This window comes from Aliihoeflea sp. PC F10.4, from assembly GCF_054612275.1.
Genome location: NZ_JBTSWH010000001.1, coordinates 2710072 through 2765658, shown reverse-complemented (window position 1 = coordinate 2765658; position 55587 = coordinate 2710072). Strand labels below are relative to the sequence as shown.

General features: G+C 63.6%; 54 protein-coding genes and 8 pseudogenes (2 of these 62 cut by a window edge). 11 read left to right on the top strand and 51 right to left on the bottom strand.

Annotated elements, in window-relative coordinates; translation table 11 throughout:
• From trbB to ACX82Z_RS13880, 17 genes and pseudogenes are all read right to left on the bottom strand, one after another.
• A protein-coding gene (gene trbB, locus ACX82Z_RS13960) for a P-type conjugative transfer ATPase TrbB (protein WP_024586556.1) crosses the window boundary here: on the bottom strand, positions 1-991 show its 5' portion. The gene continues 8 nt to the left of window position 1, outside the view; the window shows 991 of its 999 coding nt (coding positions 1-991); it begins with the start codon at positions 989-991; its stop codon lies off the left edge, out of view.
• A 190-nt stretch (positions 992-1181) separates the two neighbouring features.
• Positions 1182-2072: a LysR family transcriptional regulator gene (locus ACX82Z_RS13955; protein ID WP_024586555.1), complete on the bottom strand. Its 891-nt coding sequence runs from the start codon at positions 2070-2072 to the stop codon at positions 1182-1184.
• Between the two features lie 80 nt (positions 2073-2152).
• Positions 2153-3127 carry an NAD(P)H-dependent flavin oxidoreductase gene (locus ACX82Z_RS13950; protein ID WP_024586554.1) on the bottom strand — a complete coding sequence of 325 codons (975 nt, stop codon included), beginning with the start codon at positions 3125-3127 and terminating at the stop codon, positions 2153-2155.
• Positions 3128-3266: 139 nt separating this feature from the next.
• Positions 3267-4820 (bottom strand): class I adenylate-forming enzyme family protein, encoded by a 1554-nt coding sequence (locus tag ACX82Z_RS13945; RefSeq protein ID WP_024586553.1) that lies wholly within the window; start codon positions 4818-4820, stop codon positions 3267-3269.
• Positions 4821-4867: 47 nt separating this feature from the next.
• Positions 4868-5335 carry a MaoC family dehydratase gene (locus ACX82Z_RS13940; protein ID WP_024586552.1) on the bottom strand — a complete coding sequence of 156 codons (468 nt, stop codon included), beginning with the start codon at positions 5333-5335 and terminating at the stop codon, positions 4868-4870.
• Positions 5336-5337: 2 nt separating this feature from the next.
• On the bottom strand, positions 5338-6033 hold the full coding sequence (locus tag ACX82Z_RS13935) for an ABC transporter ATP-binding protein (protein ID WP_024586551.1): 696 nt from the start codon (positions 6031-6033) through the stop codon (positions 5338-5340).
• Positions 6026-6805 (bottom strand): ABC transporter ATP-binding protein, encoded by a 780-nt coding sequence (locus ACX82Z_RS13930; RefSeq protein ID WP_024586550.1) that lies wholly within the window; start codon positions 6803-6805, stop codon positions 6026-6028. The genes ACX82Z_RS13935 and ACX82Z_RS13930 overlap by 8 nt, the downstream gene beginning before the upstream one ends.
• Positions 6802-7746, bottom strand: a complete 945-nt coding sequence (locus tag ACX82Z_RS13925; protein WP_024586549.1) for a branched-chain amino acid ABC transporter permease — start codon at positions 7744-7746, stop codon at positions 6802-6804. Before ACX82Z_RS13925 ends, ACX82Z_RS13930 begins: the two co-directional genes overlap by 4 nt.
• Positions 7746-8618 carry a branched-chain amino acid ABC transporter permease gene (locus ACX82Z_RS13920; protein ID WP_024586548.1) on the bottom strand — a complete coding sequence of 291 codons (873 nt, stop codon included), beginning with the start codon at positions 8616-8618 and terminating at the stop codon, positions 7746-7748. Before ACX82Z_RS13920 ends, ACX82Z_RS13925 begins: the two co-directional genes overlap by 1 nt.
• Positions 8619-8699: 81 nt before the next feature.
• Complete coding sequence (locus ACX82Z_RS13915; protein WP_029660278.1) at positions 8700-9863, bottom strand: ABC transporter substrate-binding protein; 1164 nt, start codon at positions 9861-9863, stop codon at positions 8700-8702.
• Positions 9864-10043: 180 nt separating this feature from the next.
• On the bottom strand, positions 10044-11189 hold the full coding sequence (locus ACX82Z_RS13910) for a thiolase family protein (protein WP_024586546.1): 1146 nt from the start codon (positions 11187-11189) through the stop codon (positions 10044-10046).
• Positions 11182-11460 (bottom strand): Zn-ribbon domain-containing OB-fold protein, encoded by a 279-nt coding sequence (locus ACX82Z_RS13905; RefSeq protein WP_244437353.1) that lies wholly within the window; start codon positions 11458-11460, stop codon positions 11182-11184. The genes ACX82Z_RS13910 and ACX82Z_RS13905 overlap by 8 nt, the downstream gene beginning before the upstream one ends.
• A gap of 18 nt (positions 11461-11478) precedes the next feature.
• Positions 11479-11589: pseudogene (locus tag ACX82Z_RS13900) on the bottom strand (zinc ribbon domain-containing protein); the annotation flags it as partial.
• A 13-nt stretch (positions 11590-11602) separates the two neighbouring features.
• On the bottom strand, positions 11603-12682 hold the full coding sequence (locus ACX82Z_RS13895) for a CaiB/BaiF CoA transferase family protein (RefSeq protein ID WP_161632245.1): 1080 nt from the start codon (positions 12680-12682) through the stop codon (positions 11603-11605).
• 57 nt (positions 12683-12739) lie between these two features.
• Complete coding sequence (locus ACX82Z_RS13890; protein WP_024586543.1) at positions 12740-13888, bottom strand: acyl-CoA dehydrogenase family protein; 1149 nt, start codon at positions 13886-13888, stop codon at positions 12740-12742.
• 74 nt (positions 13889-13962) lie between these two features.
• Positions 13963-14730, bottom strand: coding sequence for an SDR family NAD(P)-dependent oxidoreductase (locus ACX82Z_RS13885; RefSeq protein WP_024586542.1), 768 nt, complete (start codon positions 14728-14730; stop codon positions 13963-13965).
• Positions 14731-14746: 16 nt separating this feature from the next.
• On the bottom strand, positions 14747-15526 hold the full coding sequence (locus ACX82Z_RS13880) for an enoyl-CoA hydratase/isomerase family protein (RefSeq protein WP_024586541.1): 780 nt from the start codon (positions 15524-15526) through the stop codon (positions 14747-14749).
• Between the two features lie 233 nt (positions 15527-15759).
• Here ACX82Z_RS13880 and ACX82Z_RS13875 point away from each other — a divergent pair.
• Positions 15760-16179: pseudogene (locus ACX82Z_RS13875) on the top strand (transposase); the annotation flags it as partial.
• A gap of 78 nt (positions 16180-16257) precedes the next feature.
• On the opposite strand, the gene istB reads toward ACX82Z_RS13875, so the two are convergent.
• Positions 16258-17115 (bottom strand): IS21-like element helper ATPase IstB, encoded by an 858-nt coding sequence (gene istB / locus ACX82Z_RS13870; protein ID WP_024586539.1) that lies wholly within the window; start codon positions 17113-17115, stop codon positions 16258-16260.
• Positions 17112-18371, bottom strand: a complete 1260-nt coding sequence (gene istA / locus ACX82Z_RS13865) for an IS21 family transposase (protein WP_024586538.1) — start codon at positions 18369-18371, stop codon at positions 17112-17114. The genes istB and istA overlap by 4 nt, the downstream gene beginning before the upstream one ends.
• Before the next feature lie 147 nt (positions 18372-18518).
• On the opposite strand from istA, the pseudogene ACX82Z_RS13860 reads away from it, so the two are divergent.
• Positions 18519-19154: pseudogene (locus ACX82Z_RS13860) on the top strand (IS701 family transposase); the annotation flags it as partial.
• 126 nt (positions 19155-19280) lie between these two features.
• Positions 19281-20321: an IS110 family RNA-guided transposase gene (locus ACX82Z_RS13855; protein WP_024586537.1), complete on the top strand. Its 1041-nt coding sequence runs from the start codon at positions 19281-19283 to the stop codon at positions 20319-20321.
• Between the two features lie 278 nt (positions 20322-20599).
• Here ACX82Z_RS13855 and ACX82Z_RS13850 read toward each other — a convergent pair.
• Positions 20600-21262, bottom strand: a pseudogene (locus tag ACX82Z_RS13850) (IS5/IS1182 family transposase); the annotation flags it as partial.
• A 77-nt stretch (positions 21263-21339) separates the two neighbouring features.
• On the opposite strand from ACX82Z_RS13850, the pseudogene ACX82Z_RS13845 reads away from it, so the two are divergent.
• Positions 21340-21489: pseudogene (locus ACX82Z_RS13845) on the top strand (IS5/IS1182 family transposase); the annotation flags it as partial.
• A 59-nt stretch (positions 21490-21548) separates the two neighbouring features.
• Here ACX82Z_RS13845 and ACX82Z_RS13840 read toward each other — a convergent pair.
• A complete protein-coding gene (locus ACX82Z_RS13840) occupies positions 21549-22226 on the bottom strand; it encodes a TetR/AcrR family transcriptional regulator (RefSeq protein ID WP_024586534.1) in 678 nt (225 codons plus the stop codon).
• Between the two features lie 678 nt (positions 22227-22904).
• On the opposite strand from ACX82Z_RS13840, the pseudogene ACX82Z_RS13835 reads away from it, so the two are divergent.
• Positions 22905-23246 (top strand): annotated as a pseudogene (locus ACX82Z_RS13835) (helix-turn-helix domain-containing protein); the annotation flags it as partial.
• Positions 23247-23515: 269 nt separating this feature from the next.
• Here the strand turns inward: ACX82Z_RS13835 and ACX82Z_RS13830 are convergent.
• Positions 23516-24550, bottom strand: coding sequence for an IS110 family RNA-guided transposase (locus ACX82Z_RS13830; protein WP_024586532.1), 1035 nt, complete (start codon positions 24548-24550; stop codon positions 23516-23518).
• A gap of 73 nt (positions 24551-24623) precedes the next feature.
• On the opposite strand from ACX82Z_RS13830, the pseudogene ACX82Z_RS13825 reads away from it, so the two are divergent.
• Positions 24624-25070, top strand: a pseudogene (locus tag ACX82Z_RS13825) (IS630 family transposase); the annotation flags it as partial.
• Positions 25071-25325: 255 nt separating this feature from the next.
• Here the strand turns inward: ACX82Z_RS13825 and ACX82Z_RS13820 are convergent.
• From ACX82Z_RS13820 to ACX82Z_RS13740, 17 genes and pseudogenes are all read right to left on the bottom strand, one after another.
• Positions 25326-26258, bottom strand: a pseudogene (locus ACX82Z_RS13820) (IS110 family RNA-guided transposase); the annotation flags it as partial.
• 644 nt (positions 26259-26902) lie between these two features.
• Positions 26903-27301: a TetR/AcrR family transcriptional regulator gene (locus tag ACX82Z_RS13815; protein ID WP_081718911.1), complete on the bottom strand. Its 399-nt coding sequence runs from the start codon at positions 27299-27301 to the stop codon at positions 26903-26905.
• Between the two features lie 102 nt (positions 27302-27403).
• Positions 27404-28656 (bottom strand): IS3 family transposase gene (locus ACX82Z_RS13810; protein WP_152529556.1). Its coding sequence is split into 2 segments (ribosomal slippage): positions 27404-28302 and positions 28302-28656, totalling 1254 coding nucleotides; the frame shifts between segments, so codons are not numbered across the junction.
• Positions 28657-29083: 427 nt separating this feature from the next.
• A complete protein-coding gene (locus tag ACX82Z_RS13805; RefSeq protein ID WP_051375790.1) occupies positions 29084-29524 on the bottom strand; it encodes a ribbon-helix-helix protein, CopG family in 441 nt (146 codons plus the stop codon).
• A gap of 3 nt (positions 29525-29527) precedes the next feature.
• The gene (locus tag ACX82Z_RS13800) at positions 29528-31570 is read right to left on the bottom strand and encodes a conjugal transfer protein TraG (RefSeq protein WP_024586527.1); all 2043 of its coding nucleotides are present in this window, start codon (positions 31568-31570) and stop codon (positions 29528-29530) included.
• A 148-nt stretch (positions 31571-31718) separates the two neighbouring features.
• Positions 31719-33455 carry a relaxase/mobilization nuclease domain-containing protein gene (locus ACX82Z_RS13795; protein ID WP_024586526.1) on the bottom strand — a complete coding sequence of 579 codons (1737 nt, stop codon included), beginning with the start codon at positions 33453-33455 and terminating at the stop codon, positions 31719-31721.
• A complete protein-coding gene (locus ACX82Z_RS13790; protein ID WP_152529555.1) occupies positions 33452-33700 on the bottom strand; it encodes a hypothetical protein in 249 nt (82 codons plus the stop codon). Before ACX82Z_RS13790 ends, ACX82Z_RS13795 begins: the two co-directional genes overlap by 4 nt.
• Positions 33697-34647, bottom strand: coding sequence for a lytic transglycosylase domain-containing protein (locus ACX82Z_RS13785; protein ID WP_459589583.1), 951 nt, complete (start codon positions 34645-34647; stop codon positions 33697-33699). The genes ACX82Z_RS13790 and ACX82Z_RS13785 overlap by 4 nt, the downstream gene beginning before the upstream one ends.
• 48 nt (positions 34648-34695) lie before the next feature.
• Complete coding sequence (locus ACX82Z_RS13780; protein ID WP_024586524.1) at positions 34696-35022, bottom strand: DUF736 domain-containing protein; 327 nt, start codon at positions 35020-35022, stop codon at positions 34696-34698.
• Positions 35023-35056: 34 nt separating this feature from the next.
• Positions 35057-35617 (bottom strand): S26 family signal peptidase, encoded by a 561-nt coding sequence (locus ACX82Z_RS13775; protein ID WP_024586523.1) that lies wholly within the window; start codon positions 35615-35617, stop codon positions 35057-35059.
• The gene (locus ACX82Z_RS13770; protein ID WP_024586522.1) at positions 35614-36108 is read right to left on the bottom strand and encodes a DUF2840 domain-containing protein; all 495 of its coding nucleotides are present in this window, start codon (positions 36106-36108) and stop codon (positions 35614-35616) included. The genes ACX82Z_RS13775 and ACX82Z_RS13770 overlap by 4 nt, the downstream gene beginning before the upstream one ends.
• Complete coding sequence (locus tag ACX82Z_RS13765) at positions 36105-36863, bottom strand: DNA-methyltransferase (RefSeq protein WP_024586521.1); 759 nt, start codon at positions 36861-36863, stop codon at positions 36105-36107. The genes ACX82Z_RS13770 and ACX82Z_RS13765 overlap by 4 nt, the downstream gene beginning before the upstream one ends.
• A 292-nt stretch (positions 36864-37155) precedes the next feature.
• Positions 37156-38019, bottom strand: a complete 864-nt coding sequence (locus ACX82Z_RS13760) for a replication initiator protein A (protein WP_024586520.1) — start codon at positions 38017-38019, stop codon at positions 37156-37158.
• Between the two features lie 20 nt (positions 38020-38039).
• Complete coding sequence (locus ACX82Z_RS13755) at positions 38040-38300, bottom strand: helix-turn-helix transcriptional regulator (protein ID WP_024586519.1); 261 nt, start codon at positions 38298-38300, stop codon at positions 38040-38042.
• Between the two features lie 137 nt (positions 38301-38437).
• A complete protein-coding gene (locus ACX82Z_RS13750) occupies positions 38438-38965 on the bottom strand; it encodes a DUF2285 domain-containing protein (RefSeq protein ID WP_081718910.1) in 528 nt (175 codons plus the stop codon).
• Positions 38925-39248, bottom strand: coding sequence for a transcriptional regulator domain-containing protein (locus tag ACX82Z_RS13745; protein WP_024586517.1), 324 nt, complete (start codon positions 39246-39248; stop codon positions 38925-38927). Before ACX82Z_RS13745 ends, ACX82Z_RS13750 begins: the two co-directional genes overlap by 41 nt.
• A gap of 155 nt (positions 39249-39403) precedes the next feature.
• Entirely contained in the window at positions 39404-39667 is a 264-nt protein-coding gene (locus tag ACX82Z_RS13740) for a DNA -binding domain-containing protein (RefSeq protein ID WP_024586516.1), read from the bottom strand.
• 227 nt (positions 39668-39894) lie between these two features.
• On the opposite strand from ACX82Z_RS13740, the gene ACX82Z_RS13735 reads away from it, so the two are divergent.
• On the top strand, positions 39895-40110 hold the full coding sequence (locus ACX82Z_RS13735) for a helix-turn-helix domain-containing protein (protein ID WP_024586515.1): 216 nt from the start codon (positions 39895-39897) through the stop codon (positions 40108-40110).
• A gap of 9 nt (positions 40111-40119) precedes the next feature.
• On the opposite strand, the gene ACX82Z_RS13730 is transcribed toward ACX82Z_RS13735, so the two are convergent.
• The gene (locus tag ACX82Z_RS13730) at positions 40120-40287 is read right to left on the bottom strand and encodes a hypothetical protein (protein ID WP_173401398.1); all 168 of its coding nucleotides are present in this window, start codon (positions 40285-40287) and stop codon (positions 40120-40122) included.
• A 213-nt stretch (positions 40288-40500) separates the two neighbouring features.
• Between ACX82Z_RS13730 and ACX82Z_RS13725 the strand changes: the two genes are divergently transcribed.
• Together ACX82Z_RS13725 and ACX82Z_RS13720 are read left to right on the top strand one after the other, a co-directional pair.
• Complete coding sequence (locus ACX82Z_RS13725; protein WP_024586514.1) at positions 40501-41544, top strand: IS110 family RNA-guided transposase; 1044 nt, start codon at positions 40501-40503, stop codon at positions 41542-41544.
• Positions 41545-42036: 492 nt separating this feature from the next.
• Complete coding sequence (locus ACX82Z_RS13720) at positions 42037-42783, top strand: sulfite exporter TauE/SafE family protein (protein ID WP_024586513.1); 747 nt, start codon at positions 42037-42039, stop codon at positions 42781-42783.
• A 118-nt stretch (positions 42784-42901) separates the two neighbouring features.
• Here ACX82Z_RS13720 and ACX82Z_RS13715 read toward each other — a convergent pair whose 3' ends face one another.
• Positions 42902-43303 (bottom strand): single-stranded DNA-binding protein, encoded by a 402-nt coding sequence (locus ACX82Z_RS13715; RefSeq protein WP_024586512.1) that lies wholly within the window; start codon positions 43301-43303, stop codon positions 42902-42904.
• Positions 43304-43511: 208 nt separating this feature from the next.
• Complete coding sequence (locus ACX82Z_RS13710) at positions 43512-43808, bottom strand: hypothetical protein (RefSeq protein WP_459589577.1); 297 nt, start codon at positions 43806-43808, stop codon at positions 43512-43514.
• Between the two features lie 212 nt (positions 43809-44020).
• On the opposite strand from ACX82Z_RS13710, the gene ACX82Z_RS13705 reads away from it, so the two are divergent.
• On the top strand, positions 44021-44947 hold the full coding sequence (locus ACX82Z_RS13705) for a hypothetical protein (RefSeq protein ID WP_459589576.1): 927 nt from the start codon (positions 44021-44023) through the stop codon (positions 44945-44947).
• Positions 44929-45339 carry a hypothetical protein gene (locus ACX82Z_RS13700; RefSeq protein WP_459589575.1) on the top strand — a complete coding sequence of 137 codons (411 nt, stop codon included), beginning with the start codon at positions 44929-44931 and terminating at the stop codon, positions 45337-45339. The genes ACX82Z_RS13705 and ACX82Z_RS13700 overlap by 19 nt, the downstream gene beginning before the upstream one ends.
• A gap of 115 nt (positions 45340-45454) precedes the next feature.
• On the opposite strand, the gene ACX82Z_RS13695 is transcribed toward ACX82Z_RS13700, so the two are convergent.
• The 9 genes from ACX82Z_RS13695 to ACX82Z_RS13655 all read right to left on the bottom strand — a co-directional run.
• A complete protein-coding gene (locus ACX82Z_RS13695) occupies positions 45455-45871 on the bottom strand; it encodes a hypothetical protein (protein WP_024586510.1) in 417 nt (138 codons plus the stop codon).
• A gap of 28 nt (positions 45872-45899) precedes the next feature.
• Positions 45900-46976 (bottom strand): DUF2493 domain-containing protein, encoded by a 1077-nt coding sequence (locus ACX82Z_RS13690; protein ID WP_459589573.1) that lies wholly within the window; start codon positions 46974-46976, stop codon positions 45900-45902.
• Positions 46977-47296: 320 nt separating this feature from the next.
• The gene (locus ACX82Z_RS13685; RefSeq protein ID WP_024586508.1) at positions 47297-48337 is read right to left on the bottom strand and encodes a DUF7146 domain-containing protein; all 1041 of its coding nucleotides are present in this window, start codon (positions 48335-48337) and stop codon (positions 47297-47299) included.
• Positions 48337-52683 carry a strawberry notch-like NTP hydrolase domain-containing protein gene (locus ACX82Z_RS13680; RefSeq protein ID WP_459911796.1) on the bottom strand — a complete coding sequence of 1449 codons (4347 nt, stop codon included), beginning with the start codon at positions 52681-52683 and terminating at the stop codon, positions 48337-48339. The genes ACX82Z_RS13685 and ACX82Z_RS13680 overlap by 1 nt, the downstream gene beginning before the upstream one ends.
• Before the next feature lie 167 nt (positions 52684-52850).
• On the bottom strand, positions 52851-53264 hold the full coding sequence (locus tag ACX82Z_RS13675) for an antirestriction protein (RefSeq protein WP_244437348.1): 414 nt from the start codon (positions 53262-53264) through the stop codon (positions 52851-52853).
• Entirely contained in the window at positions 53257-53643 is a 387-nt protein-coding gene (locus ACX82Z_RS13670; protein ID WP_459589571.1) for a hypothetical protein, read from the bottom strand. Before ACX82Z_RS13670 ends, ACX82Z_RS13675 begins: the two co-directional genes overlap by 8 nt.
• Before the next feature lie 94 nt (positions 53644-53737).
• The gene (locus ACX82Z_RS13665; RefSeq protein ID WP_035449427.1) at positions 53738-53935 is read right to left on the bottom strand and encodes a hypothetical protein; all 198 of its coding nucleotides are present in this window, start codon (positions 53933-53935) and stop codon (positions 53738-53740) included.
• Positions 53935-54195: a DUF6117 family protein gene (locus tag ACX82Z_RS13660; protein ID WP_024586504.1), complete on the bottom strand. Its 261-nt coding sequence runs from the start codon at positions 54193-54195 to the stop codon at positions 53935-53937. The genes ACX82Z_RS13665 and ACX82Z_RS13660 overlap by 1 nt, the downstream gene beginning before the upstream one ends.
• A 92-nt stretch (positions 54196-54287) precedes the next feature.
• Positions 54288-55587 carry the 3' portion of a ParB/RepB/Spo0J family partition protein gene (locus ACX82Z_RS13655; RefSeq protein ID WP_024586503.1) on the bottom strand. It continues 863 nt past the right edge of the window, so only the last 1300 of its 2163 coding nucleotides appear in the window; its start codon lies beyond the right edge, outside the window — the gene reads right to left on this strand; it ends in the stop codon at positions 54288-54290.

The following is a 55587-nucleotide window of genomic DNA, read 5'->3' as shown; positions in this document are numbered from 1 at the left end:
GGTCTCCTTTCGAGAGGCTGGGGGATTCCAGCGTTGCGCTGAGCGTGCGGTAGTCGCCGGTGGCCGGATCGAGCCCTTCGACCAGGGCGATTTCGGTAAGGCGGCGCTCAGTGCCGCGGCCGGAGAGCACGGCGATGATGTCGATCGTCTCGGCGATCAGGGCGCGCGGGACTGTGACGACGGCCTCCTGCACGAGTTGCTCAAGACGGCGCAGCGCGCCGATCGCGGTGTTGGCGTGGATGGTACCGATCCCGCCGGGGTGCCCTGTCCCCCATGCCTTGAGCAAATCGAGCGCCTCGCTGCCTCGGACCTCGCCGACCGGGATGCGGTCGGGCCGCAGCCGCAGCGACGACTTCACGAGGTCGGAAAGCGAGGCGACGCCATCCTTGGTGCGCAGGGCGACGAGGTTCGGCGCCGCGCATTGCAGCTCGCGCGTATCCTCGATCAGCACCACGCGATCGGAGGTCTTCGCGACTTCCGCGAGCAGCGCATTGGTGAGCGTGGTCTTGCCGGTGCTGGTGCCACCGGCGACCAACACGTTCCTGCGCTTCTCGACGGCGAGCCGCAGGACATCGGCCTGGGTGTCGGTCATGATGCCGGCGGCGACATAATCGCCGAGCGTGAAGACGGCGACCGCCGGCTTGCGGATGGCGAAGGCCGGCGCGGTGACGACGGGTGGAAGCAGGCCCTCGAAGCGCTCGCCCGTCTCCGGCAGCTCGGCCGAGACGCGAGGGGCGTCGGGGTGAACCTCGGCACCGACATGGTGCGCGACCAGGCGCACGATGCGCTCGCCATCCGCCGGGATCAGGACTTCCTCGGTGGCAACCAGTCCTTCGCGCAGGCGATCGACCCAGAGACGTCCGTCCGGGTTCAGCATGACCTCGACGATTGCGGGGTCTTCCAGATAGCGCGCGATCGCGGGACCGAGCGCCGTGCGCAGCATGCGCGCCCCACGCGACAGTCCTTCGTTCTGATGATGATGTGCCGGCATCCCGTCCCCGCTTCCGGCCATCCGCAACACGGTCGGATGGCGACGGGGACAATCAAGAAAGGCATAATTTGTGTGCCGGCAACCGGATTATTCGGGGTTTCGTAGCCGGGCGTAGGGCGTCGAAAAAATACTTGAAATCCTCGGCGCGCAGAGCAGCGTCACCGTCACGCTGGAGGCATGGGAAAGCGAATCATCCGTGCCGCTTCAGGGCGTCGATGAAGGTCTTGAGCGCGGGATTGATGTTGTCCGGCTTCCAGCAGGCGATATAGCCGAGACGGGTCGCACCGTTGCCGTCGTGCAGCGGCCGGAAGGCCACGCCGAGGCTGGAAAGCCCGACAGCGGATTCGCATTGCAGCGCGATGCCCTGGCCGTCCGCGACCTCGCTCAGCAGACTTTCGTGGCTGAGACGCCTGGTTACGATCTCAGGGTGGTCCGAAGGTGCGGCGAGATGGCGAATCAGCACCATGCGAATGTCCGGGCCTGGATCGTGGTGGGTGACGAGGAAGCGCTCGCCCTTCAGTTCCGGCCAGTAGATCACCTGCCTTGCGGCAAGAGGGTGGCATTCCGGTAAAACCACGACGAGTTGATCCGACCAGAGCGCGATGGATTCGAAAGCCTCGCACTTGCCGGTGTCGCCGAGAATCACGGCGGTGTCGATCACGCCGGATAGCACGCCTGCCGATAGTTCGACCAATGGCGTCTCGACAAGCTCGATCTCGATCTTGGGATATTGCCGGCGGAAGTCGCGCAGCGCGGCGCGGAACCTGCCGGTGGAGAGCGATTTGTAGAAGCCCACAACGACATGGCCTAGCTTCCCCGCACCGCGCGCCTTCGCCCGCTCGGCTAGACGGTCGATATCCTCGATGATGCGGCGAGCTAAGACGAGGAACTCGTCGCCGGCCGGTGTCAGCCGTGCGCCGGCCGTGGAGCGATCGAAAAGCGCGACGCCGCCAAGTTCTTCTTCCAGTTCTTTGATCCGCTTGCTGACGATGGGCTGGCGCACGTTGAGTTCGTTTGCCGCGGCGCTGAAGCTACCGTTTCTTGCACTGGCGATGACGTATTGGAGGTGGCGTATATCCAACCTTGACCCTCCTCGACAGTCAACTGCGGTACGAATCTAGGAGAAATCGTCACCACGGCGTTGAGATTATCCAGAACTCGTCAACCAGCGAGGCGGGCGAGCTGATCGCTGATAATGACCTCCGCGTCAGACATGATGCGGTCAATCAGTTGCTTCACGCTTGGTACATCGTGGATCAATCCTGCTACCATTCCGCATGACCACGCGCCGGCGTCCATCAAGCCATTCTGCATGATCTTCGGATAGACGCCCGCGATGTCTTCTCTGATGTCGTCGAATGTAATGGATGGACCTAACCGGCGTTCCTTCTCCAAAATACGCTCGACTGCAGCGTTATTCAGAACGCGCTCTGTATTCTTGAGCGGCCTCATGATCAGCCGGGTATCCAACTCGGAAGCGTCCAGGATTGCCTGCTTGACGTGTTCGTGCACCGGAGCTTCCTTGGTGGCGATGAAGCGCGTGCCCATATTGATGCCGTCCGCTCCGAGAGCCAAAGCTGCAACCAATGACCGGCCGTCGACCATGCCACCAGATGCCACAAACGGTACCGTCAGTTCGTCTGCAGCGCGTGGCAAGAGGATGAAGTTGGGCACGTCGTCTCTACCCGGGTGCCCTCCACATTCGAAGCCGTCGACGCTTATCGCATCGCATCCCAATGCCTGGGCCTTCAGGGCGTGCCGGATCGAGGTGCATTTGTGGATCACCTTGATCCCGGCTGCCTGAAGGCTGGGCAGCCACTTCCGGGGATTGTCTCCAGCGGTCTCAACGATTTTGACGCCACCTTCGATTATCACGCGAATAAAACTCGCATAGTCTGGCGCATTGACCGCAGGCAACAATGACAGATTGACCCCGAATGGTTTGCCGGTTATCTCCCGGCAGCGATAAATCTCCTGAGCTAACCGCGTCGGCGTTTTGAGCGACAGCGCCGTGATCATCCCCAATCCGCCAGCGTTCGACACGGCCGCCGCCATCTCTGCAAAGCCCACATAATGCATTCCACCTTGAATGATCGGGTGCTCAATGTTCAAGAGTGTGGTGATGCGGGTTTTCATGTGATGTATCGCTGAATAATTTCGGGTGTCATAGCGGGGCATTTTTTTGTGTGCAGCTTCGAAGCGGGATCGCGAAGAGCACATCGCAGTCGCGGCTGATGCGAGTTCGGAAAGGAAAAGAGCCTTGCGCTTCGCTAGTTTAGTTCACCATACGCGTTTTGTCGGCCCAGTACTTCGCCCGCACTTCGCGCTTAAGGATTTTTCCCACAGCGCTTCGGGGAAGTTCATTGGCGATAACAATCTGCTTGGGCGCCTTGAGTGAGCCGATCTTCTCCTTGCAATATGCAATCAGTTCCGCCTCAGTTATGCTTGCGCCCTGAGCGAGTTCAACCTCTGCAAGGATCCGCTCGCCCCATTTGGGATCGGGGGCGCCGACTACCGCGCAGTTCTGAACCGCTGGATGAGATAGCAAGACCGTCTCGACTTCGATCGAAAAGACATTGAATCCACCGGTGATGATCATGTCCTTCTTTCGGTCGACAATGTAGAAGAACCCGTCGGCGTCGCGGTAGCCGACATCTCCTGTGAGGTGCCAACCGTTCTGGGCAACCTCCGCCGTCGCCTGAGCATCCTTGTAGTAGCCCAGCATGATGCCTGTGGTGCGGATGACAAGTTCTCCAATCTCACCGTCGGGCTGAAGTTGCCCATCCTTCATGATGGCGACCATGCAGAAAGGAGTGGCCCGGCCACAACTGGCGAGCCGCGCCGGCGCATGCCGGACGGCTTCGACATGGTCTTTTGTCGACAGGAACGTGTTCGGGTAGGATGCCTCCGCCTGTCCGTATGCTTGGCACATGGATGCCCCAAATACTTCGATTGCCCGCTTGACCTTCTCCGGAGCCATCGGTGATGCCCCGTACAGAAAGCATCGCATGGAGGAATAGTCGAATTTGCCAATATCCGGATGATCGAGAAGTTCGTAGATCAAGGTCGGAGGGAGGAACGTGTGAGTTACGCGAAACTCCTCGACCAGGGAGAGGATCAACTGCTTGTCCGGCTTGGAGAGCAGAATGCCGGTTCCGTTCTGGGAAAGCACCGTCTGCATCAGGTAACCGGCGGCGTGCGTGAGCGGAGCGGCAGCGAGGTAGATCGGTCGATAATCGCATGGCTCCATGGCCATCATGTTCGCCACATGAGTCTCCATTCCGCGATGCGCCACCATCACGCCTTTCGGTCGACCGGTAGTGCCACCGGTGGGCTGGATAAGCAGCAGCCGATTCGGATCGTGGGGGATCTCGAATTCATCGGCCCCATAACCGTCTATCCACTGGTCGAGGGAGGGGGCGCTGCCAGCAGCGCTATCGATGCAGACATACTCCTTGATACGCGGAGCGAACCTCCGGACGGTATCCATCGCCTGCTCGAATGCCGATGTGTAGAACAGTATCTCGCAGTCCATCGCGTCGAGAAGCGAGGCGTTCTCCTCCACGGAGTTGCGCGAATTGATCGTGATCGGCGCCATGCCCAGACGAAACAGCGACAGATAAGTGACGAATGCGCCAATTTCGTTCAGCGCAAGGATCGCTCCGTGACCGCCGGTATTGTAGCCGCGACCTTTAAGGGCATTTCCGATCCTGAATGTTAACGCTCGTACTTCGTCGTATGTCATCTGCTCACGGGTCACACCGTCGATCAAGCAGACCGTGTCTCTCCCGGCACTCCAGCCACGTTCAAAGTAGTCGATTCCGTTCATGTTTCTCTCCCATTTTAAACTCCACCCGGCGCGACAACTCTGGCGGACTAGTAAAACGGTTCCCTGCTTACGAGGCAGGTCACCGAGCCCGTTACCAGTCGTATTCCGTCCTGCGAAAGTTCGCCTTCAAGTTCGACGAGATGGCGCCCGGCTCGTTGCTGCGGCTCGACGCGTCGGATCGTCCACTCGATCGTCAGCGGGACGTTCGCCGGCGTGGCCCGCCGAAGGGTGAATGCCATCTGGATTCCTAGCCCGGCTCCGCGGCTCGTCAGGAAGCGGGATGCAACGCCCATCATGTACCCGGTCACATGCCCTCCAGAGGCGATCAGGCCGCCGAACCGGCTCTGGCGCGCAAAATCGGTGTCGTGATGGATCGGATTGAAATCACCGGTCAGCGTGGCGATCTCGCGAATCGATTCGTCGGTGAACACCGCCGGTTCGGAAAAGTTTTCGCCGACCGAGAATGCGCACTCCGTCAGTGCCTCGAGACCCTTCTGTCCTGCTCCGGGTTCCATAGCTAAAGCCCAAGATATGCGGCACGGACAGCTGGATCATTGCGTAACGCCGTGCCAGCGCCCTCACGCACAATCTTGCCGGTTTCAACGACATAAGCCCTGTCGGCCAGTGACAGCGCAGCCGCTGCATTCTGCTCGACCAGCAGGATCGTCGTGCCCTGCCGGTTCAGCGTCCTGATCGTCTCGAACATCTGGTCGATGACGACCGGCGCGAGGCCCAGGGAGGGCTCGTCCAGAAGCAGGAACTTTGGTTCGGCCATCAGCGCTCGGCCTATTGCCAGCATTTGCTGCTGGCCGCCGGACAGTTCCGAAGCACGCTTGAGGCGTTTCTCCGCCAGTGCCGGGAACAGGCTGTAGGTTCGTTCGAGCTTCTGCGTCATGTCCGCGCGGTGGCGGTAAGCTCCAAGACGCAGATTGTCTTCGACGGAAAGGGGGCCGAAGACCTGCCGCCCTTCCGGGGAATGGGCGATGCCAAGCTCCACACGCCTGCTGGGTGAGCCAACCAGCGGCCGGCCGTCTAAGCATATGCTGCCGCCGGTCAGCGGCTGTACGCCCGACAGCACCCGCAGGATGGTCGTCTTCCCCGCTCCGTTGGAGCCGATCAACGCCACGATCTCCCCGCGATCGACCCGGAAGGAGACGCCGTGGAGAACGGCGATGCGGCCGTAGGCGCTGCGCATCGAGTCGACTTCAAGCATCGCCTGCCTCCGCCGCGCCGACACCGAGATACGCTTCGATAACCGAAGGATCACGCCTGATCTCGTCCGGCTTTCCTTCCGCCAGGCGGCGACCCTGATTGAGCACCAGCACGCGGTCGGAGATTCCCATCACCAGCTTCATATCATGCTCTATGAGGACGATGGTGACGCCGGACTTTGCCGTTTCGGCCACGAGCCTTCCGAGTTCCTGCGTCTCCGTTGCATTGCACCCGGCGGCAGGCTCGTCCATCAGTAGTATCCGCGGGGCAGAGGCGAGCGCGCGTGCGATCTCAAGCTTCTTCAGTTCACCATAGGCAAGGTTTCCGGCGATCTCGTCGGCGCGTTCCGACAGTTCCACCCTGCCGAGCAGCTCGAAGGCGACCTCTCGGGTCGCCCGGTTCTGCGTGTGCATGCTTGGCAGACCGAGAAGATCGGCCGTCAGTCCCGTGTGTTCGCTGACATGACAGCCTGACATCACATTCTCGATCACGGACATGCGGAAGAATATCTGGAGGTTCTGGAAGGTTCGGCACAGCCCGAGATGCGCCAGGCGATGGGTGGGCATGCCGAGGATCGATGCGCCGGCGAGTTCGACGGATCCGCGCGCAGGCTTGTAGAGACCGCTGATGATGTTGAAGAGCGTCGTCTTTCCCGCGCCGTTGGGTCCGATGATAGAGAAGATTTCGCGCTCCTCCACTTCGAAACCCACGCCGTCGATAGCGTCCACGCCGCCGAACGAGATCGCGACATCGCGCACGGAAAGGACGCTCATCTTCCCAGTCTCCGAAACAGGTCGACCAGGCTCGGGACGATGCCTGCGGGAAGCAGCACCAGGAACAGCACGATCGTCAGGCCAAGAAATGCGGTTTCAAAATCGTGCAGCCAGACCAGGAGTTGCGGAAGAACCGTAATAAACGCGGCACCGACCACTGAGCCGAAGATCGAGCCCATTCCGCCGATCACGACCATCGTCACCATTTCGATGGAGGAGAGGAGGGAGGAGACGTCCGGCGTGACGAAACCGTTCATGAGGGCGAGCATTGCGCCAGCGACAGCCGCGTATACTGCGGCGATTACGAAGGCCTGCAGTTTCTTGCGGGCCGTGTCGACACCGACGACGGCCGCAGCCACCTCGCTGTCATGCAAGGCGCGCAACGCCCGACCGCTTGGGCTCGAATGGAGGTTGAGGGCAAGGAAGGCGCCGGCCAGCATCACGGCACCGCTCACCCAGTACCAGGTGACGGCTCCCGAGATTCTCCAGCCGAACAGCGCTGCCGCCTTTACCTGCATCCCGTCCGGGCCGCCAGTGACTTGCGCTTCGTTGTTGAGGACGAGCGTCACGAGGATGCCGAATGCCAGCGTCGCGATGCCGAGATAGAGCCCCTGGAATCTGAGAATCGCCTTGCCCACGATCCAGGCGATAGCCGCTGCCGCTGCCACACCGATGAGGCCGGCGAATAACGGCGCCAATCCGAAATGGGCTGGGCCGATCGCCACCGAATAGGCACCGATACCGAAGAAGCCTGCATGGCCAAGGCTCACCTGGCCGGCATAGCCCATCAGGATATTGACCCCGATCGCGGCCAGCCCGAACGTCCACACAAGCGCTCCGAGACGATAGTGCAGGTTCGAATGGAACAGAAGGGGCAGCACAAGCAGGAGCGTCGCGAGCGCCAGAAGTGGCGTGAAGCGCCAGGATAGGAGAATAGCCATCAGACCCGCTCCACCATCTTGCGCCCGAACAGACCTTGCGGCCGCCAGGCAAACGTCAGCAGGATCGCGAGAAAGGCGATGGCGTCCTTGTAGGCGGAGTTGACGTAGCCGGCGCCCAGCCCTTCGAGCACGCCGAGCAAAAGTCCCCCAACTACCGCCCCGAAGGGGCTGCCGATGCCCCCCAGCATCGCTGCCGCGAAACCCTTGACGGTCATCACGATGCCGATGTCGAATCTCGTGAGGGTGAGCGGCGTTACAAGAATACCTGCGATCGCTCCCATTATGGCTGAGGCGGCGAAAGCAAGGGCGAGCATCACCCTGGTATCGATCCCGACAAGTTGGGCGGCCAGCCTGTTTGCGGCGGTTGCCATCAGCGCCTTGCCCACGAGCGTCCGCTCGAGAAAGTAGAACAAGGCAACGACGAGCAAGAAGCAACCGCCCACCACGAGCAAGCCCTGAGGTAGCACAGTGGCGCCGCCTACCAGAAGAGGCTCCGATCCGAGGAATGGCGGCAGCGAATGGATCTGCTTTCCAAGAACGACCATCGTCACTCCCTGGATAAAGATGGCCACTCCAAGCGTGATGATGATCAGCGTGATCGGGGAGGCTCCCGCGGCCGGAGCTATGGAAAAGCGATAGACCGCCAGCCCAACCATGACCGCAAATGCCACTGCGAACAGCGCTGCCAAGGGTACGCCGAAACCGGCCGCGACGAGCGCAGCAGTAACCATGCCGCCAAGCATCACGAATTCGCCCTGCGCCAAGCTCACGACATGCGATGCGTTGTAGACCAGCGTGAACCCGAGCGCGACCAGGGCGTACACCGCACCGACGGTAATCCCGGAGAACAGTATCTGTAGAAATTCCGCCATGCTTGAACCCCGCGACGCAAAAAGTTGTGCGCAACCGGTCGAAAGTTCGAAACCAGGGGCGCACGAGATTTGGAAAGAAAGCTATTGCGCGGGGGTGTCGACGATCAGCCACTTCCCGTCGCGTATCTCCACCATGATGAAGGCGGAAGGATCCAACCCCATATGGTCCTCCACAGTCATGTTAAACTCGCCGGTGACCCCCACGACGCCGGTTGTCGCTTCCATAGCGTCGCGGATACTTGACGGTTCAGTGGAGCCCGCAGCAGCGATTGCGCTTGTGAGGATCAACAGGGCATCGTGCGCGTAACCGCCAAACGCTGAAACGGGTTCGTTGTAGACTGATGTATAGCGAGCGACATACGCATCGACGACATCTTTCTGGGGCGAACCGTCAGGCAGTTGATCAGGCACCAAGAGTGCGGGTGCAGGCATGCGAACGCCGTCACCGGCTTCGCCAACAAGATCAACAAAACTCTGTGTTGTCACGCCGTGACCATGGTAGAGTGGTACATTGATAGCAAGTTGTCGGAAGTTGCGCGTGACCGTGACCGGGCCCGTGCCAAGGCCTGGATTGAGGACGGCATCGAGCCCAGCCGTATTTTTTATTCGATTGAGCTGAGGGGTCATGTCGATGTCGTTCGGACCGTAGTTTTCGTCCGCCACGATTGTTATGTCGTAGTCTGCTGCCACATCGATGCACTGCTGCCGCATCGAGGCCCCGAAACCGTCCGTTCCAGAAATAAGGCCGACACCGCTGATCCCGTTCGCCTGCATATCGATGAATATCTTTTGGCATGCCATGCGATCGGTATGCGGTGTTTTAAATACATAGGGGCGCACCGGCTCGACGATCTGTAGCGCGCCGGCTAGGGAAATCTGTGGCAGCTCAGCCTCTTCAACAACCGGCATTATGGCCATCGTTGTGCCGGTTAGACTGCCGCCGATCACGGCGACTATCCCATCATCCTCGACAAGTCTCGTCGCAAAAGTACGTGCGGTGCTGGCATCGGCAGCGTCATCATAAATAACAAGTTCGATTTGCCGCCCAAGCAGACCTCCAGAATCATTTAAAGCTTTGACCTCGGCATTAAGTGTCTTTGCCTGCGGGTCGCCGCTGTAGCCCGCCGGGCCGGTCATTGAAAGGACTGCCCCGATCCGGATCGCATCCTGGGCATGAGCTGCCCCAATCGGTATTGCCAACACGGTGAGTAAAGCGGTCGTCCTGACTAGATTCAATCGATGCATTGTTATTCCTCCCATTCCAGGTGACTCACCCAAGCCTCTCCTCGCGACGCCGTTTCGAGCGCCTTATCGCAGGCTCTTCAAACTGTCATATCTCTTCGACCATATCAATTGTAATTCTACTATTGAGTAACACGAAGGACGCGGGATTTCGATCTGGACGGTATGCAGTAGGTCCGCGCCTCAAGCTGCCAGGATGTGGACGCTAGCCGCACCGGCCTCAAGCCCGGTTGCCGCGCCACCGAGCATCTGGGCAAGCCCGAGGCGTGCATTGTGTACCTGCCGGTCGCCGGCGCGACCCCTCAGGTGGAGTACAATCTCGCAGATGTTACGCACGCCCGACGCGCTGAGCGGATGTCCCAGAGACAGCAGCCCCCCGCTCGGATTGACGGGGATTCGGCCACCAAGCGAGGTCGCCCCTGACCTGAGCAACCCGACCCCGTCGCCGCGCGGGCAAAGGCTGAGGTCCTCGTAGTGCATGATCTCCTCCGATGCGAAGGCATCGTGTAATTCGACGAGATCGAGATCTCGCGGGGCGACGCCCGCCATCTCGTACGCCTTCTCCGCAGCTGCGGCGCCGAGGCGGAAGGTTGTCAGGTCGTCCTTCCGGAACAGATAGTCGCCGGAAACAAGAGAGGACGCTATGATTCGAATAAGCTTGGTGGTGTATCGGCGCGCAAATTCCGACGAACAGAGCACGATCGCAGCCGCACCGTCGGTATTGGGACAACACTGTAGCAGCGTAATGGGATCGGCAATCATCCTAGAGCCCACCACCTCATCGACCGTGAGCCGTTTCCGATACTGAGCGTAGGGATTGAGCGCGCCGGCATCGTGAGCCTTGACTGACACCTGCGCGAAATCCTCGATAGTAGCTCCCTGCGTTGTCATCAGCCGCCGCGCCATCAGAGCGAAAAGAGCCGGCATGGACATCCCAAGTTGGCCCTCAAGGTCATCGTGAGCCGGCGGTATCAGCTTGCCAGCCACCGGGCTCGTTGTCATAGATTCGACGCCGAGTGCGATACCGACGTCACAAAAGCCACCTGCGATGTCCTTCCAAAGTTGCCGGACGGCCGTAGCGCCGCCAGCGCATGCATTCTCGACATTGGTCATCTCGATACCGACGATGCCGATCTCCTTCAGAATCGTCTGGCTCGTTATCATGTCCGAGTATAGACGCGAGGAGTAAGCGGTCTGTACCTGGCGCGGTCCGATACCAGCATCGTCGAGGGCGGCGAGTACGGCCTCGCAACCGAGACTGGAGACGGAGCGCTCCGGGAACTTTCCAAACACGCTTTGTCCTACACCCAGCACCACGACGTCACGCATGGCTCGCTTCTCCCTTGGCGCCCGGAAGTTCCGGGACAAAGCGGTAGCCGATGACTTCAGTGTCGTCGTGCACACGCCAGAGAGGACTGATTTCTAGCCGGACATGCTGGCCGACCTCCGGTGGCTGCTCCTTCGACGCAACGAGCGGCGCGAAGACACGCACACCGTCTGCCAGTTCCACATAGCCGACCGTATGACCCGGCCCAAAGTTCGAGGATCTCACCTGAACTGTGGTGAAGGAGAAGAGCGTGCCCCTTCGCGGCAGATCCACTTCCTTCAAGTCTTTCCGAAGACAATCAAGGCAGGTGGCAACGAGCGGGAAATGGGTTCTTCCGCATGCCTCACAGCGGCTTCCGATCAAAACAGGCCCGTCCGTAGTCTCTCTGAACAGGCCTGGCATTAGGGGCCGCGACTTATCCATGATTTACTTCTCCAGTCCTGGTGCCAGAAGTTTCTGCGACAACCGCCGGCGTACGGCTGAAGCGGGGTGCTGGCGCTGGCTGCGTCACACCCTGATGAGTGAAGAATGCCCCGCGGGCGACAGCGTGCGGGTGACCTGGAGCTTCGGCGGAGTCGAGGACGGGAGTGACGCACGCGTCACTCCCGTTCGCGAGCCGGCACCATTCGTCGCGACTGCGCAACATGAAACGTTCTGCAAAGCGTTCCCGTATCGCAGGCCAGCATTCCTTGTCGAAACGAGAACTCCATTCGTTCGGCAATGCCAGCAGCTCCAGCAACCGCTTGAAGAATGGCTCTTCCAGCGCGCCAACGGCAACATAGCGCCCATCGGCGCACTCATATACGCCGTAAAATGGGCAGCCTCCGTCTCCCACATTGGTCCCACGTGGTGCCGCCTCAAGGCCAAACGAACGGAGACCGTAAAGGGAAGCCATCAGAACCGATACGCCATCCACGATAGCAGCATCGACGATTTGGCCTTTGCCGGAAAGCGTGCGCTCATGAAGAGCGGCCAGCAGCCCGAAGGCAAGCATGAGGCCGCCGCCGCCGAAATCGCCGACGAGATTGAGCGGCACGGTCGGCGGCTGGCCGGGCGCTCCAATGGCATCCAGTGCGCCCGTCAGGGCGAGATAGTTGATGTCGTGTCCAGCTGTCTGCGCCATTGGACCGCTGCCGCCCCATCCCGTCATGCGCCCGTAGATCAGCCGACTGTTCTCCGCGAAGCATTCGGCAGGCCCCAGACCGAGCCGCTCCATCGTGCCGGGCCGGAAGCCTTCTATGGCGATGTCCGCGGTCTTGAGCAGCTCGAATGCCGTTTCGCGCCCCTCCGCCACTTTGAGGTCAAGATACTCAACGTCCTTTCCGCGATGGAGCACATCGATGGGTGGCTCAAGGGGCGGTATCGCTGAACTAACGAGACGCACGCCTTGCGGCCGCTCAATGCGCGTCACCGCCGCTCCGAGATCGGCCAGCAGCATACTGCAGAACGGAGCAGGACCTATGCCGCCCAACTCGATCACCTTCAATCCGGTCAAAGGTCCCGGCATCCGCTGCCCCTTGCTGTGTGCGCGCTCAAAAATCGCCGCTCATTCCTAGAGCGAGCGAGCGATGACTTCCTTCTGGATCTCATTCGCTCCGCCATAGATCCTCTGAACTCTGGCGTCTGCGAACATTCGGGCGATGGGATAGTCGGTCATGTAGCCATACCCCCCAAAAAACTGGAGGCAGGTGTCGATCACCTCGACCTGCAAGTCCGTTCCCCAGTATTTCGCCATGGAGGCTGTCGCCGGATCTATCGTACCCTCGAGAACCCGAGCGATGCAGTCGTCGATGAAAAGTCGGCTGATCCGCACTTTCGTCGCACATTCGGCAAGCTTGAACCGTGTATTCTGAAAATCAAAGAGTGACTTTCCGAATGCCTGCCGCGACTTTACGTACTCCAGCGTCAGCTCCAGCGCTTGCTCCGCATAGGCGACGCCGTACAGGCCGAGGATAGTGCGCTCGGCCTGCAAGCTGGTGATGATCTGGCCGAAACCTCGCCCCTCCACACCACCAAGAAGCGCATCGGCAGGAATACGGCAGTCGTCAAAGAATAACTCCGCCGTGTCCTGGCCCTTCTGTCCGATCTTCTTCAGGATCCGACCGACCGAGTAGCCTTCAAGTTCGCGGAGGTCCACGAAAAAGGCAGAAATGCCGCCAGCGCCCGTCTCAGCCGGACCCGTCCGGGCGACGACCGTCGCCAGATCAGCATTGTAGCCATTGGAGATGAACGTCTTCTGGCCGTTCAGGACATAGCTGTGGCCGTCGCGTCGCGCCGTAGTCTGAATCGCCTTAGCGTCGGAGCCAGCGCCGGGTTCGGTCAGCGCAAACGCGACGATAGCGTTGCCTGCCGCAATCTCCGGCATGTACTTTCGCTTCTGGCTTACCGAGCCGTAGTTCAGGAGCGGAGGCAACGCCATGGGCGATCCCATGATCAGGCCGAATGCGGTGTCACCCGCCCTGGCCTGCTCCTCGACAATGATCGCCTCGTGAGCAAACGTGCCTCCCATTCCACCGTACTCTTCGGGAACCGACGCGCAGATCAGCCCCAGTTCGCCTGCCTTCTTCCAGACCGAACGATCCACGTGCTGCTGGGCTTCCCACTGTTCCCGGTGCGGCGTCACCACCGTTTCGAAGAAATGACGAACCGTCCGCCGGAAAGCCTCAAGTTCGTCGTTAACCCACGGGGACGTTTTGCGCATGGACGCATTTCCTCTTTGGAAAATATCAGATGCTATTTGGATTGGGTGTTTCTAAAGAACGCGATTTTGAAGTCTCAAGCGCTCAATATGACACCGGAGTCGAATCTATACGTGCGGCCGTTGTGAACAGGATTTCTGATTATCTCTTCTACAAACATCGCGAATTCTTCAGGATGGCCCAGCCGTTTGGGGAACATCATTTGCGCTTCGAGTCCTGCCTTGACCGATGGAGGCACACTATCGTAGATGGGCGTGTCGAACGCGCCGGGAGCAATGGTGACGACCCGGATTCCTTCGGGCGCTAGTTCCCGCATCAGCGGATATGTCATTCCGACAATCGCTGCTTTCGAAGCGCTATATCCAATCTGGCCAACCTGCCCTTCATAGGCTGCTCCCGACGATACGCAGATGATCACCCCGCGTTCGCCGTCGGCCAGTTCGGGTCCCTTTCGCATAGAACCTACGGCTGTGCGGATCACATGGAGGGTTCCGTACAGATTGACCCGTATGGTTGCGTCGAATTTTTCCATCGGGATCGGGCCGGATTTACCGAAGAGCCTAGCCGGCGCAGCAACGCCGGCTGCGGCAATAACCGTGTTGACAGGTCCAAGACTGCTTTCTGCCAGGTCAACCGCCGCCTCTACGCTCCCGAGATCGGCAACATCAGTCTTGCAAAATAAAGAGCGGTCGCCGAGTTCGCGCGCAAGGTTATTGCCCGCCTCCTCGTTGAGATCGAGTATCGCGACGCCCTTCGCGCCCAGATGAATTAGACGCTTGCAACAGGCCGCCCCGATACCGGATGCGCCTCCGGTGACCACCGCAATGCTTTCTGAAATGTTCATTGATGTCGTTCCTGGTTCAAATGCCTTTGAAAACCGGCCGTCGCTTCTCGGCGAATGCAGCCAAGCCTTCCCTCATATCCTGCGAAGTCACGTGGACGGTGTTCGCCTCCATTTCGAGATCCAGGACCGACTCGACCGACTGATCCGCAGAGGCGTTGCTCAGCCTTTTCATGTGAGCCAGCGCAAGTGGGCTTTTCTCAGCAATGGATGCAGCCAGTGCGCGAAGACGAGCCTCAAAATCGTCGGCGCTCCATACCTTTGCAACCAGGCCAGCCTGCCGAAGTTCATCCGCATTCATCGTGGAGCCGGTAAATTGCAGATACTTCGCAACCACCGGCCCCACGATGCGGGGGAGGATGGCGCATGACCCTGCGCCCGGGATTACGCCGAAATTTGCGTGACCATCTCCAATCAAGGCCGTATCGCTCGCCACGATAATGTCGGCCGAAAGTGCCAGCTCTAGTCCTCCGCCCATCGCGGCACCGTTAATCCCGGCGATCACGGGAAAAGGCAAAGCCCTCAACCTGGCGAACAGCCCTTGGCAATTTTTGATAAAGCGAGGCAGATCCAGCGATCCGTCGAGCGATCGCCCAACGCTATGCAGGTCCGCGCCAGCACAGAATGCGCGGCCTTTACCGGTAATCACAAGGACGCGCACCGATCCGGACATCCCGTCCAGAATCCGCTCGATCTCGAGAAGCATCTCGGACGACAGCGCGTTCAATGCCTCCGGGCGCGAAAGAGTTAGCCAGCCGACAAGTCCGTCCTCGACATAGTCGATTGTCTCAAAGCGCATGGTCCCTCCCGTTGGAGCTCGCTTCGCGCTCCGATTTATCCTCCGGCAACTAGGTCGCCGATACAATGATTTCTACTGTTTGGTAACATATTGGACCTCGCATATACATGTCAAGGGCGGCGCCTGAGACACGCGGCGTTGAATCCAAGCTAGCAGCCTAGCACTACTTTGGCAGATTAACGGATTATCAATGATGGTTGCCGATCCTTCGTGCTGGAACTGGAGGGATCGCGATGGTGGAATTGGGCGTTGCCCTGACGGCGTGGCTGCAGCCGTTTGTGGAGAAGCTTGGTCACAAGAAGCGGCGGCAGATGTGCCCGGTCTATGTCTCGGGTCTGATCGGGCCGGGCGAGCGCAAGAGCGTAGGCCCGATGGCCGAGCGCCTCGCGCCTGAGCACTACGACCGTCTGCATCACTTCATCTCGGACGGCATCTGGGATGCCGGGCCGCTGGAGACGGAACTGGCCGTGCAAGCCGACAGGCTGGTAGGCAGCGATGACGCCGTCCTGGTGGTCGACGACACGGCCCTACCTAAGAAGGGCGACCGCTCGGTTGGGGTCGCGCTGCAATATGCCTCCGCGCTTGGCAAGCGCGCCAACTGCCAGACGCTGGTCTCGCTGACGCTGGCGCGTGACGAGGTTCCTGTTCCCGTGGTGTCAACGGGCACCGAAGTTTCCGCAATTGTGGGCGTGTAAAATTCCCTATGTTGGCGGCGGGTCCGAGGTCGGTGATCAGCCGAACGGTCGATCTTCGTGTCCTTTCGTGGGTCGGCCACGCCGTTTCGGGACCGGTGGTGGATTGACGAGTGCGTTGGCGCGAAGGTTCTCCGGAACCAGGGCGGCATGCTCGCGCATGCGATAGCTTGAGCCTTCGATTTGCACGACGACGGCGTGATGCAGGATCCGGTCGAGCAGCGCGGTGGCGACTACGGGATCTCCGAACACGTCGCCCCATTCGGCAAAGCCCCGGTTCGAGGTGAGTATCATCGCTCCCTTTTCGTACCGCGCGTTGACCAGTTGGAAGAAAAGGTTGCCGCCGCCCGGTGTGACCGGCAGGTAGCCGATCTCGTCGACGACGAGCAGCGACGCCCGGCAGAGGAAGCGGATGCGCTCGCGCAGAGTTCCCTCCCGCTCGGCCTTGGCGAGCTGGGCGACGAGATCGGCGAGCGGGATGAAGTAGACCAGCTTGCCGGCGCGCACCGCCTCGACGGCCAGTGCGGTGGCAAGATGGCTCTTGCCGGTTCCTGGCGGGCCGAGCAGATGAACGACCTCGGCGCGATTGATAAAGTCGAGGCCGGCCAATGCCATGATGCGATTGCGGTCGAGCGATGGCTGGAACGAGAAGTCGAAGCCGGCGAGCGTCTTCACCGTCGGCAGCCGCGCCATGCGTAGCGCCGCCTTGATCCGGCGGTTCTCGCGGAGCGACAGTTCCTCGAGAAGCAATTCATCGAGCGCCTCGATGCCGTCAATCTGTCCCTGCTCGATGCGGCGCAGGGTGGTGTCGAGCATCTCAAGCGCGCGCGGCATCTTCAGCCCGACCAGGCTGTGGCGGATATTGTCGACCCGCGACGATGCTGTGGTGAGCGTCATGGTCGGTCTCCGATCGCCAGTTGCGCCCCGATCGCCTGATAGATGGCGAGCGACCGCAGCGGGACATGGTCGCCGATGCGGCCGATGGTGATTCCAGCGGCGACACCAGTCCTGCGCTTCGCGACACCGCCGGTACGGTGACTTCGATCGATGCGGTATTGCTTGCGGCCTTCGAGAACGGGATGTTCGGCGACGACATTGCCGAGGTCGAGGATGCGGATCAGATCGGGCAGTTGCTGCACCTCGACGACACGTCGGGTGCGGTCCGGCACGCTGTAGAAGTTGCCGCCGACCGCGACGAAGCCGTCGTGGCTAACGCGGCGTTCGAGCTTCAGCACGGCGTCGAAGCGATGCTCCGGCAGCGTCTGCAACTCGGGCTGTTCGGCATCGAACGCTTCGGCGACGATGCGCTGGGTCGTGCCGTGGACCCGGACGTTGGCGACGGCGTCGAGCCACTCAATCAGTTGGGTGTTCAGATCGTCGAGGTTGCGGAAGTTGCGGCCGAGGTAGAAGTCCTGGCGGATATAGCTGAACGGTCGCTCGACCTTGCCTTTGGTCTTGGCCCGGTACGGACGACAGGCGCGCGGCTGGAAGCGATAGTGCCGCGCCAGCGCCAGCAGCGAGCGGTTGTAGACGATGTGGCCCTGGTCGTCCTCGCCGATGACCGCCGTCTTCATGCGGTCGTAAAGGATCTCGATCGGCACACCGCCGAGCGCGGCGAATGCCTGCATATGACAACGGAGGAGCGTCTGCAGATCCTGGTGCAGGACGTAGCGCGCGAAGATGAATCGCGAGTGGCCAAGCACCAGGCTGAATAGCCAGACGATCCGGCTGGTGCCGGGATCGTCGGTGAAGTCGACGACGAAACGAGCGAAGTCGACCTGCGCCTGGACGCCTGCCGGCGTCTCGAAGCGGACCTCATACGGCTTAGGCTCGTTCTCGGGCCGGATCGCAGCGAGGTATCGCTTCACTGCCGTGTAGGCGCCGACATAGCCGAGTTCACGGATCTCCCGCGTCAGGCGCGCGGCGCTGAGATCGGGAAAGGCGGTCACACGTTCGCGGATAAAGTCCATGTAGGACGCCAACTTGCTTGGCCGGCCCACCGAGCGTGGCCCGTAGACCGGCGCCTCGACACCGCGGTCGATATACTTGCGCACGGTCTTGGGATCACGCCCCGTCCGCCTCGCAATGGCGGTGATTGATAGTCCCTGTCGATGCATTTCCAGAATCATCATCAGTTCTCCAAGTCGCACCATCGCCGCCTCCCTCGCGCAGAGGTCATGGCACCAATGGCGGCTCGGTTCATTCCGGCGGGGCTAGCCCCGCCGGAATGAACCGAAAGAAATGTCAATCAGGGAATTTTCAAAGCCCACTTTCAGGGAGAATTGCAGGACCGGTGACACGTGGGTCTGCGGCTTTACCTGCCGCAGAGTTGGACGAGCGATGCGGATCGGATCGCCAAGGCCGGCGTTCCCGAGCAATGTCGGGTGGCCCGCACCAAGCCGGAGATCGCCCTTGCCGAGATCGACCGTCTGATCGCCGCCGGGCTGCGCTTCGGCATGGTGCTTGCCGATGCCGGCTACGGTCTGTCTGCGCCGTTCCGCCAAGGGCTGAGCGCACGCGGCCTTGCCTGGGCGGTCGGCATCGCGAAGCACCAGAAGGTCTATCTGGCCAGCGTGTCGCTGGTCTTTCCCGTCGCCGGACGCGGCAGGCCGCGCAAGAACCCGATCCCCGATACGCTCTCAACTGCCGCCGAGACGATGTTGGCGCAAGCAGGTTGGAAGACGGTGAGTTGGCGCCACGGAACTGAAGGACGCCTTGCCGCACGCTTCTCTGCCCTGCGGGTCCGCATCGCCGATGGCGACCCGCAGCGTATCCTTGACAAAGGCCAGCAGCACATGCCCGGCGAGGAGGCTTGGCTGGTCGGCGAATGGCGCTCTTCCGGCGAGCGCAAATACTATCTGTCCAACCTGCCGGCCGACACGACATTGAAGGCGCTCGCCGCCGCCATCAAGGCGCGATGGGTTTGCGAGCATGCGTGACCGTCCAGCCGCGAATGAAGCCGTGTCGCTGATCGATCGAGGCATGTTGGGGTGGACGGCCCCCGCACGGCATCGATGTGCCAGAATGAGGTCGTTGAAGATCTCAAGCAAAGGAGACCGTCCGTGGAGCAGATTATTCGAATCGGTATGGACACGTCAAAGCACGTATTCCAGTTGCATGGCGTGAACGCGGCTGAGGAACCGATCCTGCGCAAGAAGCTGCGGCGCAAGGAGATGGTGGCGTTCTTCGAGAAGCTGCCACCTACAGTAATTGCGATCGAGGCGTGCGGCGGATCCCATCATTGGGCGCGCCTGCTGCAGTCGTTCGGTCACGACGTGAAGCTGCTTCCGCCGCAACTGGTCAAACCGTATGTCAAGCGAGGCAAGAACGATGCGGCGGATGCCGAAGCGCTGTGTGAGGCGATGAGCCGACCGACGATGCGGTTCGTGCCGGTAAAGACAGCCGACAGCCAGGCGGCATTGATGCTGGCCGGAGTGCGTGACCGGCTGGTCCGCAATCGAACGCAACTCGCCAACGCGATACGCGGCTACGCAGCCGAGTTCGGTCTGACCGCCGCGAAGGGGATGAGCAAGATCGAACCATTGCTCGAGCGCATTGCAGCAGACGAGACGCTGCCGGATTTGGCGCGGGAGCTTTTCGCTCTTCATGGCAAGGAATACGCGCAGTTGCAGGTGCAGCTGGAAAAAATCGATGCCAAGCTGATGGCCTGGCATCGGGCCAATGAATGTAGTCGTCGTCTGGCACAAATCCCCGGCGTCGGCCCGATCGGCGCGTCGCTGCTGGTGATGAAGATGCCCGCACCTGAGGCCTTCCAATCGGCTCGGCATTTCGCCGCTTGGCTCGGCCTGACGCCAAAGGATCACTCCACTGCCGGCAAGGTTAGGCTCGGCGTCATCACGCGTGCCGGCGACGAAGCCCTGCGCAGCGTGCTGGTCGTCGGAGCCACCGCCGTCATCCGGCATACCCGATCCGGTCGAGGCACTGTTTCGCCTTGGCTTGTTGATCTTCTGAAGCGCAAGCCGCCGAAACTCGCGGCCGTGGCTTTGGCCAATAAGATTGCCCGCATCGCTTGGAAGATGATGGTGACGGGTGAGCCCTACAGGAAAAATGCTGCGACGCTTGCCTTGGCGCACGCCGCATGAAGATCAGACAGCTACGGGGAGCGCTTCTACCGCTATCGTGCTGAGCTGAGGCCGGAACTTGCAAGAGAAGAGGCAGATGGTGTGATCGATCGATCCGAGACGCGAGACACTCCGAAAGAACCATCGGCCGCTACAGGCCGCCGGCGTGTTGGGGACTCGCGTCGCGGAAACCATCTTGGCCAGCGATCATGTGTGATCGCGCCCATAGGCCGGACATATGATCGCAAGCGATCCGATCAAAAAGCTGCTTGACAATCTTGCGAGAAGGGGGTCGTCCACATATGGTTCTTGTAGCCGAAGATGGGAACGGCGATGTCGCGCTTGTGCTCGTTGCCCTCGTCATCGACCTTGGCCTTCGAGAACTTTACGGTCCAGCGCGCGTCCCGGTCTTTCTGCCGCAGCTTCGCGGGCTTGCCTTTCCAGACATCCGGTATCTTGCCCGCTTTGATATCGGCCTTCTCATCGTCGGTGTTTCTCTGCTTCGGCGCGGCCACCACCGTGGCGTCGACGATCTGTCCGCCCATGGCCAGATATCCGGCTTTCGAAAGATGGCGATCGAAACGGGCGAACAGGTTTTCGACCGCGCCAGCCTGCACGAGGTGTTCCCTGAACAGCCAGATCGTCTTGGCGTCCGGCACCCTGTCGCCGGCATCCAGAAGACCAAGGACCCGGCCGAAGGTGCGCCGGTCCATGATCTGGAATTCGGCCTGATCGTCCGACAGACTACACAGCGCCTGCAACACCAGAATTTTGAACATCATCACCGGATCGTAGGGCGGGCGGCCACCCTTCGAGCCATCCGAGCGCTTCAGCGCCTTCGACAACGGCTTGCGGAATATCTCCCACGGCACGACAGCGTTCAGTTTCTCCAGCGGATCGCCGGCTTCGCTCAACCGCGCATAGCGCTCGTCAACGTCCCAGAACCCGGCCTGTCCTCGCATCCATCGCCTCCATGCAAATCAGCACGGCGATGGAATCAAATCACGGCCGAAAACGCGAGGTAATTCGAGGCGTCCAACAGATCACAGGCGATGCGGCCCATCCGGTGATCGTGGCGCATCGGCTGGTAACCACCTCGATCGATTACGGAGCGCTCGACCCGCTTGTTGAGGACATCTTCATCCATATTGAGCATAAGCTGCGTGAGGTCTCGGGCGACGCGGGCTTTGGCACCTAGGCGAACTTGGCGCCCATGGCGAAACCCTGGATCCGGACCAATCGAAAAACCTACCGTCTTGCCGCTCTGATGAAGAGGTCGATGTATGTTTCTGTTATCTCTTCCTTGCCGAATTGGCCGTCCGGCTTGTACCAGTTTGCGATACCGTTGAATCCGCCGAATATCGCATTGGCAACAAGAAGCGGTTCGACATCCCGCAGCGTTCCATCCGCGATGCCTCTTGCGACAATGTCGCGGAGAGTTCGATCGATCTGCTTAGCGAATTTTAGCAGAATCGCTCGGCTTTCCGGTTTGAGAGGGCGGAGTCCCGTCCTCACGAGGCAGATTCCGAAATCGTCCGTCATCAGCTCGGAATAACGCCGTAGAAACTGGGAGAGTTGCTCTATGCCAGTAAGTTCACTTTCATTTTGCTTTTCAAATACGTCCTTAATAAGCCCCAAAGCAATACGCTGACATTCGAACAGTATGTCGTCTTTATCCTTTATGTAATAGTAGAGTGTTGGCTTTGTAACGTTGAGGCGCTGTGCCAGCTCATCGAGCGTTGTGGTGTGATAGCTGGTGTCATTGAACGCTCGTGCCGCAGTGCGCAGCAAAATCTCTCGCCGCAGCTTATGTTGTTCGCCACGATCAAGAACTTTCTTTCCCCACCGAAAGGATGTCTTGTCCTCGGACGCATGCCGCCTGGCTGGGCTCTCGTTCCGTTTCAACTGGTTTTTTTCGTTCGTCATAAGGCCATACTAGTCAACGTTGAAAGCGCTCTACTCACCCGTAGGGGATTTGCAACTGTGGCGACAAGAGCCAATATCCTGCCAGTCGAAATTTTGAAGAGTCAAACCACACCCAACGCCCGGTCCGATGCAAGAGGCTGTGAGTGTGGGCGTGTGCTGCTGATCCGTGGACAATTCGAAATCGCAAGTTTAAAGGAGTTGAACCCGCGCTGGAAGGGGCGATTTCTGGGCTGATTTGCTAAGCCGCCGCGCCGATGAAGGCGTAGACCCTACGTTCCGCGGACGAGACCCTCGCGCCAACGGCAAGTGCTATCCACAAATGGCGGTAAATGGGCTGCTACCTCCAAACTGAGTGATCCAATCTGATTGTTTGGATCGCCGAAAGGTGGAGTATCCGATCTCGTGACATTGCAGGACGCGGGTTACCGCCGTGACATCCTGGCGTCGGCGCCACGGTCGACCCGCGTGGTGATGCCGTCTATCTCATCTGGGCACCCGAATTAGCCTCGACGGCCGTAAGAGCTGCCGGCTTTGGCACGAACATTTCGGAAGCAAACAGTGAACATAACAGAACCGAAAGGGCCAGAGCGGGATGACTTGATGCTGAGTCGGATTGGGGATTCCCCATGGCGTCCAAATCTGATTCATCTTGCCGACCGGGACAGGAGGCCGGCATGGATGGGCAAGCCTTATTCTATGGATCTGCGGGACCGGGTTGTTGGCGCGGTTGAGCACGAAGGCCTGTCGCGGCGTCAGGCTGCGGCACGGTTTGGCGTCAGCTACAGCGCTGCGATCGCCTGGCTGAAGCGCTTCCGTGAGACGGGCAGCGTCGAGCCGGGCCAGATGGGCGGCCACAAGCCGAAGGCGATTTCCGGCGCGCATCATGACTGGCTTGTGCAACGCTGCCGGGAAAGGGACTTCACCCTGCGCGGACTGGTGGCGGAACTGGCCGAGCGCGGCCTGAAGGTCGATTACCGCTCGGTATGGGCGTTCGTTCATGCCGAGAAGCTGTCGCACAAAAACGTATGGCCCGCCCCGTTGGCAAGTTGGTTGCTTCAGGCTTTGTTTGGTCGTGCACAAACGTATCCGGCGTAGTGGCGTTGCTGCCCTCGCCATGATGGAGATCCGCGCGTCCTGGTCCTCATAAAAGTCTCGGCGTCGTAGCGCCGTTTTTTGAACCAGGTTTCCAGGGACGCGGGTGTTCGACCCTTCCGGCCATCAGCCTCCTTCCGCCAACCTCATACGGCTCCCTCGATCCGGGGCCGATCCTTTCGACTATACAGCTCCGCTCAGGCGGTCATCACCGTGCCCTTTTCCGGCTCGAAGCGTACACCATGCCGCAGCGTTGCCCACGCTATACGAGCGAGTTTCGCAGCGAGCGCGACAATGACCACGTTGCGGTGTGCTCGGGACAGAAGACCTCGAAGCCACGAGCCCAAAGGCGTCGCCTGTTTGGAGAGGCTCGGCAGTGCCGCGCGTGCGCCGTGGATTAGCAGCATGCGCAGGTGCCTGTTCCCCCGCTTGGTGATGCTGAGCAGCCGCGGTTTGCCGCCCGTCGTCATCTGCTTCGGCACGAGGCCGAGCCAGGCTGGAATGTCGCGCGCCCGACGGAACGCCTCACCGTTCCCGACGGCCGCAAACAGCGCGGTTGCGCCAAGGATGCCGATGCCGGGTATCGAGGTCAGCCGGCCTGCCGCCTCGTCGGCACGTGCATGCTCGGTCAGATCGTCGTTCAAAGCGTCGATCCGCTCATCGAGTGATCGCCACTCGGCTCGCATGTCTGCGATGAGCACCAAGATGCGGACCGAAAGGTCCGAAGGCGGCTCAGCGAGGAACGGTTCGATTTCCCGTTCAAGAACCCTGCGCCCTTGGCGGAAGGTATGTCCACGCTCGAGCAGGATCGCCCGAAGTTGATTGACGAGCGCCTTTCGCGCTGCCACCAGACGAGAGCGGGCCCGGTGCAGGGTCTGTAGGTCGAGCCGCTCCTGGCTCTTCAACTCGACGAAGCGCATGGTCGGCCGCGTGGCTGCCTCGGCGATCCCCGCCGCATCGTTGTCGTCGTTCTTTTGTGCACGGACGTACGGACGGACATGTTCGGGCGACATCAGTCGGACCTCATGCCCTTTCGCGGCAAAGAGACGACCGACATGATGCGCCCCGCAGCACGCCTCCAGAGCGACTGTACAAGGCTCAAGCTTGCCTGCAAGTTCGGCAAGGGTCGCTCGCCGGACGCGTCGGCGCAGGACGACCCGTTCCTCCGCATCCAGGCCAACAATACTATTCAGGTTCTTGCCCAAGTCGATTCCAAGGGTCACGATGGTCATCGGTTCGCTCCTTCCTCTCAAACACACCAGCACCATAGCTCGGTGCCGGCGGGAGGGGCGGGCCATCCCATAAAAGACGCTGATCGCCGCCGAGCAGGATCGCCCGGATGTGGCGCGGCGCCGGGCCCAGTGGATGCAGTACCGGAACCGCATCGATCCTTCCCGCCTCGTGTTCATCGATGAGACATGGACCAAGACCAACATGGCGCCGCTGCGGGGCTGGGCGCCGGTCGGGACAAGGCTCAGGGCCAAGGTGCCGCAGCGGCGCTGGAAGACCATGACCTTCCTGGCGGCGCTACGCCATGACCGCGTCGACGCGCCCTGGTTCATCGACGGGCCGATCAACGGCGAGCGCTTCCAGCTCTATTTCGAGAAGGTGCTCGCGCCGACCTTGCGGCCCGGCGACATCGTCGTGATGGACAATCTGGGCTCGCACAAGGGCAAGGCGATACGTGCCGCCATCAGCGCGGCCGGCGCGAAGCTGTTCTTCCTGCCCAACTATTCCTCCGACATGAACCCGTGTATGGATGGCTCCTGCGTGGCAAGGGTTTCGTGAGCATTCTTTTGAACTGGTCGGCTGCGGCCATGTATTCGGCGTCTGTGTGCAGCTGTGTGCTGCGCGCCATGATGAATTTCCGCTGGAGTACGGGTCCCACTCAATCGAACGCGCTTCATAGCGCTTCGGGTTCACCGGGGTGTCCCTCTTCTACCTATCCGTCAGTTCGCCATCACCTCACGTTGCCCTGACCATTCCTTCAGTCCGCCCTCAGCCCGATCATGCCGCCGAGACCCGAGGTCTATAGCTGGTTCCGTCGCGCAAAAGCGCGAAGATTGTCCGCGCCATGCGGTTCGCCAATGCGATCGCGACCACCTTGGTCTCCTTCGTCGCCAGCTTTCGCGACAGCCAATCCGTTCCTGGGCGTCGGCTCCTGCGGCGGACCATGATCTGGGCCATGGCTCCGAGATACAGCAGGCGTCGGATATATCGGTTGCCCATCTTCGAGATGCCGCCACTCCTTGGCTTGCCGCCAGTCGAGTGCTGTTTCGGCGTGAGGCCAAGCCAGGCAGCATAATCCCGTGCTGAGCCGAAGTTGCTGACATCCGGTGTCGTCGCGGCAATGGCCGTTGCGGTCAGTACGCCCACTCCAGGGATCGAAGCCAGCCGTCGGCTCATCTCGCTCTGCCGGTGAACATCCTCGATCTCCGCGGTCAGGCGATCGATCCGCGCCTGCGTCTCCGCGAACTGGTCGAAGAGCGCCTGAAGCGGCAGGCATGCGGCATCCGGCAGGGCGTCCAACTCCAACGCCAGCGCTTCGACGCGCTTCGTCCCCTTCGCAGCCACGATCCCGAACTCGGCCATGTAGGCGCGGATCGCATTGCCAGTCTGGGTGACCTGTCCGACGAGGAAGTCCCGCGCGCGGTGCAACACGAGCGCTGCGGATTCTGCTTCGCTCTTCACGGGAACGAACCGCATCGACGGTCGCGTCACCGCCTCGCAGATCGCTTCGGCATCAGCCGCGTCCGTCTTCCCGCGCTTGACGTAGGGCTTCACATAGGACGGCGGCATCAGCCGGACCTCGTGACCCATCTCCCGCAATCGGCGCCCCCAGTGGTGTGCCCCGGAACAGGCCTCCATGCCGATCAGACAGTTGGGTTGCTGCTCGAAAAATGAAAGAAACTGGCTCCGCCGGAACTGACGCCGCACAACAGCTGAGAGCATCAGGACCTTCTGCGTGGAGGTTGACGTCGACGTAGGCGTCCATCTCGATGAAACCGGTCGCGCGCGCTTTGCGCTTGCGTGGTCGTACTTGACGTTGCAGCGCGGGTTGTGGCTGCTGCGTTCAGGCACATTCTGGCAGCACCTACCGGAACACTACGGCAACACGATACGCCCGACACGCCGAAAACTTCCTCGAATTCGTCCAGATCGCCGCAATCGCTCAATGGCTGCTATAAATGTGGAATCGTCCTAGTAGTATATGAAGTGGAGTGATCAGCGCGCGTCGGCCATGTCTAGACCAGGATCGGGACTCGTAACCGTACCTCTCGCCGTCGTGCCCGGCGATTGCGCACCGTCAGCCCCCTCATCTCGGTAGATGCGGCTTCTCTGCGATGACTTGCCTTCTCCGACGCAACAGGATGAGCTGGCGCCGGGCGTCAATGCCCAGAGAGACCGTTGACGATGTAGTCGCGCACGAACCGACGGATGTCATTACTATCCACACTTTCTCGATCACTATAGAGTACGAACATCACAGCAACACGAATGATCCACCGTGCTGTTGTATTAAGATCTAGTTGCCTAATAGCCTTTCTTTGCATTAAAATATTCAAATATGGAGTCAGAATTTCTTATGAAGTTCGAAGAAGAAACTCCGATTCGACAGTCATCCAAGAAATTACCAAATCTCTCTCAAGCGTCCATAGACGAATAAAAAGTTGATTATTACGAGAAAGATCAACAAAACCGACAATTATCTCAACAATCAATTCGTCAGTTTTTGATTGGACATCAAGCTTAATTTTTAAATCGCCGTAGAACGACGCAAGTTCACGCCGAAGCACAGCCGCAAGGACATCATTTCGGTTGTTAAATTGTTTATATACCCACCTGCGCGAGAGACCACTGCGTGTTGCAATCTCCTGCATCGTCGTTCGTGCGTGGCCAAAATCTGAAAGGCAGGCTACTGCTGCATCGAGGATGCGATTGCGGATGGCCGTCGATGATGAGTCTATCTGCGTGATTGGCATATTGTACTGATCGTGGGAGTCTGTCTACAGGACCATTTTTAACAGAAGACATCTTAAGGAAGTGGAGTGCACCCTGTTTGACCGGACAGGCGGCGGGTTGCATTAAGCACCAGCGGCCTTGGCCCTGAACTCACGCGGCGAGAGGAAGCGCAAGCCGGAGTGCGGGTGGATTTCATTGTAATCGTCGAACCATTTTGGCAGCAAGGCCAGGACGGTTTCGGCGTCGGGCAGAATGACGTTTCCGGCGTAATCACGCTTCAGGGTTTTGACGAACGCCTCGGAGATGCCATTGCTCTGCGGCGAGCGAACAGGGGTGAAGGCCAGTCGCAAGCCCAGCGCCGCTGCGGTAGTCGCCGTTTCCCGGGCGATGTAGGCGCTACCGTTGTCGGACAGCCATTCGACAGGATGCAGCGTCCTGGCGTTGCCGAAGCGCTGCTCGACGGCCTCGACCATCAGATCGCGCACCATCTCGCCCGAGACGCCGGCATGGGCAACGGCCGACCAGGCGATGATCTCACGGTCACAGGCATCGATGACGAACAGCACCCGCACGATCTCGCCGTTGCGGCATTTGAGTTCGAGATGATCCGAGCACCAGCGGATGTTGGAACGCAAGGCAATGACGACGCCGTCATGGGTGCGAGCCGGGCGATAGGCGGTATGGCGCGTCAGCACGAAACCGTTGACCTGCATGATGCGCAGAACCCGCTTGGCGTTGACGGGCGGCAGGTCCTGGGCACGCCTCTCGCGGTTGAGCAGAGCCGTGATGCGGCGATAGCCATAGGTCGGCCGTTGATCAACCAGCCTGCGGATCACGGGCAGCACGGCCACATCTTCAGCCTTGGCGTATGGCTTACGCGTCGCCGGGCTTTCGAGATGGCGTTTCTTCGCCTGCTCGACGAGGTTGGAGCGCGAGACGCCGAGCGTGTCGGCAACCGTCTTCACAGCGAACCGTCCTGGTTGAACGAGGCGAGCCGCAACGTTGGCTTTTTGGGGGCGACGAGATCGAGCGCCTCCTTGAGGATCTCGACCTCCATGGTCTTCTTGCCCAGCATGCGCTCCAGGTCGCGCACGCGTTTCTCGAGTTCGCGGACGCGACCTGCGCCAACGACATCGTCGTCGGCCTGAACGGCGGTCGCACCGCCTTCGAGCATACGGCGCTTCCACGCAAAGAGCTGACTGGGCGCAATACCGGCGCGGCGTGCCACATAGGACACCGACATGCCGGGCTGCATGGCCTCTTCGACGAGGCGCACTTTCTCGGCTGTCGTCCAGCGCCGCCGGCGCTGCACCGAGGTGATCACTTCAACACGAGGCGAAGGAGAGAACGGATCAGAAGTCATAGTCATAATCATAGGCGTACGCCTATGCCTTATCGGCTATGCCGCCTGTCCGGTCAAAACGGGGTGCACTCCAGGAAGCTAGCGCCGCTTCGCCCTTAGTGTCCATTCCAAATTGCGCTGTCGATGCCTCGACCGACAGCATCTGCCTCCCGCGCAAGACGGATCTGCACCGGGTCGTGAATACGCTTCTGTGTTTGGCTTCCTCGGGTGGCGTGTGCCGGCTATTCTGCGAGGTTGGTGTAGCCCCCTCCCGGCTATAGGCCTCCGAGTGGTAAATCCGCCGTATTTCAAGTCCGGCTCGATCAGGTTAATGAAATGTAACCCGAGCGCGTCCACGAAACTCGGGTCTATTCAGAAATCATCATGGCGCTGACCCCGACCCTACTCGCTTAGGAGAGTGACCGACGGTTAAGGAGAATGTCTTATGCACACGTTCCCTTCATGAAATATCCTCCGAAACCTCTTGGCGCAGTCGTGGACCTCGGGCGAGACGCCGACCGAGCGCTTCGAGGAATTTTTCGTAGCGCTCGCCACCCTTGGCGCGGGCGGCCGCACCCTGGACGATCTCCGGCAGGGATATGGTCGAGGTCAGCCAGGATCGCATGAAGATGGCGAAGGCTTCGTTGGCGATGCCGATGTCGCGTTCGAGGCGCTGGATGTTGCGGTCAATCCGGTCGAGGCGCTTGACGATGGCGGCTTCCTTCCGCTCGTCGGCATCAGGCGACAGGAAGGAGGCGATGGCGGCCTCGGCTACGATCGAGCGGGATTGCTCCCGGCGGTCGGCGAAATCGGCCAGCAGCCGCATCAGTTCCGGGTCGAGGTAGACGGACAGGCGCTTCTTCCTGTCCGGCCGCTCCAGCCTGTCGTCGGCGTCGCGCATCGCTCACAGATCCATGTTGTCGCCGGGGTCCATCGAGACCTGGCGCGCGACGAGCCGCATGTTTCGGACGAGCGCCCGGTTGGTGGCGGCATCGGTGTCGGGCTCATCCGCTTCGGGCTCGAACTCGTTGGCGGGCTGCTTCGGCTGCTCCGGCGCGATGTCCTTGTGCGGCTCCAGGCCCGGCTCGCGGCGCAGACCGGCATTGGCGGGATCGTCGTCCTGCTTCGCGGCGGCAGCCGGCCGCGCCGCGCCGTTCGCGGCATGAGCGGAGCCGTTCGCCGAAGCGGCCGTGCCCTGGGCGGGGATCGCCACGACGATCGGCTTCAGCGCCGACCAGTCGTCGGGGCGCTGGACCAGGCCGGCGCGCGGGTTGGCGGGAACGGGAAGGAGGCGCTCGGTGAGACGGGCATCCTCGTAGTAGCGCGCCTTGTTCGCGCGGATCGGCGGGATGCCTGCTACCATGACGATCTCGTCGTCGGGCGGAAGCTGCATCACCTCGCCGGGGGTGAGCAGCGGCCGGGCTGCCTCGGAGCGGGAGACCATCAGGTGCCCGAGCCAGGGCGCAAGGCGGTGGCCGGCATAGTTCTGCATGGCGCGCATCTCGGTCGCGGTGCCGAGGGCGTCCGACACGCGCTTGGCCGTGCGCTCGTCATTGGTGGCGAAGCTGACGCGGACATGGCAGTTGTCGAGGATGGAATTGTTGGCGCCGTATGCCTTCTCGATCTGGTTGAGCGACTGCGCGATCAAAAACGCCTTGATGCCGTAGCCGGCCATGAACGCCAGGGCGCTCTCGAAGAAGTCGAGCCGGCCGAGCGCGGGAAACTCGTCGAGCATCAGGAGCAGACGATGGCGGCGGCCTTTCGCGTGAAGATCCTCGGTGAGCCGGCGGCCGATCTGGTTGAGCACGAGGCGCACGAGCGGCTTGGTGCGGGAAATGTCGGAGGGCGGGACGACGAGGTAGAGTGTCGTCGGCCGCGCGCCGGACACGATGTCGGCGATGCGCCAGTCGCAGCGGGCGGTGACAGTCGCGACGACAGGATCGCGATACAAGCCCAAAAAGGACATGGCGGTGGAGAGCACGCCGGAGCGCTCGTTGTCGGACTTGTTGAGCAATTCACGGGCTGCGCTGGCGATGACGGGATGCGGTCCCTTCTCGCCCAGATGCGGCGTGGTCATCATGGCGGACAGCGTCGACTCGATCGGCCGGCGCGGATCGGAGAGGAAGGCGGCGAGGCCGGCGAGCGTCTTGTCCGTCTCGGCATAGAGGACGTGGAGGATCGCGCCGACCAGCAGTGAATGGCTGGTCTTCTCCCAGTGATTGCGCTTCTCAAGCGAGCCTTCGGGATCGACCAGCACGTCGGCGACGTTCTGCACGTCGCGAACTTCCCATTCGCCCTTGCGGACTTCGAGGAGCGGATTGTAGGCGGCGGACTGCGCGTTGGTGGGATCGAACAGCAGGACGCGACCGAAGCGGGCGCGCAGGCCAGCGGTCAGATCCCAGTTCTCGCCCTTGATGTCATGCACTATACCCGAGCCTGGCCAAGTGAGCAGGGTCGGCACGACGAGGCCGACGCCCTTGCCGCTTCTCGTCGGCGCGAAGCACAGCACATGCTCGGTGCCGTCATGGCGGAGATAGTCGCGGTCGAGCTTGCCGAGCAAGACGCCATCGTCGCCGAGCAGACCGGCGGCGGCGATCTCCTTGCGCTCGGCCCAGCGGGCGGAACCGAAGGTGCGAACGTCCTTCGCCTCGCGCGCGCGGTAGATCGACATGAGGATGGCGACGGCGATGGCGATGATGCCGCCCGACGCGGCGATGCCGGCCCCTTCGTAGAAGATGGTCGGCGCGTAGGCGTCGTAGAAATACCACCACCAGAAGAAGGCGGGCGGCGGATAGAGCGGCCAGCCGGCCAGCTCGAACCAGGGCTGGCCGAGCTGCGACTGAAAGCCGAGCCGCCATGCGGTCCACTGCGTCGCGCCCCAGACCGCGACCAGCACGAGCGAGAAGACGACGACGATCTGTCCCCACATGACGCGGCTGGCGGACACGGCGGAAATTCTCCTCAAATTCGTTTCACGAGAGCGAAGAAGGACAAGCGCGGCGCGGGTTTCAATGGCGAATGTCTGCGGACTCGAAGCCGGTCGCAGATGGTGCGGAAAATACTTGCGCGGTGCGGCGAACAATCGTCGCGACTGCTCACAGTCCCAGCCCGCGCTTGCGGCCGAAAGACCAATCCACGCCGGCGTCGCCGCGGGCGACGCCGGAGATGTGCTTGCCGATGTGCTTCTCGACGGATGGCGTCCAGGGAACCAGCTTGAAGCCGAGCCCATCGTCGATCATGGCGAAGCGACCAGAGGCGAGCGCGAAGCGCTGCCGGTAGGTGCCGGCGACATATTCGCCTGCGGCCGACTTCTGGAAGGGCGTGCCGGTCTCGGCCGCGAGCTTCTGGCCGAGCGCGTCCAGCTCGCGCTCGCGCAGCGTGGCGAGCAGGTTACGGGCGAAGACCATGCGCGTGCCCTCGCGCCGGGCTAGGCCCTCGGCCGCGAGATGATCGGCGCGGGCCTCCATTGCTTGCTTTACCTCCAGGCCGAAGCCGCCGCCGAGGTCGACGGGATCGCGGGCGATGTTCTGGCGATCGAGCCAGGTCGAGCCGGTGGCTGTGGTCTGCTGCTCGATGGAGAGGTCGGCGCGCACGGCGAGAGCGGTGCGTGTCCGGCCATCGCGATCTTCGTAGCGGCGCAGCTCGACGATGGAGCCGGGGGCGGAATCGCCGGCCGCGTCGAGGTCGTGGAATCGGATGTGATGGGTGCGGCCGTCGATGCCGTCGACCACGGCATAGGCCGTGCCGCGCAGTTCGTCGTCCAGGCCACGCTCGACCAGCCGGCCAACAATGGGATCGGCATTGGCCTCGCCGGCGATGACGTAATCGGTCAGGCCGCGATCTATACCGCTTTCGGTCAGCGCGCGGTGCATGCGCTTGATGATGTCACCGCGCTCCCCCAGCTCGCGCAGAGTGGGTTCGGCTTCCTCGGCGATGATCCATTGGCCCGGGCCGATGGTCTCGGCGAGGCCGAGCCGTTCGAGATGGCGCAGCCGGCCGACTTTCAGCGTGACATACTCGTCGGGCTGCCTGTCCGGCGACGGGGCGACGTCGATGATGCCGTGGCGGTTGGCATCTCGGACGAGTTGGCGGTCGAGCTGGGTCCAGCGCTCGGCCGCGACCTGGCGCTCCAGCGAGCGGCGAATGTCGAGGTCGGCGCGCGGGCCGAGTTCCTGGGTGATGAGATCCTGCGCCCGGTTGCGCATGCCCTCCTTGATGTAGTCGCGGGCGATCACGAGGTCGTTGCCGTCATCGGCACGGCCGCGCAGGATGACGTGGACATGGGGATGCTCGGTGTTCCAGTGATCGACGGCGACCCAATCGAGCTTCGAGCCCAAGTCCTTTTCCATCTGCGCCATCAGATCGCGGGTGAAGGTCTTGAGGTCGGTCATCTCCAGCGCGTCGTCGGGAGAGACGATGAAGCGGAAGTGGTGGCGGTCGTCCTCGCAGCGTTCGGCGAAGTCCTTCACGTCGGCGTCGTCCGTCTCGGGGCCGAACATGCGCGCCTTCTCGCCGTCGCGGGTCACGCCGTCGCGGCGCAAATAGTTGAGATGGGCGGTGAGCGGCGCGGACCTCGCGGTATGCCTGACCACGCGGGTCTTGATGACGGCGCCGCGCGAACGGCTGGTGATGAGGCGGTTGGCGCGCACGCTTGCCACGCGCCCGCGCCCGAAGCGCGAGCCGTTGCCGGAGGTGATCCTGCCGGAGCGCGAGACGCGGCCGCCGGCCTTCTGCGCTGCGGCAAGGGCTTGGGCGACAAAGGGCTTCGCCTGCTGCGCCCTGGAGGAGCGGATGCGGCCGGGGCGGATGCGGAAATCGTCGTCCCGGCTCATGGTGATTTCCGCTGCGATGTTCGGGTTTCGCTGAAACCGTTGAACAATCTCAGGCCGCGCACCTCGCGCGCCTGATCCGCGATGCGCGCGAAATCCCGAAAAACCCCGCAACAACAACCGCCCGACCGAGCCGCGATGTGCGGCTTTTTATCCCGCCCTCCTTCGGTCGGTTGTGCCGCTGCCCCGCAGAGCACCGCAATCCTTGCGATTGCGCACCACGCGAAGCGAGAAAGCACGATGGTCAACGCCGATCTCCTTCCCTTGCCGGCCGTTCCACGAACAGGCCGTCGGATGGTGGCGCGAGCGCCGACAGATCGACGATCGCCGGTGCGTCGGAAGGTCGGCCGGAAGGAGAAAGGGAGTTGTCCGTATCGCCGTGATCGTGGTCCGCGAAGCGGGCGACGAACAGCGGCGCGCGGGACCATGCCTGCGACGCAGGGGAGCGCACCATGTGCCTGATCGGGGCCGTGCCGTCGATCATCGGCATGATCTTCGCGACGTATTCGACGGTCTCGGCCGGCAGCGCGCGGCCAGTTGCGAGATGGTCGTCGTAGCGGCCGGGACCGGCATTGTAGGCGGCGAGCATGGCGTCGACCGAGTCGTAGCGGTCGTGCATCTCCCGCAGATACGCCGTGCCGGCGAGGATGTTGTCGCACTCATGCCAGGGGTCCGCGCCGAGGCCATGCTTCTTGCGCAGCTCGTCCCATGTCGCGGGCATGACCTGCATCAGACCCATCGCGCCCTTGGGCGAGAGCGCGGCGGGATCGTTGACGCTTTCCACCACCATGACCGCGCGTATCCAGCGCTCGGGAATGGAGAAGCGGCGAGCGGCAACGCCGATACAGGCCGCCCACGGATCGGCCGATGCGGCTGCCACGCTATGCAGCTCGGGCGGCGGCTCGGCCGACGCCGGAGCGGCCAGGGCGGCGATCATGGCGCATGCGGCCAGCATCGCCATGATCGTCCGGTCGGCAGCGCGGGCACCGCCGTCCCGATGCGCCATCAGCCTGCCATCGTGCTCGCTGCGGCCAAGGGCAAGGCTTCCCCGGCGGCCGGTATTTTCCGGACGGGCATCGTCGTAAGACGTGTACGCTCCCCGGAAAATAGGCCGCCGCCCCTGACCTTCGCTGCGCGCGACGGCCGCCCGACAGGCGATCGGGTCGAGGGGAGTGACCGGCGTTCGACCGATCAAGGGGAGTGAGCCTGAAGGATCACGAGAACGGCGGCAGCGCATGACGGGTCATGCCTCGCCGTCGTTTTTCTTCCGGCGCGTCCAGAGAAGATTCCATGCGCCCTTCTTGGTGTCGGACTCGAACAGGCGGGCGCGGATCGGCTCATGGAAGGACGGATCGTCTATGGTCAGCGACAGGAAGCTGCCGGCCTTGTCGCCGGTGCGGTCCCAGGCCGCGCCGACTTCCTGCCCGTCGAGGAAAACGCGATGCTCGGGCGCGTTCTCCGCGTCCGATTCCTCGGCCGGGAGGATGGCCACCTCGACGTCGAGGGTGAGCGTGCGGATGCGGCCGAAATAGCCGTCGTCGTTGCGGGTGAAGGTGCCGATCTGGGCCATGCGATGTTCCTTTCGCGGGTTGAGAGGCGAGCCGTCACGGCTCGTCGGAGACCGGCTCGCGGAAGGATTCCGTGGCCGGATCGGGGTCGTCGGTGCTCCAGACGGGAACCGCCCGGCCGACGAGGGCGGAGACGGGAAGCGGCCCGAAATAGCGGCTGTCGAAGCTGTCGGGGCTGTCCCAGTTCATGAAGAAGGCTTCGCCGGCGAGGAGCGTGCGGCAGCCCTGCCAGACCGGCAGCGGCCGGCCGCGCGTGTCCAGCGCGCGGGCCTCGCCATAGGTCGTGCCGTAGGCGACGATCTCCGCGCCGGAGCGGCAGACAGTGGTGCCGGACAGAGCCAGCACGCGCTTGATGAGCGGCAGTCCGCGCGGCAGGTAGCCGCGTTCGTCGAGGAATGCGGCCAGCTCGTCGGGCGGCATGACCACGGCGAGGTCCGTCACCGCGATCTTCCCGGCCGGCACGATGCGGTAGAGGCCGACCGGAACGCTGGCCGATGCGTTCCAGATCACGCGGACGTCCGGCCGATGCAATGCCGGGGCCGCGACCAGCGCGGCGCCGGCGAGCATGGTGATGAGCGTCACGCGGCGCGCGGTCATGGCAGCAACTCGCGGCGGCGCAGCCAGGCGCGGTGCTGCTCGTGACCATAGGCTCGGAACGGCCCGTTGACGCTGATGCGGTTGTGGAGGTGACGCCAGTGGTCGGGCGCGACGTCAGCCGGATCGACGCCGAGCGCCTCGATCGCGTCCACGGCCTTCAGCACCGCCTCGACCTTCGGCCAGCCGGTGATGCGCAGCAGGATCTCGCCGCCGGGTCGCACGAAGGGCAGCGTCTGGAACGGCTCGCCGCTTGCAACCGCGCGCACGATGTCGATGCGCGAGATGATCGTGCCGTGCTCGTTGCCGGCCCAGCGAACGAAGCCGAAGATGCTGCCCGGCGCGAAGACGACGACACGGCGATGACGGTCGAGGCGCTGATCCTCGGCGGCTCGGCCGAAGCGTATCCAGTGCTCGATCTGCTTCTCGCGCCAGGTCAGCTCGACCACTGTGCGGTCGGGAGACATGCCGGCGCTGCGGATACCCGCCGTCATGGCCGTGCCCCTTCGGTGAAGGGCAGCACGGACGCGATGCGCGCCCCCGCGCGCTCGGCCATGTCGGCGTCGATCTCGCAGCCGAGATAGCGTCGGCCGGTGAGCCGACAGGCTTCGCCGGCCGCGCCCGACCCAGCAAACCAATCGCCGACCAGGCCGCCCGGCGGGCAGCTCGTGCGGATCAGGATTTCGAGGAGGAAGACGGGCTTCTCGGTCGGGTGGATCGCGTAACCGTGGGCGTTGCGCACGAAGATCACGGAGCGCATCAGGCGCGGGCCGCCGTCCTCGCTGACATAATGGCCGGCGTCGATCCGGCCGGTGTGGGGTGGCCGCATCTTGCGCCGCACGGTGCGCGCCGTGGCGTCCGGCGTCGTCTGCACCTCGTTGTAGACGGCGCTCCACGGCACGTCGGCGCGGCGGAACTGCACCGCCAGCTCATGCACCCTGCGGAAGCGGTCGGCGTGGAAGGAGGAGCCGTTCTGCTTCTCCCACACGATCTCCTGCGCGTAGGCCAGGCCGGCGTCGGTGAACGCCTTCGCCGTGGTCATGAAGGAGCGCAGCGAGCCGAACACCCAGAGCGAGCCGGACGGCTTCAGGGCGGTGCGCGCGAGCGGCAGCCAGCCATCTACCTGCCGATCCCAGGCGAGCGACGTGTCGCCATAGGGCGGATCGGCGAGGATCAGGTCGAAGGGACCATGCGCCGGCATGAGGTCGCGGCAATCGCCCGCAAGAACCGTGGGAGGCAGGATCGTCATGGCGCGATCCCCGGCAAGCGGAGGAGCATCGTCGCCACGCCTTCACGGCTGCTGCGCGGTTGTCCCCTATTTCGTGAAATGGGCGACCGCGTTAGCAAGAATCCGAAGGATTCTTCAGTTAGGGAAGTTAGAGGGGCCGGATTCCGCTTGGCGAATCCGATGCTTGCGGGGCGCCGGCGTTCCCGATGGTACGGGATTCGCGTTCCCGAAAAGACGGGAATCGGCGTTCCCGATAGTACGGCTCCGTCCACATGATTTCCACGTCTGCCGTGGTGCAGGGCTCCGGGCGCGGTCATGACCGTGTTCCGCCGCGCTTGCGCCGGCGCGGCGCCCGGTCATGGCCGTCCGGCTGGAAGGTGAGCCGCTGGCGGCCATCGGGATCGTCGACCAGCGCGAGGCGGTAGCCGGGCAGCGGCTGGCGCTGGACGATGGCGCGCAGCTCGAAGCGGAAGCGCCTGAGCGGCGACAGGCTGCCCGACTTGAGATGGAGGTGCGGAACGTCGAAGCTCCAGCCGCCGTTCTGGCGGCCGCCATGCTTGCGCACGAGCCGGTAGAGCCATCGTTCGAGGCCGCCTGTCAGGTCGAAATACTGGCGGTCGATGGTCAGCACGAGGGCATCGTCGATGACTCCTGCATAGAACCAATCGGGCAGGATCAGCTCGATGCCCAGCGATCGCCCCTGCGTGTCGAGGCGCTCCTTCCACTCGGCGATCCACGAGAAGCGGTGGCGGCGGCGCTCGGAGGGCTGGCGGATCGAGGTGAGGATGGTGGTCGATTGCAGCCGGTCGAGCGCGGCCTTCAGCCTGTCGTAGTTCAGGCCGGAGTCGGTGCGGCCGATGAAGGTGAGGATTTCGTATGGGGTGGACGACATGAAGCGCGAGGTGGTGAGGCCCCTGTCGCGCGCGTCGACGATCTGGCTGGCGGCCCAGATCAGCACGTCGGCATCCCAGATCGTCGCCATGCCGTGCTCGGCCGTGGCCTCGACGCGGATCGACACGTCGCCCATGCGGAAGTCGATCGGCGTGACGCGGTGGGACTTTGCCAGCGAGAAGAACGGCCAGGACATGAGATCCTGCGCGTCGCGCGCCGCGATCTCGCCGGAGCGCGCCCGGAAGAGTTCGAGCTGCTGGCCCTGATATGTGCGGCGCGACGACATGAAGGCGGACACCGGGGCGATCAGCGCGCCGGGCCGGCGTCGGACGCGGATGCGTCCGCAGACCGTGACGCCGCCTCGGAGGTCGATTGGCGGGCGCAGGCGTCGATCCAGGCTTCGAGGTCGGCGACGGCATAGACCACGCGGCCGCCGAGCTTGTGGTAGATCGGCCCGGTGCCGTCGCAACGGTGCTTTTCGAGCGTGCGCGGCGACAGGTCGAGAAGGCGCGCGGCTTCCGGCGTTCGCACGAAGCGCGGCCAGTCGGTGGCGGTGCTGTTGGACATTGTGGGCCTCCGTCGCGGCCGCCGTGAGGGCGGCGAGTCGGGTGCGACGATGGCGAAGAATCGGCGGCCCGGCGGAGTGACAAAAATCGGGGGGTCTTAGGAGAAGTGTCCCCCCTCAAGCGGCTGGCCGCGGGGGCTCAGTCGCGGTCGGGACCGTCGCCTGGTCTGTGCGGGATCAGCCATTGCAGATAGTCGCGCTCGATCTGCCGGCGGGCGGCCGCGAGGATGCGCGCAAGCCGCCGCCGCTCCGGCGCGTTCTTCCAGTCCACGGCGCGCAACGTCTCGACGGTTCGGTTGATGAGGACGGCGGCGACCACGCGGCGCGGGGCGCCGGATTCCACGCCGTCCCAGGCGCGCAGCATGAGGGCGGCGCGACGAATCTGGAAGACGGAAAGCCGCTGCTGGCGCGGCAAGGGGCCGGACGGCCTTCCGTCCAGCCGCCGCTTCAGGCGGCCCGCATTGCGGTGCCGCCACCAGAAATGCTCGTCGAGCGGAAGGAAGATGCCGGCTCTGACCGGCTCATCGCCGGCTCGGAACCAGAGGCGGTGATCGCCGGCGCCGTCCTCGGCGATGGCGTGCAGGCCGTCGCCGGCCAGCTCGCCCACGACAGGCAGCGTGCGTGGATCAGGAAGCGAAGAAGCTGCAAAGCCTTCGGGGACAGCCATGACAATGACGGCCGCAGGGAAGTGCCGGGGCAGCCATACGGGCCGAGCGGTCAAGGCCGATGCAGAAGGGTCCGCCGGGAAAGGCAAGCCCCCAGCGGCGGGACAGATGCGCTATCGCCTCTGCCTTGTCTGCGCCGCCGGAGGCGATCCTTCTCACGGTGTCGGCATAGTCCTGCCGATAGTCGCGGTTGCGACGAAGAAACTCGAAGGTGATGCCGCCCCGGTCGAGACGGCTCAGACGTTCCTCGAACTGCGGTGATCGCCAGTCGTGCAGCGGCTCCATGACGAAATCCTCCCCGCCCGGTCGTTGCCATCGGGATGATTCGAGTATTGGCGGGGTCGGCCGCGCGTGAAGATGGAAAATCGGAATGTGAATCTCGACCTGGGCGAGCAATCCCGATTTGGGGCGTCGTCAACGGCGCGGCGATCGGGAGCCGGTCATTGCATGCGCGGTTCCAGCAGATGCGGATAGCCTTGCTCGGTCATCCAGCGGGCTCGGGCGAGATGGGTGTCGTGCATGTGCTTCGCGCGTTCGGGATCGACGTTGACGTCGAGGCCGAACACGATCTTCACGACTTCGCGCCAGTCGGCGCCTTCCTCGGCAGCGTCGAGCAGGCGAAGATAGGTGGCGAGGTGGGCTTCGTCATAGGCGTTCACCCTGTCGGTCAGCGGCGGGCTGTCCTTGAAGGGAGTCTTGCTCATCGTTGTGTCCTTACTTCCTCGCGCATGTAGTTCACAAATACGTCATCGCTTCGAGGTGCAATAGAAGTTCCGCGACTGGCATCGAAGATTCTCGGAATGGCGACATTCCGCGATTGGACAGAAAGCCGACGTCTGCGACGCATCCGTTTTTCTCGCATGCGGCCCACTATAACGAATCGGAACGATCGTTCCTAGAACGATAGTTCCGGTTCTGATTCCCATGCGTCATGGATCTCAAAGAGGTCATGGCGATCAACATGCGTCGGCTGCGCCATGACAAGGATATGACGCAGGAAGAAGTAGCGGAGCGCGCGGGGCTGAGCCCTCGCTACATCGGCTCGATCGAACGCGGGAAGGTTTCGGCGAGCGTGAGCGTTCTGGGAAAAGTGGCCGACGCATTCGGGGTCGATCCCTGCGAACTGATCCGGACATCGAAACGCTGACGTTCGCCCTCAAGGGGCGAACGGGTCTATCTCGCGGATGATGGCGTCATCGTCGCCGTCATATTCGGCGGCCGGCATGGCGCCGACCGTGCCGTCGCCGGTGCGGAAGATGACGATCGTCACCAGCAGGGTGGCGGCGAGGCTGAAGGCGAAGGCTTGCGCATCTGGAAGGGACATCGTTCCGGCTCCTGTTCCGGAGCGGGGACCATCCCCGCTCGACAGGCGCCCGATGGGTTTCGGCCGCGGCCGCGATCACCGCGACGGCGCAGCCGGGAGCGGCGGCACGCTTTGCGTAGTCCGACCCTTGATGAGGTGGAACGGCCCGCTCCGACAGCATCGAAGTGCTAAAACGTGGTCGTTACTGCAAACGCCACAAGGGGGGACCGTTCCGTGAAAGATGTTACCACTATTGGATTGGACTTGGCGAAGCACGTTTTCCAGGCTTTTGGCGCGGGCGCCGAGGGCACGCCGCTATTCAACCGGAAGCTACGACGCGCTGAGGTATTGCGCTTCTTTGAAAGACTTCCGCCGTGCCTAGTGGGTATGGAAGCATGTGCCAGTGCGCATTGCTGGGCGCGGGAGATATCAGCCTTCGGGCATGACGTCAGATTGCTGCCGCCCCAATACGTCAAGCCATTCGTCAAGCGCGGCAAGACCGACGCTGCCGACGCAGAAGCCATAGCTGAGGCGGTGACGCGAAAGACGATGCGGTTCGTCCCGGTTAAGACGGCCGAGCAGCAGGCTGCGGTGATGGTGCTCAAAACGCGGGCTTTACTGGTGCGTCAGAGGACACAAGCGATCAATGCATTACGCGCACATATGGGAGAGCTGGGTATCATCGCTCCAACCGGCATCGCCAACGTCAAGGCATTGGCACCAATCATCCGGGATGAGGAAGACACCCGACTGCCTCCCGCTGCGAGGTTTGCCCTGACCGAAATAATCAATCAGATCGAGATGCTTGCCACACAGATCGACAAGCTCGAACGTGAGATCGTCGTCCAAGCTCGGCAAGATGACGAGATGCGGCGCCTTGCGACCATCCCTGGCGTTGGTGCTATTATCGCTATGGCCGTGAAGGCATTCGTTCCCGATCCCGCCGGCTTCAAATCCGCTCGCCACTTTGCAGCCTGGATCGGGTTAACCCCGAAAGCACATTCCAGCGGCGGAAAAGAACGGTTAGGGCGAATATCGAAGATGGGCAATCCGGTGCTGCGATCATTGCTGACGACGGGGGCGGCATCGGTGCTACGTCATGTCCAGTATCGCGACCGAGTTTGGCCGTGGCTGAAGAACATGCTCACGCGGCGCCCCTTCAAGGTCGTGGCGGTGGCGCTTGCCAACAAGATCGCCCGCATGATCTGGGCATTGCTAACCAGAGGTGGAATCTACCGAGACCCAACAGGACTTGAGGCAGGACCTATCGCCGCATAAGCGCAGGACCGCCGAGACGAGCTGCCCGGCGACCGCCGGCAGGTGAGGTGCACAACAGACGATGAACCACGGGACGAAATCCCGAAACAGGACAGGCCGAAACCCGTGACGCGCACAAAGCGCGCCCCCTTGATCCAGCCACCTGCTTCGCGGACTTCATCGAGGCCAGCGGTCATGACCGCACAAGTAGGCCGGACATATGACCGCACCGTTCCCATGTGGTGAAATAGACTGAAGAGCACCTTGCACCGCGGGCCGTTCCACATATGAAGAGCACCTTGCACCGCGGGCCGTTCCACATATCACGGGTTGATCGTGGAAGGCCGCGACTGGAACCAAGGTAAGCCTCAAAGAGCGCGGATGGTCATCCGCCGACACGAGCCGGGCCGTCCTGACCTGCGCTGGACGTGCCGGAGCTGCTGCGCGCGCCAGACATGAGAGTTGGCAACAGTTTGCTTTCGAGCACCGGCCGGCGGGTGCTACAGCGCGCTTATGACTGACGCTCTGTTCGCCCTGGCGCTGGCCGTCGTGGCGCTCCTCTATTCGGCCGTGGGACAGGCCGGCGGCACCGGCTATGTCGCCGTGATGGGCCTGGCCGGCTTCGATCCGGCAACGATCAAGCCGACTGCCCTTGCGCTCAACGTGCTGGTGTCGGCGATCGGGTGCTATCGTTTCCATCGCGCCGGCATGCTGACGTGGCGCACCGTCTATCCGTTCGCCGTGCTTGGCGCTCCATTCTCGCTGCTGGGCGGTGCGCTGCATCTGCCGGCATCCGTCTACATGCCCGTCGTGGGCATGTTGCTGCTCATTGCCGGGGTGCAGATGCTCCGCTCGGTGAAGGCCGCCGCGACGCTCGACGAGCAAGCGCCGGTCGTTCCGCCGTTCCTCCCGTCGCTTCTGGTGGGAGGCGTGATCGGACTGGTTTCCGGGGTGACGGGCGTTGGCGGAGGAATATTCCTGGCGCCTGTCGTGCTCGCCATGCGCTGGACGGAAACGCGGACGGCGGCCGCAATATCGGCGGTGTTCAACCTGCTGAACTCCGGTGCGGCCCTGCTGGGCGCATGGGCGACGATGCCGACCCTTCCGGCGCAGTTGCCGACATGGCTGGCCTGCGTCGCCATTGGCGGGCTTGTCGGATCGTGGCTGGGCGCGAGATACCTCAAGCCGGGCGCGCTGCGGCTGGTGCTGGCGGCGCTGCTGCTGGTTGCCGCCGCGCGGATGATCGCGACCGCATTCTAATGACGTCATCTGTGCCAGCGTGCTGCGCCGGGCTGTGCGCTTCCAGCTCCGCGAACCGCCGGCCGCGAACGTGAGGAAGGCCCGGCGGCTTTCGCCGCCGGGCTCTCGACACCTCCTTTCAGAACGGAATCTCGTCGTCGGGATCGTTGGCGCCGCGGCTGTCGTCCTCACGCTTCGGCCAGCTCAGGAAGTCCACCGTCTCGGCGATGATCTCCGTGCTGTAGCGCTCGACGCCTTCCCTGTCGGTCCACTTCGTGTAGTGGATGCGACCACGGACCAGCACCTTCATCCCCTTCTGGCAATGCTGCTCGACCGTCTTGCCGAGGCCGTTGAAGCAGGTGATGCGGTGCCATTCGGTCTCCTGGACCCGGTAGCCGTCCTTGTCCCGCAGAACCTTGCCTTCCGCGTAGCGGGGGCGCGAGGTGGCCAGTGTGAAGTGGACGATGCGGGTGTTGTTGGTGGTGGTGCGGCCCTCGGGGTCCTGACCGATGTTGCCGGCGAGAATGACGATGTTCTGCATGGTAGTTCTCCGTTGCTTCAACCGGAGGGACCGTCCCTCCGACGAGACCCGGCCACGGCCGCCGGGAGCCGACAGCAACCCTTAAGGCCCGGAGTGGGGCGGGCAGGCGCTTCGCGCCAACACGGTCCGGAGCCGCGGGGGTTGAGGGCGGAAACCGCTCGGACGTAGGGGATCAGTCAGTCGGAGGGCATGTCCTTCCGCGAACGCATCACGGAGAAACCGCAGAACCTTCCTCCTTGCCGGCCCGACCATCGGTCGAGGCGACGGACGCGCCGTCACAGGAACCCGCGCGATCCCACGCGCTCGCCACCATCGCATGCCAGCCCGGATGAAAAGTCGGGGACAGCGCCGGTACCGGCGTCCGGGCGAAGGGTGCCGCCTGCGCCTCAACGGCGATGGCGACGGTTCCGTGCGAGCCCGAAGGGATGGAGGCATGGACCGGGCCGGTCGCCACGCTACGACGGACCGACAGGGAAGATGTCGATAGCCTCCTGCGCGCGATCATGCCGATCGGTGCGATTGCTGCCGGATGGATGCGGAGGTCGCGCTGCGGCGTGGGAACTTACACCGGCGTTGGTCCCGTCATGAGGAGGGATCGGAGAGCTGGCGCAGAAGCCGTCGCGGCCTGCATTCCGGGGAGCGGCCGAGCGCGTAGATGATCGACCATTCCTGATGCCACCAGAACGTGCGATGTTGGAAAAGGCTGGAGGGAATGACTTGGGAACGGAAATAAATGATCCGCCCGAACCGATCCGACTGGCCGTCGCCGACCTTTGGCGGACGGGATGTCGAACGGAGGAAGAAGCTTATCGTTCGGCAGCATTTCGGTTGCTTGAGAGCAATTGCGCTTCGATCTACCCGCAGATCAAAGGTTCCCGGCTCCCGAAGCATCCATCGGGTGACTCATCGCGAAAGGAACTGCGGACAGCGCTCGAAAACTTCTTTCGCTGGAACGGGACGCCTTGGCATTCGGGCAGCAGGCCGAGCATAGAAGAGACAGCGCTGAAGCTGCACCAGACCTTTCTGGCCGAAGAGGTGAAGCGGTATCATTTCGCGCCACTCGATCGGCTCGATTTGGAGGATTCCAGCGAGCGGGCACACCAAAGCGTCGAAAATATCCGGTTCGGAACGAACGAGATCGCCTTTCTCAGAAGCGCCGATCTCGGCCGGCGTGTGCGGCATGATGCGCTGAAACGCTTCGGCCGTTGGCAGCAATTTCCCGTCGAAAGATTGGATGGGTTCTATTGGCTGGTCACAAGTGAGTCCGAGCCGGCTGGAGCCATATGGGAACGCACCTGGCTCGGCGTGCTTCACAAGCGATGGGACGAGATCGGAAAGGTTCCGGTGTTCGAGTCGACGTTTCCGTCGCCTGTGGAGGATGCGCTATTCGTGCTGCTGTTGTGTTTCAGCAAAGAGTCGACCGATGGCCCGTGGGAACCGTTTGACGTTCCCTGGGTCTATTCGTTCTCCGACGATCCGTTCGCCGACGCGCCGCGTGCGCCCAATGCCGAGGCTCTGACTTGGACCCTCATCGGCCATCCGGACGAGGAGATCGAAGCTCCGGATCGGTCGGAGTCTTCGAGCTTGGCCGACAACAACTCGATACACTCGAACAGCGATGGCGAGTGCTTCAGGCGGCGCTAGCAAAGAGAGAGACGAACAGAGCGAACATCCATCCGCTGACTAAGCACTTCTTCGTCAAAGCTCTAGCGGAGGAAGGGATCGACGAGATCGTCGCGAACATAAGCTGTATCGAGGCGACCCTGATGCTGAGGGAATATCGCGGCCGCGAAAAGATGAAGAGTAGATACAAGCGCCTCGTTGGTGACGACGCTGAGGCGGGCTGGCTGGAGCGCGGTTACACGTTGCGAGACGAATACCTGCACAGCCTCGGTCATCCTAAAGCAACGATCTCATGGGACGACCTTGGACACATTCGGCGAAGCGTAGCCAAGGCGGTAGAACGGTATCTCGAACTGACCGACAACAAGGTTGATCTGAATCGGGAAGAACTGCTCCGCTCTCTGGAATCGTAAGCGTCCGGCTCGCCTGAGGGATTGGGGTCGATCATGCGACGACACTGCTCCATAGCGATCTGCCGCCTGCCGCACGGTCATAAGGCCCTGAATAGGAGGGGCGAATAGGAAATATTCAGCGTGGCGAGAAGGCGGCGGCGTGGGAGCTGATGTTCATCAGCGCGGCGATGCCGACGAACAGGCCGCCGGCGCCGCAAAGAAGATTGAGCGCGACGGTCGACTCGATGACGTTGTGCGCCACGCCATGCACGACCGCATAGCCTGCCAGGGCGGCGGGCGCGGCGAAGAGCGCAAGGACAGGAAGACGCAGGAGGGGAGCGCGCACGAAGGCGAGGATGGCGGCGGCGACCACGACGGAAAGGCCGGCCGCGCCGAGCGCGGCTATGAGCGACATGGCCACACTCGCATCGCTGGCATAGACGTAGCGGAACGCGGCAAGCCCGACCATGAAGGGCAGCGCGTAGATCGCGAAGTTGAAGGCGATCACGCAGAGCGCGATCGACAGCGAGACGGCGAGCAGAATCAGGGTCATGGAAGCCTCCGGATGATCGGTTCAAAGATCACGACAGGCTGTCCGAAGATGCGCTCCGCCTGCGACTTTGCTTCTGTGCCGGTGCTACGAGGATGCACGGATTTGACTCCTTTTGCTGGCGATCGTCAAGCGAAGGCGGCCGAAGCCGCCTTCCGGACGGCGCCTGAGCGCCGCCCCGGTCGCGGAAATCGTAGACGTGGATGCCGAGCTTGCGGGCTTTGTCGGCAAGGTTGCCCTGGATGCCGCCGCCGGGAAAGACGATGACGCCGATCGGAAGCGTTTCCAGCACCGCGTCGTTGCGCTTGAAGGGCGCCTGCTTCGCCGGATACTTCGTGAACTCGGGCGGGAACGGGACAACCGGCACCTTGCGGCTGGCGGCCCACTTGTCGGCGATCAGGTCGGTGCCGGTCCTGGCCCCGCCATGCAGGAGGACCATCTGCGGATACTTGGCGTGAGCCTTGTCGAGCACGCTCCAGATGAGGTTGTGGTCGTTGAAGGTGTTGGCGCCGGAGACCGCGATCCTCGGCCCGGCCGGGATCAGCACCTCGGCGTCCACCCTGCGGCGGGCGGCGATGAAGTCGCGGCTGTCGACCAGCGCCGAGGTCAGGTTGCGGTGGTTGACCATCGAGCCGGAGCGCGGCCGCCAGCCTGAGCCGGTGTGGCGCTCGTAGTGCTCGGCGGCCTGGTCGCGCATCAGCTCGAAGGCGTCGCGCCGCTCGATCATGGTCTGGCCCTCGGCCGTGAGGCGCTCCAGCTCGACCGCCTTGATCTCTGTGCCGTCCTGCTCCCGCTGGAGCCGGCGCTGTGCCTGCTCGTTGTCGTCCAGGGTGCGCTCGATCCGCTGGACGGCGCGGTGGAAGAGATTGACGGTCGACCAGAGCAGGTCGTCGAGATCGGGTTCGAGGCGGGTGTCGCCAAGCGTCGCGATCATGGCGTCGAAGATGTCTGCGACGGCTCCGGCCACCGCGCCGCCCTCGGGCAGCGGCCTCGGATCGGGCTCGTCCTGGAAGGGGCGCCAGCCATAGAGCTGGAGTTCGGTGATGAGGCGGTCGGTCGGTGATGAGGCGTGGTGCGGCTCGTAGCCGTCGTCGTGTTCGCTTCTCATCTGCGTGGTCTCCTTCGTCGGTCTGACCGCGACCCTCGCGGCCTTCACGGCGTCGGAAGCCCACGGGCGGTCCGGACCGGCAGTCCTCGTCCGCGAGGGCCTTGATGGCCAAGGCCGGCGATTTTGCTTCGCGATGCAAAGGCGGGGCCTGCCCCGCCGGCGGAAAATCGTCGGCCGCCGCCATTGCCTGTCCGGGCCGTTTGTGGGCTCGATCGCCCTCTCGGAAGGCCGGGGCGCGGTCAGACCGACGATCGCGGAAGCCACGCGGAAGCGAACCGGGGGACGGCGGCCGTGACGTCCGCCGCATCCCCGATCCGCCTCTACGCCGCCAGCGCCATGAAGCGGCAGGCGTCCTGCGGGGCGAGTTGGGGCCGGATCAGCTCCAGAAGGGCTTCGGGGCCGTGATGGCGCAGATCCTCGTTGAAGTCTTCCAGACGCGGCGACAGCACCAGCACCTCGATCCCGGCGCTCGCCGCCCGCTCGACCAGTCTGTCGCGAGTGCCGTCGCCGGCCGGATCGCGGTCGCGCAGGACGTAGAGCCGCCGCAGCGTCGCCGGGAACAGGATGGCCGCGAGATGGGCGGCCGAGGTCGCCGCCAGCATCGGCATGCCTGGCAGGACCATGCGGGGCGACAGCACCGTCTCGATGCCTTCGCCGGCCGCCAGCACGTCGTCCGCGGCACCGAAGCGGATGCCGTGCCCGAGCAGGTCGCCCATCGCCCGTCTCGGCGTGTCGACCTCGGCCTTCCCCGAACCGCCCGGCGCGAGCCAGGTTCGATGCGCCCCGGTCAGCCGGTCATCGAGATCGGTGACGGCGGCGATCAATGCCGGCAAGGCCCTCCTCGGGCTGTGCTCGTCCGGCCGGTAATAGCAGCGCGGATGGAAGCGCAGGGAGGAAAGGCCGGAAATGTCCGTGATGCCGCGGCCGCGCAAATAGGTCTGCGCGAGCGTGCCGCGGATCGGCCGCGAAATGCCGAACAGCCGCCGCGCCGCTTCGGGCGAGCCCGATGGGAGGGCGCCGGGCTTGCGATCGCGTGCCGCGTCCTCCGGTTCGGGATGCGGCTGGTTGAGGAAACGGCGCGCTTCGTCCGCCACGTCCTTGAAGTCGACGAGGCCGAGCGCCTCGCGGACTATATCGAGCATGTCGCCATGCTCGCCGGTGGCGGCGTCGGTCCAATGGCCGGGCGGACCCTTGGGCGAAGCGCGCAGCCGGACGAACATGGATCGGCCGGGAGCGTTGCGGGCGTCCCCGACCAGCCAGTAATTGCCCTGCCGGTGGCCGTTGGACAGATAATGACGGCACGCCGCCTTGGCATGGAGACCGAGGCGACGGGCAAGTTCCGAAGCGTCGAGACGGGGCATTATGCGGCCTCCCGTTCGCTGATGCGCTCGACCGACCATCGGTCGAGCAGCTTCGCCAGCACCGCGACCCCGCTCGCGTTCGTGGGAACGAACATGCGCAGTTTCCACGAGATGATCTCGTGGAACAAGCCGTAGGCCGTTAGCCGCTCGCGCATCGTGTCGGTGAAGCCGGACAGCTCGATGCGGTGGGCGCCCATGACGCGGACGCGGCGAAGCTGGAGCCCGTCGTCGAGGTCGATGATGGTCTTTCCCTCCATCAGCGCCGTGTGCGCTTCCTCGGCCGACAGCGAGAGCGAGCCGGTCGTCACCGCGTTCGCGGCCCAGGCGGGCGAGACCCCGCGACCGATGACGCGCTCTCCGTCATCGGTCTGGACCCGGTAGACGCGCGAGGACTCGTGCGGCAGGCGCTTCCAGATCGGCAGTAGCAGGCCGGTGACGATGTGGATGGTGGCGTCCGAGAACTCCGGCACCTCGGCGATCTCGGCTTCCCAGGCCGAGGCGAAGGCGTCGCGGCCCGCCTCGACCCAATGGCTTCCGACCATCGCACCGTACGGGATGGTGTGCGCCTCCATCGGCCGGATCAGGCGGACGCGATATTGGACATCGCCATCGTCGGTCATCACGGATGGCGCATGGACCTGCACCGCGGCGCGACCGGAGCGCTCGTTGACCAGCAGCTTGGCGCGCCGGTCAAGGAGATGGTCGAGCGCCGCATCGAGCGTGACCGGCCGGTTGCGCCTGCGCTCGGAGATGGCGAGAAGCCGGGTCTCGGCGCCGGTGCCGGGGTGGGTGTAGATCGTCTCCCGCCCGGTCACGGTGAAGCTCTCCGCGCGCAGCGTCTCCAGGCCGGCATCGTAGCTGCCCGACGCTATCGCGCCTTCGATCCGCGCGTTTAGCAATCCCTCGAAGGCGGTGAAGATGATGCCCTGCATCTCGATGGTGAGCGCCAGCAGCCGGTTGAGGAACGTGGTGATCGGCGGCAGCTCGTCCTTGATGCCGGTCGAGTCCATCAACTTCAGGCCGGTCGACGCCTCGAACCTTTCCAGCGAGCAGCCCTCGACCTTGCCGCGCACGATGAGCATGTAAAGCTGACGCAGCGCGTCGCGGGCATAGTGCGATTCCAGATTGTCCTCGGGCCGGAACAGGCCCTGACCGCCTGTCTGCCTCTGGCCGCGCGTGATTGCCCCAAGCGTGTCGAGCCGGCGGGCTATCGTGCTCAGGAACCGCTTCTCGGCCTTGACGTTGGTGACGATCGGCCGGAAGAGCGGCGGCTGCGCCTGGTTGGTGCGATGCGTGCGGCCAAGGCCCTGGATGGCGGCGTCGGCCTTCCAGCCGGGTTCGAGGAGGTAGTGGACACGCAGCCGCGTGTTCCTCGCCGACAGTTCGGCGTGATAGCTGCGGCCCGTCCCGCCGGCATCGGAGAACACCAGCACACGCTTCTGGTCGTCCATGAAGGCGGCGGTCTCGGCAAGGTTGGCCGAGCCGGCACGAGTCTCGACGACAAGGCGGTCAAAGCCGCCGGTGCTGGCCTTGCGGACGATGCGACGCGACCGGCCGGTGACTTCCGCCACCATGTCGGTGCCGAAGCGCTGCACGATCTGGTCGAGCGCGCCGGGAACCGGCGGCAGGCTCGCCAGCTTCGCGATCAGGGCATCGCGGCGGGCGACCGCCTCGCGGCTCTCGACCGGCTGGCCGTCGCGCGTAACCGGCCGCGACGACAGCCTGCCCTCCGAGGCGGTGAACGGCTCGTAGAGCTGCACCGGGAAGGAGTGACGGAGATAGTCCAGGACGTACTCGCGAGGTGTAATGTCAACGCGGACGTCGTTCCATTCCTCGGTCGGCAGTTCCGCCAGCCTGCGCTCCATCAGCGCCTCGCCGGTCGAGACGATCTGCACCACGGCGGCATGGCCCGCCTCCAGATCGCGCTCGATCGAGCGCAGCAGGGTGGGCGTCTTCATGCTGGTGAGCAGATGGCCGAAGAAGCGCTGCTTGGCGCTCTCGAAGGCCGAGCGCGCGGCGGACTTCGCCTGCTTGTTCAGCGTGCCGGAGCCGCCTTCGCCCCCGCCGGTGATATTGGCGGCCTGCATGGCGGCGTCGAGATTGTTGTGGATGATGGCGAACGCGCCGGCATAGGCGTCGTAGATGCGGGTCTGCTCGGGCGTCAGCTCATGCTCGACCAGCTCGTATTCCACGCCGTGGAAGGAGAGCGAGCGGGCGGTGTAGAGGCCGAGCGCGCGTAGGTCGCGGGCGAGCACTTCCATCGCCGCGACCCCGCCGGCCTCGATCGCCTCGACGAACTCGGCCCTGGTGCCGAATGGGAAATCCTCGCCGCCCCAGAGGCCGAGCCTTTGGGCATAGGCCAGGTTGTGAACGGTGGTAGCGCCGGTGGCCAAGACATAGACGACGCGGGCATCGGCAAGCGCATGCTGGAGACGAAGCCCGGCGCGGCCCTGCTGCGAGGGCGCGGCGTCGCCGCGCTCGCCCTTGCCGCCGACAGCGTTCTGAAGCGCGTGGCATTCGTCGAAGATGACGACGCCATCCCAGTCGGCGCCGAGCCAGTCGACGATCTGCTGGACGCGGGACGCCTTCTCGCCGCGCTCGTCGGTCCGCAAGGTGGCGTAGGTCGTGAACAGGATGCCTTCGGGCAGCGTGATCGGCTTGCCCTGCGGAAATCGCGACTGCGGCGTAATCAGCAGGCGCTCCATGCCGAGCGCCGACCAATCCCGCTGCGCGTCCTCCAGCAGCTTGTCCGACTTCGAGATCCAGAGCGCCTTGCGGCGGCCTCTCATCCAGTTGTCGAGGATGATGCTCGCGGATTCGCGGCCCTTGCCGACGCCGGTGCCGTCGCCGATCATGAAGCCGCGCCGGAAGCGGACGGAACCGCTCGCGTCGTCGGCAGCGGCGCTCACGACATCGAAGGTCTCGTCCACGCTCCACGCGCCGGCGAGATAGTCGGAATGGGCCTCGCCGGCATAGATCAGGGTTTCGAGCTGGGCGTCCGACAGGAGGTCGCGGATGTTGGCCGGCAGGCGCGGCCGGTAGCTCGGCTTGGGCGGCGCGACGGAGGCCATCGCCGCCGACTGCACCAGCTTCGTGGGATGCGGCTGCGCGCCGGGAATACGGATCGACTGGAGCGCGTATTCTTCATAGATGGCGTCGGTGATGCGGCCGGTCCCGGCGTCCTGCCGGTCGACGGTCTCGTATTCGAAATCGACGCCCTCCGGCTCGGCCAGCGCCTTTCTGGGCGCGGCCTTCGCAGCCCGAGCGAGATAGCCGCGCACGGTGCGAGGCGCGGGCGTGGCCGCGACCGGGACCGCGACGGCGGGATCGACCGGCAGGCGGGCCGGCACATGCTCGGCCACCCAGCCCATCAGCGTCGCGGCGTCGGGCGCGAGACCGGGCGACGCGGGGAAGACGGCCGGATCGTCGGCCGGCTGCTTGTCGATGACGGTCAGCCGCGTCGGAAAGGTCGTGCCGTGCTTCGCATAGACCGAGCCGTCGATCGCGGCCGAGAACACGACGCGGCCGCGCTCCTGCAGACGGGCATAGGCGGAAGCCCATTCGGGCGCGTCCGGCGCGAAGTTCGCGCCGGTGATCGTCACGAGCCGGCCGCCGGGGGCCAGACGCGCCAGCGCCGAGGCGACATGGCGGAACGCCGCGTCGGCCATGCGCGTCTCGACATTGGCCATGACGGAGAATGGCGGGTTCATCAGCACGACGGTCGGCACGGCCGCGAGATCGAGGTGGTCGTCGATCTGGGCCGCGTCGAAGCGCGTGACGGAGAGGGCCGGAAAGAGGGAGGAGAGCAGGCCAGCGCGGGTCTCGGCCAGCTCGTTGAGGACGAGCGTGCCGCCGGCGATCTCGGCCAGGATGGCGAGCAGGCCGGTGCCGGCCGAAGGCTCCAGCACGCGGTCGGCCAGCGTGATGGCCGCCGCGGTCGCCGCGACCAGGCCGAGCGGGATCGGCGTCGAGAACTGCTGGAATGACTGCGCCTCCTCGGAACGGCGCGTGTGGGTCGGCATCAGCGCGGCGACCCTCGCCAGCAGCGGCAGGCTCGCCGCCGGGGAGCCGCCCTTGCGGAGCAGCGCCTTGCCGAACCGGCGCAGGAACAGAACCGTGGCCGCCTCGCAGGATTCGTAGGCGGTCTTCCAGTTCCAGGCGCCTGCCGCGTCGGAGCCGCCGAAGGCGGTTTCCATCGCGTGGCGCAGGGCTGGAGCGTCGATGCGCTGGCCGCGTTCCAGATGGGGAAGGAGGAGCTGCGCGGCCGCGAGGATGGCGACGGCGGTGTCGGGCTCGCAGGCGTGCGGGATCGGCGCGGCCGCGTTGGCGGCCACGGTAGCGGGCATCATGTTCATCGGGGAACCTCGGGAGAGCGGGAACGGGACAAGCCGCGCAGCGCTCTCTCTCGACCGCACCGGCTCGAACCCGTCCCGGCCTTCCTCTCGCTCTCAGGCCGCAGGCATGACCGACATAGAGACAGGCGCCTCGCAAAAAGGCGGGACGCCTGCAATATTCAGTCGAGCACCTGGGAAATCTCCGATGCCTCCGGATGGCGGAGCGAATAGATCCGAAGCCGGTAGTAGCGCTGCGCCAGCAGCTCGGATTCGTATCGGACGGAAAGATGCGAGAGCGTGAGAAGCGTTGCCAGGATTCCGGCGGCATCTGCCGAGACCTCGCCGCGAAATCCAGTGATCTCGCCTTCGATCCGAAGACGTGGTTTCGAGGTCGGCGCGAGAAAGAGCGGCGTTCCACGGTATTCGTAGAAGGCCCAGAAGCCGCCGCCATAGTCCTGCGGGCTGAGCCGCTCCATGAAGCTGTAGACCGTGCTCTCCGCGATGATGAGGAGCGGCATGCCGAACAGAGCCGGCAGGAAGCCTTCGCGACGATCGTCAGGAACCAGGGACGCGGTGCGGACGATCTCAGGCATCGCGGTCGCTCCCATCGGGATCGCGGGCACCGGCCATGATCGCTTCCGCCTTGGCGATCGCCGAGACGGCGCGTCGCCGCCAGAGCGCGAGTTCGGGCGCCGCCGGATCGGCGGCGGCGAACATCTTGAGAAGGCCGAGCAGCACCTCGAAATGCTGCGCCTTCCTGCGCATGGTTTCGCCATATTGCGAGGGGACCGGAAGGCTGCGCGCCGCATGGGGCGCGCCGCTTCCTTCCCAGATGCCGCTGACGAAGGTTTCGCCGGGGGGTGTCGTGGGAAATCTTGCGGATCGACCAGTCGTCGTCTTCCACCGCCAGCCGGCACGCCTTGTCGACGGTATCGGCCTCGTAGGGGCGAAGACGGTAGACCGGCACGTCATGCGCGGTCTCGATTGTGAAGGTGGGCATGATAGCCTCCTGAAACGAAAAATGCCCGGCGCGAGGCCGGGCGGGTTGGGAGATGGGCGAAGGGCGTCAGTGGCGGGTTCGCATGAAGTCGCGCTGGATCTCCGCGTGGCGGCGAAGCATCGCGCAGTAGAACATCCTGCGAATGAGCCGCCGGCACGGATCGGCGCGGACTTCGGGCGGCAGGTATTTCGCCGTCGCCCGGACCACGGCCCGGTCGGTATCGAGCGGGGTGACGCCGAGATAGGGATAGTGCGACTGCAACATCACCGGCCTCCGTCATCGTGAGGCAGGAAGCCGGACGGATCGTCCGGGTTCGGCGGAAGGTAGGCGTCGTAGGGGTTGCCATCGGCCAGATGGCCGAACGGGGTGAAGACGTAATCGCCGCCGTCGCGGCCGACCGCGCAGATGACGTAGCGCAGGTCGCCGGTCGCGGCGTCCTGGCATTCCATCAGCGCGAGGCTGCCGTCGCCTGCCGCTCTCAGCAGCGTGTTGAAGTTGGTGCGTGCATGGTCGGGAATCGCCATCGTGGTTCTCCTGAAACAAAAACGGCCCGGCGCATGGCCGGGTCGCGAGTGAAGGGTTGGAAGGAGACGGAGCGGCCGGAGCCGCTCCGCGACTATTCGGCGGCGACCAGATGCTCGGGATCGCCGCCCTCGGCGCCGGCCGCCACGTCGTCCTCGTCGTCTACGAGGAACGCCGGCAGCGCCTCGGTCTCGCCCTCCGTGCCGGCGTCAAGCTCCGGCTCGGCGTCGAGCGGACGCAGCGGCTCTGGCAGCCAGCCGGTGTCGGCCAGAAGCCGTGCGGCTTCTTCGGCCATGTCGCCCTTCTTCAGATGGGCGATCAGGTCGGCGGCTCGGTCGCCTGCGCCCTCGCGGACGGCTTCGAGGATGCGGGTCTTGGGAACCCGGCCGAGATAGTTGTCGACCGTGGGCCGGAAGCCCGCCTCGATCATGTCGAGGCCGGTGGTGCGGGCGAGCCGATCGGCCTCGGCCATGCGAAGGTCGAGACCGTGCTGCGAGATGCCGGTGGCGCTGATCGGGTTCGGCCGCTCGTAGAGCGCGTTGACGCCGAAGCTGACGCAATGGGCGAGCAGCGCCAGGCGGCTGGCCTCGTCGAGCGCGGCTAGCCAGTCCCAGAGCGCGTCGTCGTCGGACGGAAGGTCCGCCTTCCAGCCGTCGTGCCGCTCCATGACCGACTGCGCATAGGGGCTGTCCTTTAGGTCCGGACCCTGCTCGCGGAAATAGACCTCACGGACGGAAGCCCCGACCGCGGCGCCGGTGGTGGAGCGCCCGAACGTGTCGCGCACCAGCTTGTGCAGCAGCGCCGTGAGCGCGACATGCGGGTTGGCGCCCACAGCGTCGCGAAGGGCGAGCGTGCGATGTGCCGTCAGCTCCGCCACCAGCCTTTCCGACAGGGGACGGATGACGTCTTCCTCGTCCTCCTCCGGCTCGGCCGGCTCGCCGCCGATGGTGATGACGGTCCGCATGACGCGCGGCTCCTGCACCGCGTCGCCATCCGCGTCCGCGCCTTCGGCCTCCGGCGCTTCACCGTCGACGGTGGCGGCCGGCTCGTCCTCGGGCCGGACATAGCCGCGTTCGACGACAAGATCGCCATCGGAGTCGACCGAGATGAAGACGCCGGCGATGGCGATCTCGGCCGGATCGTAGATGGCCGGGCGGTTCTCGAAGGCGTCCAGGGCCTCCTCGATCTCGCTGAGCCGATGGTGGGTTTCGTCCGGCAGTTCGTCGCAGCCGTCATGCTCGGCCATCAGGGCGTCGTACTCGTCGCGCAGCGCCTCGCGCTGCTTGCGCTCCTTCCGCGTGAGTTCGGGCGAGGTGCCGGCGAGCACGCGAAGGCCCCGCTCGTGGCCGAGCGGGAGGTCGAGGCTGACGGTAATCCACTTCCAGCCCTCGGCG

Coding starts and splice junctions, on each gene's coding strand:
- ACX82Z_RS13940 (WP_024586552.1), bottom strand. CDS start 5,335: ATGGAACCCGGAGCAGGACAGAAGGGTCTCGAGGCACTGACGGAGTGC.
- ACX82Z_RS13910 (WP_024586546.1), bottom strand. CDS start 11,189: ATGCGTGACGTCGTGGTGCTGGGTGTAGGACAAAGCGTGTTTGGAAAG.
- ACX82Z_RS13830 (WP_024586532.1), bottom strand. CDS start 24,550: ATGACCATCGTGACCCTTGGAATCGACTTGGGCAAGAACCTGAATAGT.
- ACX82Z_RS13660 (WP_024586504.1), bottom strand. CDS start 54,195: ATGGCGATTCCCGACCATGCACGCACCAACTTCAACACGCTGCTGAGA.
- ACX82Z_RS13930 (WP_024586550.1), bottom strand. CDS start 6,805: ATGAGCGTCCTTTCCGTGCGCGATGTCGCGATCTCGTTCGGCGGCGTG.
- ACX82Z_RS13690 (WP_459589573.1), bottom strand. CDS start 46,976: ATGAGAAGCGAACACGACGACGGCTACGAGCCGCACCACGCCTCATCA.
- ACX82Z_RS13750 (WP_081718910.1), bottom strand. CDS start 38,965: ATGGCTGTCCCCGAAGGCTTTGCAGCTTCTTCGCTTCCTGATCCACGC.
- istB (WP_024586539.1), bottom strand. CDS start 17,115: ATGACGCTCACCACAGCATCGTCGCGGGTCGACAATATCCGCCACAGC.
- ACX82Z_RS13675 (WP_244437348.1), bottom strand. CDS start 53,264: ATGCCTGAGATCGTCCGCACCGCGTCCCTGGTTCCTGACGATCGTCGC.
- ACX82Z_RS13950 (WP_024586554.1), bottom strand. CDS start 3,127: ATGAAAACCCGCATCACCACACTCTTGAACATTGAGCACCCGATCATT.
- ACX82Z_RS13670 (WP_459589571.1), bottom strand. CDS start 53,643: ATGACGTGCCGGTCTACCGTCTTCGCCCCTACGAGGCCGATACCGTCG.
- ACX82Z_RS13920 (WP_024586548.1), bottom strand. CDS start 8,618: ATGGCGGAATTTCTACAGATACTGTTCTCCGGGATTACCGTCGGTGCG.
- ACX82Z_RS13805 (WP_051375790.1), bottom strand. CDS start 29,524: ATGCGCGACGCCGACGACAGGCTGGAGCGGCCGGACAGGAAGAAGCGC.
- ACX82Z_RS13935 (WP_024586551.1), bottom strand. CDS start 6,033: ATGCTTGAAGTCGACTCGATGCGCAGCGCCTACGGCCGCATCGCCGTT.
- ACX82Z_RS13740 (WP_024586516.1), bottom strand. CDS start 39,667: ATGAGCAAGACTCCCTTCAAGGACAGCCCGCCGCTGACCGACAGGGTG.
- ACX82Z_RS13770 (WP_024586522.1), bottom strand. CDS start 36,108: ATGACGGCGGGTATCCGCAGCGCCGGCATGTCTCCCGACCGCACAGTG.
- ACX82Z_RS13710 (WP_459589577.1), bottom strand. CDS start 43,808: ATGATCGCGCGCAGGAGGCTATCGACATCTTCCCTGTCGGTCCGTCGT.
- ACX82Z_RS13730 (WP_173401398.1), bottom strand. CDS start 40,287: ATGTCCCTTCCAGATGCGCAAGCCTTCGCCTTCAGCCTCGCCGCCACC.
- ACX82Z_RS13720 (WP_024586513.1), top strand. CDS start 42,037: ATGACTGACGCTCTGTTCGCCCTGGCGCTGGCCGTCGTGGCGCTCCTC.
- ACX82Z_RS13685 (WP_024586508.1), bottom strand. CDS start 48,337: ATGCCCCGTCTCGACGCTTCGGAACTTGCCCGTCGCCTCGGTCTCCAT.
- ACX82Z_RS13795 (WP_024586526.1), bottom strand. CDS start 33,455: ATGAGCCGGGACGACGATTTCCGCATCCGCCCCGGCCGCATCCGCTCC.
- ACX82Z_RS13780 (WP_024586524.1), bottom strand. CDS start 35,022: ATGGCCCAGATCGGCACCTTCACCCGCAACGACGACGGCTATTTCGGC.
- ACX82Z_RS13890 (WP_024586543.1), bottom strand. CDS start 13,888: ATGCGCAAAACGTCCCCGTGGGTTAACGACGAACTTGAGGCTTTCCGG.
- ACX82Z_RS13760 (WP_024586520.1), bottom strand. CDS start 38,019: ATGTCGTCGCGCCGCACATATCAGGGCCAGCAGCTCGAACTCTTCCGG.
- ACX82Z_RS13680 (WP_459911796.1), bottom strand. CDS start 52,683: ATGCCCGCTACCGTGGCCGCCAACGCGGCCGCGCCGATCCCGCACGCC.
- ACX82Z_RS13925 (WP_024586549.1), bottom strand. CDS start 7,746: ATGGCTATTCTCCTATCCTGGCGCTTCACGCCACTTCTGGCGCTCGCG.
- ACX82Z_RS13880 (WP_024586541.1), bottom strand. CDS start 15,526: ATGCGCTTTGAGACAATCGACTATGTCGAGGACGGACTTGTCGGCTGG.
- ACX82Z_RS13840 (WP_024586534.1), bottom strand. CDS start 22,226: ATGACGAACGAAAAAAACCAGTTGAAACGGAACGAGAGCCCAGCCAGG.
- ACX82Z_RS13735 (WP_024586515.1), top strand. CDS start 39,895: ATGGATCTCAAAGAGGTCATGGCGATCAACATGCGTCGGCTGCGCCAT.
- ACX82Z_RS13915 (WP_029660278.1), bottom strand. CDS start 9,863: ATGCATCGATTGAATCTAGTCAGGACGACCGCTTTACTCACCGTGTTG.
- ACX82Z_RS13715 (WP_024586512.1), bottom strand. CDS start 43,303: ATGCAGAACATCGTCATTCTCGCCGGCAACATCGGTCAGGACCCCGAG.
- ACX82Z_RS13745 (WP_024586517.1), bottom strand. CDS start 39,248: ATGGAGCCGCTGCACGACTGGCGATCACCGCAGTTCGAGGAACGTCTG.
- ACX82Z_RS13755 (WP_024586519.1), bottom strand. CDS start 38,300: ATGTCCAACAGCACCGCCACCGACTGGCCGCGCTTCGTGCGAACGCCG.
- ACX82Z_RS13885 (WP_024586542.1), bottom strand. CDS start 14,730: ATGAACATTTCAGAAAGCATTGCGGTGGTCACCGGAGGCGCATCCGGT.
- ACX82Z_RS13765 (WP_024586521.1), bottom strand. CDS start 36,863: ATGACGATCCTGCCTCCCACGGTTCTTGCGGGCGATTGCCGCGACCTC.
- ACX82Z_RS13775 (WP_024586523.1), bottom strand. CDS start 35,617: ATGACCGCGCGCCGCGTGACGCTCATCACCATGCTCGCCGGCGCCGCG.
- ACX82Z_RS13945 (WP_024586553.1), bottom strand. CDS start 4,820: ATGAACGGAATCGACTACTTTGAACGTGGCTGGAGTGCCGGGAGAGAC.
- ACX82Z_RS13815 (WP_081718911.1), bottom strand. CDS start 27,301: ATGCCAATCACGCAGATAGACTCATCATCGACGGCCATCCGCAATCGC.
- ACX82Z_RS13695 (WP_024586510.1), bottom strand. CDS start 45,871: ATGACCCTGATTCTGCTCGCCGTCTCGCTGTCGATCGCGCTCTGCGTG.
- ACX82Z_RS13665 (WP_035449427.1), bottom strand. CDS start 53,935: ATGTTGCAGTCGCACTATCCCTATCTCGGCGTCACCCCGCTCGATACC.
- istA (WP_024586538.1), bottom strand. CDS start 18,371: ATGGTGCGACTTGGAGAACTGATGATGATTCTGGAAATGCATCGACAG.